At 70.8% G+C, this 57,671-nt stretch carries 40 protein-coding genes, 1 tRNA gene and 2 pseudogenes; 18 read left to right on the top strand and 25 right to left on the bottom strand.

The window, feature by feature from the left end:
- Positions 1-130 precede the first annotated feature (130 nt).
- Both ND747_RS03365 and ND747_RS03360 read right to left on the bottom strand, forming a co-directional pair.
- A complete protein-coding gene (locus tag ND747_RS03365; RefSeq protein WP_251731679.1) occupies positions 131-1,468 on the bottom strand; it encodes a DUF427 domain-containing protein in 1,338 nt (445 codons plus the stop codon).
- Between the two features lie 4 nt (positions 1,469-1,472).
- Positions 1,473-2,513 carry a PaaI family thioesterase gene (locus tag ND747_RS03360; protein WP_251731677.1) on the bottom strand — a complete coding sequence of 347 codons (1,041 nt, stop codon included), beginning with the start codon at positions 2,511-2,513 and terminating at the stop codon, positions 1,473-1,475.
- Positions 2,514-3,332: 819 nt separating this feature from the next.
- Between ND747_RS03360 and ND747_RS03355 the strand changes: the two genes are divergently transcribed.
- Both ND747_RS03355 and ND747_RS03350 read left to right on the top strand, forming a co-directional pair.
- Positions 3,333-4,184: a mycofactocin-coupled SDR family oxidoreductase gene (locus ND747_RS03355; protein ID WP_251731676.1), complete on the top strand. Its 852-nt coding sequence runs from the start codon at positions 3,333-3,335 to the stop codon at positions 4,182-4,184.
- A 38-nt stretch (positions 4,185-4,222) separates the two neighbouring features.
- Positions 4,223-5,008, top strand: coding sequence for an SDR family NAD(P)-dependent oxidoreductase (locus ND747_RS03350; protein ID WP_285899914.1), 786 nt, complete (start codon positions 4,223-4,225; stop codon positions 5,006-5,008).
- Between the two features lie 59 nt (positions 5,009-5,067).
- Here ND747_RS03350 and ND747_RS03345 read toward each other — a convergent pair whose 3' ends face one another.
- The 3 genes from ND747_RS03345 to ND747_RS03335 form a co-directional block, all read right to left on the bottom strand.
- Positions 5,068-6,291 (bottom strand): amidohydrolase family protein, encoded by a 1,224-nt coding sequence (locus ND747_RS03345; RefSeq protein ID WP_251731672.1) that lies wholly within the window; start codon positions 6,289-6,291, stop codon positions 5,068-5,070.
- Between the two features lie 54 nt (positions 6,292-6,345).
- Complete coding sequence (locus ND747_RS03340; RefSeq protein ID WP_251731670.1) at positions 6,346-8,070, bottom strand: amidohydrolase family protein; 1,725 nt, start codon at positions 8,068-8,070, stop codon at positions 6,346-6,348.
- A gap of 274 nt (positions 8,071-8,344) precedes the next feature.
- Positions 8,345-10,276 (bottom strand): NAD(P)/FAD-dependent oxidoreductase, encoded by a 1,932-nt coding sequence (locus ND747_RS03335; protein ID WP_251731668.1) that lies wholly within the window; start codon positions 10,274-10,276, stop codon positions 8,345-8,347.
- Positions 10,277-10,380: 104 nt separating this feature from the next.
- On the opposite strand from ND747_RS03335, the gene ND747_RS03330 reads away from it, so the two are divergent.
- On the top strand, positions 10,381-11,046 hold the full coding sequence (locus ND747_RS03330; RefSeq protein WP_251731666.1) for a TetR family transcriptional regulator: 666 nt from the start codon (positions 10,381-10,383) through the stop codon (positions 11,044-11,046).
- Positions 11,039-12,457, top strand: coding sequence for a GDSL-type esterase/lipase family protein (locus ND747_RS03325; protein WP_251731664.1), 1,419 nt, complete (start codon positions 11,039-11,041; stop codon positions 12,455-12,457). Before ND747_RS03330 ends, ND747_RS03325 begins: the two co-directional genes overlap by 8 nt.
- Here the strand turns inward: ND747_RS03325 and ND747_RS03320 are convergent.
- The gene (locus ND747_RS03320; protein WP_251731663.1) at positions 12,414-13,646 is read right to left on the bottom strand and encodes a CaiB/BaiF CoA-transferase family protein; all 1,233 of its coding nucleotides are present in this window, start codon (positions 13,644-13,646) and stop codon (positions 12,414-12,416) included. The two genes, ND747_RS03325 and ND747_RS03320, sit on opposite strands and share 44 nt — an antisense overlap.
- 92 nt (positions 13,647-13,738) lie before the next feature.
- Here ND747_RS03320 and ND747_RS03315 point away from each other — a divergent pair, with 92 nt between their 5' ends.
- Positions 13,739-14,209, top strand: a complete 471-nt coding sequence (locus ND747_RS03315) for a pyridoxamine 5'-phosphate oxidase family protein (protein ID WP_251731705.1) — start codon at positions 13,739-13,741, stop codon at positions 14,207-14,209.
- The gene (locus ND747_RS03310; RefSeq protein WP_251731662.1) at positions 14,206-14,985 is read left to right on the top strand and encodes an enoyl-CoA hydratase-related protein; all 780 of its coding nucleotides are present in this window, start codon (positions 14,206-14,208) and stop codon (positions 14,983-14,985) included. Before ND747_RS03315 ends, ND747_RS03310 begins: the two co-directional genes overlap by 4 nt.
- A gap of 79 nt (positions 14,986-15,064) precedes the next feature.
- On the opposite strand, the gene ND747_RS03305 is transcribed toward ND747_RS03310, so the two are convergent.
- The 5 genes from ND747_RS03305 to ND747_RS03285 form a co-directional block, all read right to left on the bottom strand.
- Complete coding sequence (locus tag ND747_RS03305; protein ID WP_251731660.1) at positions 15,065-15,502, bottom strand: hypothetical protein; 438 nt, start codon at positions 15,500-15,502, stop codon at positions 15,065-15,067.
- A 272-nt stretch (positions 15,503-15,774) separates the two neighbouring features.
- The gene (locus ND747_RS03300; RefSeq protein ID WP_285899913.1) at positions 15,775-17,109 is read right to left on the bottom strand and encodes a lamin tail domain-containing protein; all 1,335 of its coding nucleotides are present in this window, start codon (positions 17,107-17,109) and stop codon (positions 15,775-15,777) included.
- Positions 17,110-17,439: 330 nt separating this feature from the next.
- On the bottom strand, positions 17,440-17,766 hold the full coding sequence (locus tag ND747_RS03295) for an FKBP-type peptidyl-prolyl cis-trans isomerase (protein ID WP_251731656.1): 327 nt from the start codon (positions 17,764-17,766) through the stop codon (positions 17,440-17,442).
- A gap of 288 nt (positions 17,767-18,054) precedes the next feature.
- Positions 18,055-18,126, bottom strand: a tRNA-Val gene (locus tag ND747_RS03290).
- 174 nt (positions 18,127-18,300) lie between these two features.
- On the bottom strand, positions 18,301-18,759 hold the full coding sequence (locus tag ND747_RS03285) for a peroxiredoxin (protein WP_251731655.1): 459 nt from the start codon (positions 18,757-18,759) through the stop codon (positions 18,301-18,303).
- Between the two features lie 341 nt (positions 18,760-19,100).
- Here ND747_RS03285 and ND747_RS03280 point away from each other — a divergent pair, with 341 nt between their 5' ends.
- Complete coding sequence (locus ND747_RS03280) at positions 19,101-19,829, top strand: DUF4234 domain-containing protein (RefSeq protein WP_251731703.1); 729 nt, start codon at positions 19,101-19,103, stop codon at positions 19,827-19,829.
- Between the two features lie 170 nt (positions 19,830-19,999).
- On the opposite strand, the gene ND747_RS03275 is transcribed toward ND747_RS03280, so the two are convergent.
- Positions 20,000-20,437, bottom strand: coding sequence for a DUF3052 domain-containing protein (locus ND747_RS03275; protein ID WP_251731653.1), 438 nt, complete (start codon positions 20,435-20,437; stop codon positions 20,000-20,002).
- Between the two features lie 282 nt (positions 20,438-20,719).
- Entirely contained in the window at positions 20,720-21,124 is a 405-nt protein-coding gene (locus tag ND747_RS03270; protein ID WP_251731651.1) for a secondary thiamine-phosphate synthase enzyme YjbQ, read from the bottom strand.
- A gap of 418 nt (positions 21,125-21,542) precedes the next feature.
- On the opposite strand from ND747_RS03270, the gene aceE reads away from it, so the two are divergent.
- Positions 21,543-24,314, top strand: a complete 2,772-nt coding sequence (aceE, locus tag ND747_RS03265; RefSeq protein WP_308204547.1) for a pyruvate dehydrogenase (acetyl-transferring), homodimeric type — start codon at positions 21,543-21,545, stop codon at positions 24,312-24,314.
- A gap of 1,573 nt (positions 24,315-25,887) precedes the next feature.
- Positions 25,888-26,724: a hypothetical protein gene (locus tag ND747_RS03260; RefSeq protein WP_251731650.1), complete on the top strand. Its 837-nt coding sequence runs from the start codon at positions 25,888-25,890 to the stop codon at positions 26,722-26,724.
- Between the two features lie 102 nt (positions 26,725-26,826).
- Here ND747_RS03260 and ND747_RS03255 read toward each other — a convergent pair whose 3' ends face one another.
- Both ND747_RS03255 and ND747_RS03250 read right to left on the bottom strand, forming a co-directional pair.
- A complete protein-coding gene (locus ND747_RS03255; RefSeq protein ID WP_251731699.1) occupies positions 26,827-28,335 on the bottom strand; it encodes a bifunctional phosphatase PAP2/diacylglycerol kinase family protein in 1,509 nt (502 codons plus the stop codon).
- A gap of 279 nt (positions 28,336-28,614) precedes the next feature.
- Entirely contained in the window at positions 28,615-29,007 is a 393-nt protein-coding gene (locus ND747_RS03250) for a DUF5999 family protein (protein ID WP_251731648.1), read from the bottom strand.
- Between the two features lie 379 nt (positions 29,008-29,386).
- Here ND747_RS03250 and ND747_RS03245 point away from each other — a divergent pair, with 379 nt between their 5' ends.
- Complete coding sequence (locus tag ND747_RS03245) at positions 29,387-30,790, top strand: glycosyltransferase family 2 protein (RefSeq protein WP_251731646.1); 1,404 nt, start codon at positions 29,387-29,389, stop codon at positions 30,788-30,790.
- Positions 30,791-30,829: 39 nt separating this feature from the next.
- Entirely contained in the window at positions 30,830-32,956 is a 2,127-nt protein-coding gene (locus ND747_RS03240) for a hypothetical protein (RefSeq protein WP_251731645.1), read from the top strand.
- Positions 32,957-33,159: 203 nt separating this feature from the next.
- Here the strand turns inward: ND747_RS03240 and ND747_RS03235 are convergent, their stop codons facing one another.
- Positions 33,160-35,193 carry a TIR domain-containing protein gene (locus ND747_RS03235; protein WP_251731644.1) on the bottom strand — a complete coding sequence of 678 codons (2,034 nt, stop codon included), beginning with the start codon at positions 35,191-35,193 and terminating at the stop codon, positions 33,160-33,162.
- A gap of 133 nt (positions 35,194-35,326) precedes the next feature.
- On the bottom strand, positions 35,327-35,752 hold the full coding sequence (locus tag ND747_RS03230) for a CoA-binding protein (RefSeq protein ID WP_251731642.1): 426 nt from the start codon (positions 35,750-35,752) through the stop codon (positions 35,327-35,329).
- A 202-nt stretch (positions 35,753-35,954) separates the two neighbouring features.
- Here ND747_RS03230 and ND747_RS03225 point away from each other — a divergent pair, with 202 nt between their 5' ends.
- The 3 genes from ND747_RS03225 to ND747_RS03215 all read left to right on the top strand — a co-directional run bounded on the left by ND747_RS03225 (position 35,955) and on the right by ND747_RS03215 (position 38,271).
- On the top strand, positions 35,955-36,677 hold the full coding sequence (locus ND747_RS03225) for an HAD family phosphatase (protein WP_251731641.1): 723 nt from the start codon (positions 35,955-35,957) through the stop codon (positions 36,675-36,677).
- A 254-nt stretch (positions 36,678-36,931) separates the two neighbouring features.
- Positions 36,932-37,249, top strand: a complete 318-nt coding sequence (locus tag ND747_RS03220) for a type II toxin-antitoxin system RelE/ParE family toxin (RefSeq protein ID WP_251731639.1) — start codon at positions 36,932-36,934, stop codon at positions 37,247-37,249.
- A gap of 65 nt (positions 37,250-37,314) precedes the next feature.
- Positions 37,315-38,271: a GlxA family transcriptional regulator gene (locus tag ND747_RS03215; protein WP_251731638.1), complete on the top strand. Its 957-nt coding sequence runs from the start codon at positions 37,315-37,317 to the stop codon at positions 38,269-38,271.
- Between the two features lie 83 nt (positions 38,272-38,354).
- Here ND747_RS03215 and ND747_RS29990 read toward each other — a convergent pair.
- A pseudogene (locus ND747_RS29990) lies at positions 38,355-39,352 on the bottom strand (zinc-binding dehydrogenase).
- A 486-nt stretch (positions 39,353-39,838) separates the two neighbouring features.
- Between ND747_RS29990 and ND747_RS03200 the strand changes: the two are divergent.
- On the top strand, positions 39,839-42,808 hold the full coding sequence (locus tag ND747_RS03200; RefSeq protein ID WP_251731632.1) for a hypothetical protein: 2,970 nt from the start codon (positions 39,839-39,841) through the stop codon (positions 42,806-42,808).
- Positions 42,809-42,984: 176 nt separating this feature from the next.
- Here ND747_RS03200 and ND747_RS03195 read toward each other — a convergent pair whose 3' ends face one another.
- The 7 genes from ND747_RS03195 to ND747_RS03165 all read right to left on the bottom strand — a co-directional run bounded on the left by ND747_RS03195 (position 42,985) and on the right by ND747_RS03165 (position 53,126).
- On the bottom strand, positions 42,985-44,349 hold the full coding sequence (locus ND747_RS03195; protein WP_251731631.1) for a hypothetical protein: 1,365 nt from the start codon (positions 44,347-44,349) through the stop codon (positions 42,985-42,987).
- A 586-nt stretch (positions 44,350-44,935) separates the two neighbouring features.
- Entirely contained in the window at positions 44,936-45,151 is a 216-nt protein-coding gene (locus ND747_RS03190; RefSeq protein WP_251731629.1) for a DUF2283 domain-containing protein, read from the bottom strand.
- A complete protein-coding gene (locus tag ND747_RS03185; protein ID WP_251731628.1) occupies positions 45,152-46,645 on the bottom strand; it encodes a hypothetical protein in 1,494 nt (497 codons plus the stop codon).
- The gene (locus ND747_RS03180) at positions 46,642-49,773 is read right to left on the bottom strand and encodes an ATPase (RefSeq protein ID WP_251731626.1); all 3,132 of its coding nucleotides are present in this window, start codon (positions 49,771-49,773) and stop codon (positions 46,642-46,644) included. The genes ND747_RS03185 and ND747_RS03180 overlap by 4 nt, the downstream gene beginning before the upstream one ends.
- Positions 49,774-50,097: 324 nt before the next feature.
- Positions 50,098-51,117 (bottom strand): alpha/beta hydrolase, encoded by a 1,020-nt coding sequence (locus ND747_RS03175; RefSeq protein ID WP_374216131.1) that lies wholly within the window; start codon positions 51,115-51,117, stop codon positions 50,098-50,100.
- Between the two features lie 159 nt (positions 51,118-51,276).
- The gene (locus ND747_RS03170) at positions 51,277-51,858 is read right to left on the bottom strand and encodes a TerD family protein (protein ID WP_251731623.1); all 582 of its coding nucleotides are present in this window, start codon (positions 51,856-51,858) and stop codon (positions 51,277-51,279) included.
- Between the two features lie 152 nt (positions 51,859-52,010).
- Entirely contained in the window at positions 52,011-53,126 is a 1,116-nt protein-coding gene (locus tag ND747_RS03165) for an MBL fold metallo-hydrolase (RefSeq protein WP_251731621.1), read from the bottom strand.
- A 660-nt stretch (positions 53,127-53,786) separates the two neighbouring features.
- On the opposite strand from ND747_RS03165, the gene ND747_RS03160 reads away from it, so the two are divergent.
- From ND747_RS03160 to ND747_RS03150, 3 genes and pseudogenes are all read left to right on the top strand, one after another.
- Positions 53,787-55,391, top strand: coding sequence for a hypothetical protein (locus ND747_RS03160; RefSeq protein ID WP_251731697.1), 1,605 nt, complete (start codon positions 53,787-53,789; stop codon positions 55,389-55,391).
- Positions 55,388-56,239 carry a hypothetical protein gene (locus ND747_RS03155; protein ID WP_251731619.1) on the top strand — a complete coding sequence of 284 codons (852 nt, stop codon included), beginning with the start codon at positions 55,388-55,390 and terminating at the stop codon, positions 56,237-56,239. Before ND747_RS03160 ends, ND747_RS03155 begins: the two co-directional genes overlap by 4 nt.
- A pseudogene (locus tag ND747_RS03150) lies at positions 56,232-57,671 on the top strand (hypothetical protein); the annotation flags it as partial. The gene ND747_RS03155 and the pseudogene ND747_RS03150, both read left to right, overlap by 8 nt.

The following is a 57,671-nucleotide window of genomic DNA, read 5'->3' as shown; positions in this document are numbered from 1 at the left end:
CCTCCCTTCCCGCCCAGCATCGCCTGGCACAACGGCCGGCGCACATCAAAACCCTGCTATACGTGATCGCACGATGACGTTGTGACGTCGAACATCCCGCTCGCCGCCGACGATCAGGCTGGCCGCCCGCTCACATCGCCGTCCGATGGTCCCCGGTGCCGGGGCGCACGGGCATCGGCCGGACCATCGCGTCCACCGTGAACGACGCGACCAGCTCGCCGGCCTCGGTGTACACCCGGCACTCGCTGTGGGTCATGCCTCCGCTCGCGACGGTCGAGTGATGGTGGTAGCGCAGCCACTGGTCGGCGCGGATGTCGGCGTGCAGCGACAGGGCGATCGCGTTGATGCCGGTGGACAGGCTGCGGTGGGCCTGCCACTGTCCGACACCCGCGTGCGGGCGCATCGCCGCCGAGATCGAGATGTGCCCGGTGAACTGGGCGAGCAGTGCCGCATGCAGCGGCTGGTCGGCCGGCACCGCGCGAAAGCGCACCCAGGTGTCGATGGTCGGCGGCCCGACCGGCGCCGCCGGATCGTCGTCGTACTCCCCCGCCGGGATGCGCAGATCCCGGCCGGTGACCGCCATGTCGTACGGCTCGGACTCGTAGGGCCCCGGGGCCGGCGGCGCCGGCGCCGCGTGGCGGAACACGTCCTCTCCGGTGACGTCGAGCAGCAGCGTCCCGGACGCGCGCCGCCGGCCACCCTGGCTGACGTGCGCGATGACGGAGGTGAAGCTGCGGCCGTTGTTGAGCTCCTCGAGCTCGAACGCCAACGGCTCGCGGGCGTCGGCGGGCCGGTAGAACACCATGTGCGCCGACACGACGCGGCGGCCCGGCACGTGCCGGCTGGCGGCGACGATCGCCTGGCCGAGCATCTGGCTGGCCTCGACCACGGGCCGCCCCGGGCTCGCCAGGAAGCCGCTGACGTAGCGGCGCTCGCCGTCCGGGCGCACGTCCAGAATGTCGACCAGATCCGCGACGTCACCCCAGATCGGGAACTGCTTCACGGTGACGTCGCGCGGGTCGTCCCCGTCGACGCCGTCGACGATCTCGACGAGCGCCCGGTCGTGGTCGAACGTGACCAGCCCCGCGAGCCACTCCAGGCCGGCGGCCGGCTCGGTGGACAGCCACGCCACGTCCTGCCCGTCGACGACCGCACCCGGCACCGGCGGCGCACCCCAGCCGCGCAGCGCCGGCGGCACCTTGCCGTCGATCGACCAGGTCTGCGCGCCGCCCCGGACCGGGCAGGTAACCGGCGTCGACGTCGGGGTGAACAGGTCGAGCCGCACATCCTCACGCGGAAAGTACAGCGCGGACGTTCCGTCCGGCTTCCGCCCCCACACCGTCGCGGTCGACTCGGCGATCAGCTGGTCCCCCCACCAGGCCCGGGCCCGCAACGGGATGGGGACGGCGAGGAGGGCCGATGCCTCGACCTCGGCCGGTTCGGCGGCTGTGTGCTCTGGAGCTGTCATGATGTCACTCTCCGTCGACATGGACAGATGGACCTGCGTGGACAGATGGACCTGCGTGGACGGCCGGACCTGCGTGGACGGCCGGGCCGGCAGGAAGGGACGGACTGGACTCGGACGAAGGATCGGAGACGCCCCGGCCGGCCGGCAGCTGCGGGCGGGCCGGGAACGTGCGGGCCGTCGCGAGGATGGCCAGGACGTCGGTGGCCGCGTCCCGCACCTCGATCGTGGCGACCACACCCCGCGCCACGGCCGGCCTGCTCCCGCCGGTTCCTTCGGTTTCTCCCCCGGCCGCCTGTCCCCCCGCCGCCTGTCCCCCGGCCGTACTGGCCGTCGCGACTGCGGGGCCGCGGCGGACCGGGCGCAGGTACCGGATCCCCAACGACGCCAGCGTCGTGCCCGGCGGGGACACCTGGGGCGGCAACGAGAGCAGCGCCTCCTCCATGACCACCGGCACCAGCCCGCCGTTGAGCGTGCCAGCGGCGTTGGACATGTCCGGCCCCACCCGCATCGACACCACACCGGGCGCGACCGGCTCACAGCGCAGCCGGGTGGCGATCGGCTCGCGCAGCCGGCCCCGGATGTGACGCATCGAGTCCAGGGCCCACCCGCCGGGCGGCATCCGCAGTGCCGGGTCGGGCGCCGGGACGAAGATGCTGCTGCCGATGCCGAGCAGGCGGCCGTCCTCGCCGACGAAGTCGATCGCGGACACCAGGACCGTCCGGCCCGACTTGACGGTCCGGCCGATTCCCCGCACCGGCTGGCCGCCCGCCGGGATCTCCTGGAACAGGTGCACGTCGAGCGCGAGGGTGACGGGAACCTGTGGGGCGATCTCGCGTACCCCCAGCAGGCCGAGCACCACGTCCGCGAGGGCGGCCAGCGCCGAAGCCCGCAGCCACGGCGTGCCCGGCACGGCGAGCTCGGGGACGGCGGGTAGCAGGCCGTGCAGCTCGTCGCCGACCTCCTCGACCGTCAGGGCGAGCTCGCCGATGACGTTCGAGGTCTCCGGGCCGGCGCCGGCCGTGCCCCGACTCACCATCGCACTCACCGCTGTGTCGTCACTGTCAGCCGTCCCGTCATCGCCATGTCGCCGCCGCTCGGCCGTCGCCAGCCCGGTCCCCGCCGCCCGGTCGCCGCCGTGTCGTCCTCGTCGGGTTGTCGCCGGGTGCGCGCGGCGCTGGCGTACGCCAGGCTGATCCGACGGGCCCGAACCCGTTCGACTCTAAGGTCAGCGATGAGGTCGATGTCGAGTTTGCCGTCTGCGGCGAGACCCGGCCGGGTGGCGGCCCGTGGTTACCCGGCACCGGAGCGGGGAATTCTCACGACCACCGGGCGACAGGGTCGTCGTACCGGGCCAGCCCGCCGGATCGGCCGCCGGATCGATGCCGTCCGGCACACCCGACCATCACGCCGGATCGGCCAGTTCATCGCGCGGGATCGGCCGACCTCCTCGTCGACGTTGACATCGCTCGTCGCGGTGCGATGTCATAGGCCCGACGGCCGGGGATCATGATTCGACCGGCGCGACACCGTCCAGAACCTGCCGCAGCAGCGGTTGCCACCCGTGCCTTTTCGGCGTCGGAGACCCCCTGTCAGCGATGGTCCGCGGACAGGCCGCACCGCCCAAATTGCGACGAACCGGATATCGCCGGAACGGTTGTCACCGGCATCCGGCATCAACGACACCTGGTGTCGCTGGCGCCTGGTGTCACTGGCACCCGGTGTCACTGGCACCTAATGTCAGGTGTCATCCGGACGTCGCCGCATCCGATCTGACTGACGAGCCGGCCGACGCGCGGCCGGGCCGCGCCGGTCGCTGTGACGACCGACGGTCGCAGCGGGCGTCGAACGAACTGGAGGGTCTCCCATGGGCAAGCTTGATGGCAGGGTCGCATTCATCACCGGAGCCGCTCGCGGCCAGGGCCGCAGCCACGCGGTGCGCCTCGCCCAGGAGGGCGCGGACATCGTCGCGGTCGACATCTGCGAGCAGATCGAGACCGTCACCTACCCGCTGGCCACGCCGGAGGACCTCGCCCAGACCGTCAAGGAGGTCGAGGCGCTCGGGCGCAGCATCGTCGCGGTCAAGGCCGACGTCCGCGAGCGCTCGCAGCTGCACGCGGCCCTGGCCGAGGGGATCGCCCGCTTCGGCCGGCTCGACATCGTCCTCGCGAACGCCGGCATCTGCCCGTGGAAGGACATCACCCTGGTCAGCGGGTTCGTCGACGGCACCGACGTCGACCTGATCGGTGCGATGAACACCGTCGCGGTCAGCCTGCCGCACCTGAAGGCCGGCGCGTCGATCGTCATCACCGGCTCCACCGCCGGGATGATGAAGGGGACCACGGAGAACCTGGGCAACAGCGGTGGCGTCGGGTACGCGTGGGCCAAGCGGGTCATCTTCCAGTACACCCAGACCCTCGCGCTGCAGCTTGCGGGCAGCAGCATCCGGCTCAACGCCGTGCACCCCACCAACACCAACACCCACCTGCTGCAGAACGACGACATCTACAAGGCCTTCCGGCCCGACCTGGAGAACCCGACCCGCGAGGACGCGGAGCTGGCGTTCCCGGCCATGCAGGCGATGCCGATCCCCTACATCGAGCCGAGCGACGTCAGCGACCTGGTGCTCTTCCTCGTCTCCGACGAGTCGAAGTACATCACCGGCCAGAACTTCCGCATCGATGCCGGCGCCATGCTCAAGGGCGAGTCGGCGATCTGATCGGACCAGCCGTGACCACACCGTCGTCCGCCGACAGCATGCCCCCCGCCAGCAGCACGCCCGCCGTGGCTCTCGGCGGCCGGGTCGTGCTGGTCACCGGTGCCGCCCGCGGGCAGGGCCGGGCGATCAGCGAACGGGTGGTGGCGGCCGGGGGTCGTGTGATCGCCGGTGACGTCCTGCCCGACGTGCACGAGCTTGCCGACGCCCGACCGGATGCGGTCCACGCCGTGTCCCTCGACGTCACCGACGCGGCGGCATGGGCGCGAGCGGTGCAGGCGGGGCTGGACCGCTTCGGACGTCTCGACGGCCTGGTGAACAACGCCGGTGTGCTGCGCCGCGAGTCCCTGGAGCGGGAGAACCCGGCCGACTTCGAGCGGGTGTGGCGGATCAACTGCCTCGGACCGTTCCTCGGCCTGCAGGCGGTCGTCCCACACCTGCGGGCCGCGGGCGCCGGTGCGATCGTGAACACCGTGTCGGCCGCGGCGGCCACCGCCTGGACGCTGCACAGCGCCTATTCGTCGTCGAAGTGGGCGCTGCGCGGCCTCACCAAGGTCGCGGCGCTCGAGCTCGCCCCGTACGGTATCCGGGTCAACGCCGTGCTCCCCGGGCCGGTGCTGACCCCGATGGTCATCGGCGACGGTGACCCCGTGGCGGAGAAGCGGCTGGCCGCCACACCGCTGGGCCGCGCCGGGCTGCCCGCCGACATCGCCGAGCTCGTCGTCTTCCTGCTCTCCGACAACGCCGCCTTCATCGCCGGCGCCGAGATCGCCATCGACGGTGGCCAGACCGCGGGAGTCGTCCTCACCTTGCCCGACCAGCAGTAGGCCTCTGACCGGCCGGAGCGCCTGACCACCGGGAGCGCTCCGGCCGGCTGCTGGGTTTGTTATCCCGCGGGCCGGGTCAGCTCGCTGGCGTTGTCGTGCATGATGCGCTGCTGGTCGTGCGCCGAGAAGGAGCCGAGCCCGCCGAGGAAGTCCTTCGGTTCGGCAAGCCCCTCGGCGTGCGGCCAGTCGGAGCCGAACAGGATCCGCTCGACCGGCAGGTGCACGGCGAGCTCCGCGACGTCGTCCTCGACGAACGGCGCGACCCAGCAGTGCTCGATGAACTGGTCGACCGGCGAACTGGCGAACATCCCGGGATTCTGTCCGCGCAGCACCTGCAGACCGTGCAGCAACGAGCCGACCCAGGTGCCACCGTTCTCGATGAACGCGATCCGCAGGCCGGCGAACCGTTCGAACAGGCCGTGGGCGACCAGGGCGGCGGCGAAGTCGTGCACGAGCCGGTGCTTCATCAGCATCTTGAGGAACGGCTCCTCCCGCGTGATCGCGTTCGTGTCGCCGCCGCGGTTCGCCCCGCGGTATCCCCAGCTCTGTGCGATCGCGGCCTCGACCTCCCGGTAACCGTCGTCGAACCCGGCATGCGGGGCGACGACGACCCCGGCCTCCTGGACCCGAGCCCAGAACGGGTCGAACCGCGGATCGGCGGGCGACCGGTACCCCTCAGGGGTGAACACGGGACCGTTGCGGATGCTCACCACCCGCGCACCACGCCCGATGCACCACTCCAGCTCCGCGATCGCCCGGTCCAGGTCGGACAGGGTCAGGAACGGAACACCGAAGATCCGGTTCTGGTAGGCGAAGCCCCAGTCCTCCTCGAGCCACCGGTTGAACGCCCGCAGCACCTCGATGGACGCCTCGAGGTCGGGCTGCATCGGGCCCTCCACGCACACCGCGTGGGACGGGAACATCCAGACGGCTTCCAGGCCCTGTTCGTCCATGCGGCGTAGCCGCGCATCCCGCTGGAACCAGTCCGGGTGGTCCGCCGGAGCCTCGCAGGCAAGCTCCGCGCCGACCGACCCCTTGTCACCGCGCCCACCGAAGTAGTCGTAGAGCGCACCGGGGCGGGGGCGGGGGTGCGCGTCGCCCGGTCCGGGCAGGATCGGATGCGCCTGGTCGCCGATGAAGTAGCGAATCTCGCCGGCCCGCTCGACGACCCGCAGGCCGCGATCGAGAAAGGCCGGGTCACGATGCCGAGTGAAGGCGTCGCTGGACTCCCAGTAGTGGTTGTCCGCGTCAAAAACAGTGGCTAATGCGGGAATTTCGGTCATGTCGAACACCTCTGTCCTCTGGTCGAGTCGTGGGGTGGTGTCAGCCTGGTCGGATTATTCGGCGCCGTGGCGCAGCAGCTGGCCGGGGGTTTCCTGTGTGCATTCCCCGTCGACGAAGGTGGTCGTGCCGTTCACGATGATCCGGTCATATCCGGTGGCCTTCTGGATAAGGCGCCATTCGCCCGCCGGATAGTCCCAGACCCGCTCGGCGGGAAGGCTGTCGACCGTGTCCGGGTCGTACACGATGACGTCGGCCGGTGCGTTCTCGGCCAGGAAGCCACGCCCCCGCAGGCCCGCGGCCTGCGCCGGGTAGGCCGACAGGCGCCAGTGCGCCTGCTCCAGCGACATGATCTCGTGCTCGCGCACCCACAGCCCGAGAAGTTCGCTCGGGTAGCGGGCGGTGGTGACGAACTTGGTGTGTGCGCCACCGTCGCTGACCCCGGGCAGGGACACCGGCCCGGTGGCGATCTCCTTCATGGCCTGCGGCGGCGTCTCCAGCAGCGGCGTGGCGAAGCCGACCCGCAACTCGCCCGCAACGGCCAGATCGAGCATCGCGTCGATCGGGTGCTTGTGTTCCCGGGCGGCGATCTCGCCGATGGTGTAGCCCTCGTAGGTCTCCTTGAGCTCGCGGGCGTTCGCCACGTCGCTGGAGATCCAGTGACACTTGATGTCGGTGAGCACGTAGCCGGCGCCGAACAGGCCGCCACGCTCGGCGTGCACCTGCTTCATCGTCGCCCGACGCTGTGGGTCGGCGAGCTTCACCCGCTTCTCGGGGACCGTGCCCAGCAGCGCCTCCTTCCAACAGGGGATCGCGTCGGCGAGGTTGTACTCCTCGAGGGTGAACTCGGAGGCGAAGTTCGTCGTCAACGCCTGGGCGAAGACCCGAACGCCCTCGCTTTCGTTGAGCTCGGCGAGGCGGACGAGGGCGTCGCGGTGCGACATCTGCTGGCCGCCGTGCTGGTTGAGCGCACCGTCGGCGAGCAGGGCGTTCCAGATGATCGGCCGACCGCTTTCGCGGGCCATGAACGCCGCGGTCTCCAACGGCGCGGTCACCTGCGCCACCCCGCGACCGAGCGCCCCCAGCGCCCGGCTGAACGCCCGCAGGTCACGCTCGCTCATCAGGTCGGTCACCATGGGAGTGCCGTCGTAGTCGAGCTGCACGTTGCCGACGTCCCCGAGGATCTGCGCCGACAGGCCGCAGCCGCCGACCTCCATCCCCTCGATCAGGAGCTTGCACATGAGCTGCAGCTCCTCGTCGCTCACCGGCCGCCCCTTGGCCACGTCCAGGCCGACGACATAGCCGTAGAGCGGGGCCAGCGGCACGAAGGACATCACGTTCACGCCCTTGGGCGTGCGCTCGACGCTGTCGAGGAACTCGGGGAAGGTCTCCCAGTCCCACGGCATGCCCTGGCGCATCGTCTCCATCGGGACGGCCTCGTTGCGCGACAGGCTCAGCATCGCCCGCTCGCGGTCGACCGGCTTACACGGGGCGAAGCCGAACCCACAGTTGCCGATGACGACGCTGGTGACGCCGTGCCAGCCCGACATGGTGCACCACGGGTCCCAGAACAGCTGGCTGTCGTAGTGCGTGTGCAGGTCCACCACACCGGGCGCGACGACCCGGCCCGTCGCGTCGACGACCTCGGCGCCGTCGGAGGCCCGCACCTTCCCGATGTGGACGATCTTCCCGTCGGCGATTGCGACATCCGCCCGATACCGTGGCGTCTGTAACCCGTCAATGACGGTTCCGCCCTTGATGACCAGATCATAAATTGCCATCAGATGACCCTCCCACTGGCCGCTGCGACCCCGGTCTCACCATGTATATCGACTTGATGGTGACTCCCGAAAATCACTCCGTCAAGGGAGTTCGAAGGATCACGTAAATGCACACTTCCGAACACACTCGGGATCGGTTCAATGGCGAGGAAGAATACCCGGCGAGGTCGACAAAAAAAGCGGATAAACCCGCCGGAAAAACATTCGAGAACCGCAGGAATTTCGGCTCTGCAGCGCCCTGCGTGCGGTGCCGGTTCCTGGCTGGCCACGCCGGTCAGTGCACGACGTGGTCCTCCGGCTTCACCCGGGCGGTCATCGACCAGTAGTCGACGAGTCGCCATGGACACAGGACGTACACGTGACCGTCGGCGGCCTTGTACCAGGAGTGCTCGATCGAGGGGTGGCCCCACATCAGCGTGCCGATCTCGGCCTGAAGCTCCGTGGCGTAACGCGCGTAGGCCTGCGGTGTCGGTTCGATCGAGCGCCGCCCGCCGGCCAGCACCGCGAGGGCGTCTCCGACGTAGCGCAGCTGGCACTCGGTGAGGAAGACGACGCTGCCGGCATGGGCCAGGCTGCTGGCCGGGCCACCGAGGATGAACAGGTTCGGGAAGTCCGGGACCGTGATGTTGAGGTAGCCCGTGGGCCGCCCCTGCCAGGCCGTCGTCAGTGACACCCCGCCACGACCGATGATCTCCATCGGCCAGAGGACCTCACTGGCCCGGAACCCGGTCGCCATGACGATCACATCGACCTCGTGTCGCCCCGACTCGGTGACGACGGCATCCGGCTCGATGCGAAGGATCCGGTCGTTGACGAGATCGACGTGGTCCTGCCGCAGGCACCGCAGCCAGCTGCCGTTGTCCTGCAGCATGCGTTTGGCCATCGGCGGATAGGTGGGCGTGACCTTCTCGACGAGCTCGGGGTCGTCGCCGATCTGCTGGTCGATCCAGCGGACGAAGGCCTCGCGACGGGTGGCACTGAACGCGTTGGCGGTGCGCGGGAAGTCGGGCCACTCGGGATCCACCCGGACCATCTCGAGCAGCCGGTCGCTGGACTGCCACATGAGCATGAACCGATACCACCGGCCGTAGCCGGGCAGGTGGCGCATCGCCCACCGCTCCCCGGGCCGGACCGCGTCATGGTAGCGCAGGTTCGGCGACATCCACTGCGGAGTCCGCTGGAAGACGGTCAGCCGCTCGACGTCATCGACGATCGCCGGCCCGATCTGGAACCCGCTGGCCCCGGCGCCGATCAGGGCCACCCGCCGCCCACGCAGGTCGACCTGCTCCTCCCAGCGCGCCGCGTGAAACGCCGGGCCGGCGAAGTCGGCCAGCCCGGGGATGTCGGGGATCAGCGGCCGGCTCAGCAGACCGACTCCGCTGATCAGCGCGCTCGCGGACGCCGTGTGCGTGGCGCCGTCCGTGGTGCGGTAGGTGACCTGCCAGCGCGCGGTGTCATCGTTCCAGACGGCCCGCTCGACCTCGCACTGCCAGCGGACGTGGTCACCGATGCCGTACTCGTCGAGCCTGTCCCGGAAGTACCGGTACAGCTCGGGCTGGCGGGCGTAGTACTCGCTGAAGCTGTCGTTCGGGCCGAACGAGTAGCTGTAGTAGTGGCTGGCGACGTCGACCCGGGCACCCGGGTAACGGTTCTCGTACCAGGTTCCACCGACGTCGGAGTTCTTCTCAATGATCGTGAACGGGATACCGGCCTCCTTCAGCCGGATCCCGGCGAGCAGGCCGGACTCGCCGCAGCCGATGACCAGCACGCAGAAGTCGGGGTCGAGCGGGACCTGCTCGGGATCGGGCAGCCTGATGGCCCGGGGGTTACGCCCCTCGAGATCCATCTCGTCGGAGTACATCGCCGCGTACTCGTCCGGCACCGGTTCGCAGGCGATCCAGTCCATGATCTCGCGTACCAGGGCCGGGTCGAGCTCCTTTGCCGGCGGGCAGCCCGCGTCCCGCCAGGACCGAATGACCTCCAGCGCGCTGTGGCGCAGCTGCGCCTTCTCGTCCTCGGTGAGCCCGCCCTGGAACTCGTTGTGCACCCACTCCCGGGGGCGGATCGGCCCTCGCACGTACGAGGGGTCGCCGGTGAGCCCGACGGCGACCGCGGTGAGCGCCGAAACCGAGAGATCCGCGAGTGCCGCCGAGATCTCGGCGTCCCCCTCGGTGACAGGTTCGGTACGCAGGTGATCGCCTGCCATGAAAACACTCCTCTGACCCACGCGCCGATCTCCCCCCGCCCATGCACTGCATAGCGTCGTACGTGGCACTATTGGGTGTCAACGGCTACCGTGATCCCATGCCGGTGACCACTCGACCTCTCGCGGAGGCGAAGCGACAGGCAGCGCTCGAGCATGTGCTCACCGCTGCTCGCCGGTATGTGATCGAGAACAGTGTCGATGCGACCATGGACCAGCTCGCCGAGGCGTCCGGGGTGAGCCGGCGCACGCTGTTTCGGCTCTTCGGCACGCGTGAGAAGCTCATCGCCAGCGCCTTCCAGGCCGCGATGGCGCACTACCTGCGTTCACTGCCGCCCTTTCGCGGCGATATCGACCAGTGGCTGCGGGCAACCTGCGAGGCGGCCCACCGGATGAACGCCTCCATCGGCCCCGGCTACTGGGAGATGGCCGCACGCACGGATCTGCCCGCGGACCTTGCCGCGCTACAGCTGTCCACCCGGCGCGACTGGAACGATCGGATCACCGAGATCACCGTGACCCTGTGGCATGAGCACGGCCACCGCGGGAGTCCACCCGGTGTGCTGCTCACCGCGGTGGGAGCCCATCTGAGCTCCCATTTCACCGCCGCCGTCATCATCGACGCCGGCCGTGACTGGCAGACCGCCAGCGCTCTGGCCCATGCCGCGATCACGGGAACCGTCCGTTTTCTCGCCGCGCCGGGCCAGGTCGCACAGCTCGACGGCCCGGCAGTGGCAGAGCAGGTGTCAGGAGGTGCCCGCGCCCATGAGTGATGTCGGCCAGGGGGATGCCACGACCGGGTCGATCCCGGCCGACCGACAGTCCGTGACGGCAGCCACGGCCCCACCACCGGCTGCCGACGGCGGCGTGGGCTGGGTGGCGTCGTGGTCGACGTCGATCGCCGGGCCGTTCGGCCCGGTCGCCGCGCCCGGCAGCTCGGTGCCGGCATACATGCCGCAGCCCGATCTGTCCTTCGCTCTTCCCGGGCACGTCACCGACGGCGCGCGGGATCAGACCATCCGCATGATCGTCAAGCCGGACGTGTGGGGCACCGTCGCCCGGGTGCGGTTGTCCAACGTGTTCGGCACGGTCGGCGTGACCTTCTCCGCCGTGTCCGTGGCGTTGCAGGAGTACCAGGCGAACCTGGTCGACGGCACGTCGGTCGCCCTGACCTTCGGCGGGCGGCCGGAGGTGACGATCCCGCCCGGCGAACGGATCTTCAGTGACCCCGTGACCCTGCCGTTCGTCGGCCGGATCACCCCACGATGGCTGGCGGGTCGCAACCTCGCGGTCAGCCTTGCGGTGCGCGGCGCGTCCGGACCGATCAGCGCCCATCACGACGGGCTCGTCACCGGCTATCTGAGTTCTCCGGGCTCGGGTGACCAGACCGGCGCACCGGACGATCACGCCTTTCCCCACACGATCAACTCGGTGCTGTTCGTCGACGCCGTCGACGTGCGCCCGGCGGACGACACCCTGGTGGTCTGCGCGTTCGGGGACTCCCTGACCGACGGCACGTTCTCCACCCCTGGCGGGTACGACCGTTGGTCAAACGCGATGTCACGCCGGCTGCACGCCGCGCTCGGCGACCGGGTGAGCGTGGTCAACCAGGGCATCGGCGGCAACGCGGTGGCCGCGGCGATGATCGGGCCGCCGGCGACGGCGCGGGTCCACCGGGACGTGCTCGGCCTGTCCGGGCTCGACGTCGTGGTCTGGCTCGAGGGGATCAACGACCTGGGCATCGGCCGCGGCACCCCGGGTCCCGTCCGCGACGGCTACCGGCAGGTGGTCGACGTGCTGCACGACGCCGGGGTGCAGGTGGTCGGCGCGACGATCCCGCCTGCGCTGACCCCCGGTGGCACGCCCCCGGCGGACAGTCCGCTGTGGTCGGTCGGCCCGGAGCTGATCGCCCACATCGGCGGCCCGCAGCTGGACCGGCACCGCCGGGAACTGAACGAGTTCATCCTCACCAGCGGCGTCTTCGATGCCACCGCGGACCTGGCCGGCGCCGTGACCGACCCGGCCACCGGGACACTGCGGGCGCCGTTCGTGCCGAGCAGCGCCGGCAGCGCGGGTGACTACCTGCATCCCAACCGGGCGGCCTACCAGGTCATGGGCCGGGTGGCCGCGGACGCGGTGCTCACCCTGCGCGCCCAGCCCGAGTTCCCATCCCGGTCCCAGTGATCCCGCTCCCGGGCTCGGCGCGACGCGCGCCCCAGGCGGCGAGGACGTCGTCGACCGGGGTGAGCTCGATGCTCGGTCCCGCCGGCGGACCGTTCGGCGTGCGGGAGAAGCGCGGTGCGGGGGCCGGCTGCTCGACCCCGTCGACCTCGACGATCGTCCCGCGGGCGGCCAGGTGGGGATGAGCGGCGGCCTCGGCGAAGGTCAGTACCGGCGTCACGCAGGCGTCCGTACCGGCGAACGCCTCGGCCCAGCCATCCCGCGACCGGGTGGCGAGCACCCCGCCGATGCGGGCCCGCAGCACCGGCCAGCCGGCCCGGTCGTACTGGCCGGGCAGGTCCTCGCCGGCAAGGCCGAGACCGGCCAGCAGTTGGGCGTAGAACTGCGGCTCCAACGCGCCGACAGCCACGTACCGGCCGTCGGAACAGGCATAGGTGCAGTAGAACGGCGCGGCTCCGTCCAAGGTGTTCGACGCACGCTCGTCCGACCACAGCCCCGCCCCGCGAAACGCCCAGATCATCTGGCCGAGCACACTCGCGCCGTCGACCATCGCCGCGTCGACGACCTGCCCCCGACCGGACACGGATCGCTCCCACAGCGCGGCCAGCACCCCGGCCACGAGAAACAGCGATCCGCCGCCGAAATCGCCCACCAGGTTGACCGGGGGCACCGGAGGACGGTCGGCGGGACCGACCGCGTGCAGCAGACCGGTCAGCGCGAGATAGTTGATGTCATGCCCGGCACGTGCCGACAGCGGGCCGGACTGCCCCCAGCCGGTCATCCGCCCGTAGACCAGCCGCGGATTACGCGCCAGGCAGATCTCCGGGCCGACCCCGAGACGCTCGACGACCCCGGGCCGGAATCCCTCGAGGAGCACGTCGGCGCGATCCGTCAGCGCAAGCGCGACGTCGCGCCCGGCGGGATCCTTCAGGTCGACACCGACGAGCCGGCGGGCGCGCAGGGTGTGGTCGGGCCGACCGACCGGCCCTGGCCGGGCGAGGCGCACCACGTCCGCACCGAGATCGGCCAGGACCATCGCAGCGTGCGGCGACGGCCCGATACCGGCCAGTTCCACCACCCGAAGCCCGGCCAGCGGCCCCGCCGTCCGGCCGGGGGTCACGGTGTTGTCCCGCCGGGCAGGTCGCTCGGAGGCGACGCCGGCACCCACCACGTCACTACTGTTTTCGATCATGATGAGTTCACGCTAGTAGGCAGCGGTCCGAGCACGCAAACGACGGTGTCCGGGCCCGCCGCACAGGGAGAGAGCGCATGAAGCCGGACCTGATCGAGACCCAGCGCCGCGGACGGAAGATCGCGCTGACCCCCGAGGAACTCGACACGCTGCTCACCGAGGAGCGTCTCTGCCGGGTCGCGACGCTGACCTCCTCGGGGGCCCCGCACCTGAGCCCCCTGTACTTCGTCTGGGACGGTACGTCCGTGTGGCTGTACTCGGTCGTGCGCAGCCAACGGTGGACGGATCTGGCCCGCGACCCGCGCACCGCGGTGGTCGTCGATGGTGGCACCGCGTTCCACGAGCTGCACGGGGTGGAGCTGCGCGGCCGGTTCGAGGCCGTCGGTCCCGCACCCCGCACCGACGCCCAGGACGCGCCGGAGCTCGCCGACCCCGAGCGGCTGTTCGCCGCCAAGTACGGCGGTCGTCCCGACGGCTCGATGTTCCATGACGGCCGGCATGCCTGGCTTCGCCTGACTCCCGAGAAGGTCGCCTCCTGGGATCACCGGAAGATCGGCCGATGACAGCACCCGCCCGGGACGCCGACGATGATCTCGTCATGACGGCCCGGCACGGCCGGACCCTGGTGATCCGGATCAACCGGGAGGCCAAACGCAACGCGCTCAACCCCGTCATCGCCGCCGGGATCGACCAGGCGATGAACGCCCTCGAGGACGATCCCGAGCTGTGGTGCGGCGTTCTCACCGGCGGGCCGAGGATGTTCTCCGCCGGCGCCGACCTGAAGACCGGCGCCGGCGAACCGACCGAACGCGGTGGTCTGGTGGGCCTCATCCACCGACAGCGGACCAAGCCGCTGATCGCCGCGGTGGAGGGATTCGCGCTCGGCGGCGGGGTCGAGCTCGTGCTGTGCTGCGACCTGGTCGTCGCCGCCCGCGATGCCCGGTTCGGCCTGCCCGAGGTCAAGCGGGGTCTCATGCCCGACTTCGGGGGCGCCTTCCGGATCACCCGGGTGCTGCCGCGCAACGTCGCGTTCGAGCTGCTGGCCACCGGGGACGACCTGTCCGCCGAGCGGGCCGAGCGCCTCGGTCTCGTCAACATCCTCACCGAGCCCGGCCGGGCCCTCGAGGGTGCACTCGCGCTGGCCGAGCGGGTGAACGCCAACGCGCCGCTCGCCGTGCGCGCCGCCCTGGGCATCGCCCGCCGCGAGATCGCCCCCGACGAGACGGAGATCTGGGCCGTCAGCGACGCCACCCATGACGGGCTGACGAAGACCGCCGACTTCCGCGAGGGCATCGACGCGTTCTTCGAACGCCGCCCACCCACCTGGCAGGCCCACTGATCCACACCCGCACCGGACCGCCCGCCCGCCGCCTGGCCGCGGACGCCACGCGACCCACGGTCGTCACGCGTGACGACCGTCAGAGGACGGGGTCGTCGACAGTCGTGTCGACGACGACCAGGAGATCGTCGCCGCCGCCGGTCGGGTCGGGGGCGCAGTCACGGCACAGCCGCCGCCCGACCACCGCACCGGGCACGTCGTTGTACCCGCAGATGATCGCGTCCCCGCAGTCCCGGCACGGGCCGATCGCCGCGCACACCCGGCAACGCTCCCGCCGCCCCGGGACTCCCGCGGGCAGCGCGGTCACCTCGGGGATCAGCAGGTCCCCGCAGTCCTGGCAGACCGGCGGGATCTCCTCGTCCCGCTCCGACCAGCCGTCGCCCGGCCACACCGGCCCCGCCAGACAGATCACACACCCGCCCCCGCCCGCCGGCGTGGGCGGGAGCGGCACCCCGCAGCGCGCACACCGCGCCGCACCGGCCAGCCCCGTACCGCTCTGGTCCTGGTTCTGGTCCATGTGCGGCCCTTCTCCGTCGTCGCGCCACCGGCCGTGCCAGCCCCCGCGGCCCGGACCCCGCTCCCCACGGTGATCGGGTGAAGTGTGCACCGGCTGCGGGTCATCCGGCTTGACGTCGGCCCCCGGCGGTGTGGCGTCGGCGGTGTGGCCGGACGAGTCCTCCTGCGTGCGGGCACCGGCCGGGCTGATGCCGGCGCCCGCACGCAGGTCAGCAGGTCAGCAGGTCAGCAGGTCAGCAGGTCAGCAGGTCAGCAGGTCAGCAGGTCAGCAGGTCAGCAGGTCAGGGTTCCACGGCGCAGGGCGTGGCTGCTGTCGTTGCTGTCGTCGGACCAGACGACCTGACGGGACCCACCGGAGCAGCTCGCCGACGGGGCGATCGCGAAGCCCTCGTTGTTGTAGTTGCTCATTCCCCCGGGACGCGCGTACACGGCGGTGCCGGCGAAGGCTCCCGACGCGTTGAGGTCGAGCACCGCCGTGCGACCCTGGCAGGTGTCGTCGCATTCCGCCCACAGGTGACCGGTACTCGGATCGAATTCCAGGTCCATGACGGCGGAGAACCCGCTGGCGAACGTGGCGACCCGGGTGTAGGTGGTGCCGGTCTGGTTGAGAGCGTAGGCGTAGACGGCGCCGTTCGCCTCCAGCCCGACGAAGTACAGACCGCTGCCGTGCCCGGCGTAGGACGCCGGGTCGTAGGTGCCGCCGGTGTGGTCGTCGTGAAATCCATGCGCGGTCAGATATGAGTCGGGAATCCACGAGATGCCCTCAAGCCCGCTGTTCGCGGCCACCGCGGGCAGGTCCGAGGTGAGGTTCCATTCGGCGGTGGCGGTCAGCGACGAGGCGGTGGAGGCGCCATCGAAGCGGAGAACCTCCGGTCGGCTCACGCTGCTGGCATCGTTGTTGCGTTCGGTGGAGACGAACAGGCCGTCCGGCGTGGTGACCACCCCTTCGGCGTCCGGGTCACCGGTGCCGCCGGGATAGTGCAGTGCCTTGCCGGCCGTCCACCCACCGGTGGTGTCCGGCGTCCAGTTCGCGCCGCTGGGCACCAGGCGGTAGAGCGTGCCCGGACCGTTCTTCACCGCCCACAGCACGCTGGCGCCGTCGAAGGACAGCCCGCTGAGGTTCGCACCGAACACGTTCGCGGCGTCGGCGACGGCGACCGAGCTGCCGCCGGGCCAGGTGGCCGGCGGGCAGGAGTTCACCGCCCCGCGGGTGGACGCCGCGGTCGTGGTGAACGACCCGGTGCCGTCCGGGCAGCGCCCGTAGGTCGTCGACGCGTGCGACGTCCAGGTGTAGGAGTCGACCGGGGTGGTGACGCCGGCCTGGTAGAGGCGCACCGAGTCGGCGCTGCCCAGACCGAACACCGGGTCGACGTCGAGGACCAGGTGCCCGCCCGCGGCCAGGGACGTGCCGGCCGCGATCGTGAACACGTGCGTGTCGTCGTTGTCCCGGACACTCCAGCCGGACACGTCCACCGCGGCGGACCCGATGTTCGTGAGCTCGACCCAGTCCCCCGGGCTGCCGCCGCTCGACTCGATCTCGTTGATCCGCACGGTCGTCGCCGCCTGCGCCGTCCCCGGTGGCACGACCAGGCCGGCCACGCTCGCCAGGCCGAGCACGAGCGCGGTCCCCGCAGCGGCGGAGCCGAACCGGCGGCGCGACCGCCACCACGACCACGCCTGCCGGGGGTGTCTGGAACCACCTGACCATCGGTGCACGGAGCGGACTCCTCTTCCACGGACCAGGCAGGAGGGAAATCCCGCTCCCTGCCGTGGCGAGCCTTTCGTGCACCGGCGACGACCTGCTGAACGCGCCGCCAACACCACGGGCAGCACGGATGACCACTCAGCGCAGCCACCCCGCGGCATTACTGCCACCGGCCCTGCCACAGCGGTCTGCCCGGCGAGGCAAAGCCCCCGGCCGGGCAGACCGCTCGCGGGCTAGGAGATCCCGAGCAGCTCGACCTCGAAGAGAAGATCGGACTTCGGCGGGATGACCGGCGGGAAGCCGGCCTCACCGTAGGCGTAGTCCCAGGTGATGGTGAGGACCGCCTTCTGGCCGAGGGACAGCTGGGGCACGCCCTCGTCCCAGCCCTGAATGACCCGGCCGACCCCGATCTCGGTCGTGAACGGCGTACCACGGTCCCGGGACGAGTCGAAGACCTTGCCACTGCGCAAGGTGCCGACGTAGTGGATCGTCACCGTGTCGCCCTTCTTCGGGAACGTCGTGCCATCCCCCGGCGACAGAGTCTCGATCGAAACACCCATGCGAAATGCCCTCTCCTACCTCGGTGGAGGGAAGCAGACCGGCCGCCGGACGACACCCGCCCACAGACCCCGGCCCGCCGCCCGGCTCCCCCGACCCTAACGGTCCCCAGACCCAGCCACGTCCCCCACAACGCGGACCCCCCAGCGGCCCCCGAGGGTTTCGGGCGCTCACCCCCAGGAGGTTTCGAGAGACCTCGCCCGAAGGGGGTCCGGGGGATCGGCACCCCGGCCAGCATCATGGCCACGCCACAGCAGATCGAAGATCGGCAAGCACGCGGAACCAGCGCGTGGGCGCGGCAGGGATCGAACCTGCGACCACTCGCTTGTAAGGCGAGCGCTCTCCCGCTGAGCTACGCGCCCGGGAGACGTCGGTGCAGCCCGCCAAGCCTACGTCAGCGACGCCAGGGCGACGCCTCAGGCGGCAACGGAGCGAGCGGCACGGCAGGGCGGGAACCGGCGGCGGCACGTACTCGCTGATGGCGGTACATGGGCCCAGAGGACCCGGCAACGCGCACCGGCTCCCGCCAACCAAGTCTAGAGGGCGGCGAGGGCCTTGAGGTACTCGGCCTGGTCACGCGCGTCGGGGATGTTGTTGACGACCTTCCAGCGCACGACACCCTCCTTGTCGATCACGAAGGTGCCACGCACGGAGATGCCCCGCTCCTCGTTGAAAACACCGTAGGAGGACGCGACGGCGCCGTGCGGCCAGAAGTCGGCCAGCAGCGGGAATTCGTAGCCCTGCTGGTCGGCCCAGACCTTGTGGGCGAACGGCGAGTCGACGGAAACGGCGAGGACCTGCACGTTGTCGTTCTGGAAGGAACCGAGGTCGTCCCGCACCGAGCACAGCTCGCCCTGGCAGACGCCGGTGAAGGTAAGCGGGTAGAACAGCAGGACAACGTTCCGCTTGCCGCGGAAGTCAGACAGGGTGACAACCTCGTTGTTCTGATCCTTCAACGAGAAGTCCGGGGCGACGGAGCCAACTTCGACGGTCACGAGCGCTTCCTCTCCACAACGATGGGGATGATCACGGTGACGCCGACGCCGATCAGGCCGACGTCCGTTCAGGACACCGCCACGACCGGGCCCGCCGTCCCCTGCTGCCAGCATGCCAGTTTCCGCCGGCCGGGAACCGATCGGTGCGGCGCGGTGTGGCCCACAACGGGTGGCGCGGATGTTTCGGGACCCGCGTCGCCGGCAAGTTTCACGCTCCTGAGACACACAGGCGGCGAGTGTCGAGGTGTCATCGGCCAGACTGGCCTAGTCTGGCCGATCGACGCGGGAGCCATCGACCAGACGTGCGGTACCTCGGAGCACGATCCGCGTACGCCACCGGCATGGACACCGATGAGGGCAGGACGACGTTGACCAACCAGAGCGCCACCCCCCACGGCTTTCCAGAGCCGCCTGGCCAACCAGATGTCCACAACCACCCCGGCCGGTCCGAGCGCACCCGTCAGCCGAGCCTTTCCCCCGATCAGCCCTATCCCGGCGAGGCCGGCCGGGCGCCGCATCCGATCGACGGGCCGGGCACGTCCACCGGGGGCTTCCCGATCTACGCGTTCCGCGAGGCGCTGTCCGGGCCGGAACCGGAGCAGGGGTACCCCGCGACCCCCGACTACGGCCTCCCGGGCCCGGACGGCCCCGCTGGCCCGGTGCGTGACCTCGGCGGCGCGGGCATGCTGGGCAAGCACCGCAATCCGCTGGCGGCCTGGCTCGGCCTGCCCCTGATCACCCTCGGCGTCTATCCGTTCGTGTGGATCTACAAGACGAACCGGGAGCTCGGCGAGTACGACCGGCGTATCCAGGTCAACCCGACCCTGTCCCTGCTGGCCTTCCTGGTCGGCTGGCTGGTGATCGTGCCGCCGTTCGTCGCCGCCTGGCGCCTCGGCACCCGCACCCGCGCCGCCCAGCACGCCGCAGGTGTGCCCGAGACGAACCCGGTGCTCGCCTTCGTGCTGTTCCTGATCGGCTTTGGGCCACTGTTCCTGCAGCTGGAGCTGAACCGCCTCTGGGCCCGCTACCCCGGGGCCGTCGAGGGCCAGCAGGTTCCGCTGTACCGCTGAACGAGGCACATCCTCGGATAACCGTTTTCGGGCAGGCGAACATGCCCATGGACGTCGTTCCAGGCCGGCGTGGCACCCTGCCCCGCCGGCCGACATCACCGAGCGAGCCGAACACCCCGGTGTGCCGGCGGCCGGCACAGGCACCCCGGGACGGCACGCCGGTGCGCTACTCAGCGGTGGCGGGCCCGCTGTGACTTCGGCGCCGCAAGCCGCTGACCGGACCACTCCTGAGCAGCACTGAGCGTGCTGGTCTGCACCAGGCCGGCGGTGGGAACCGCGTCCAGCACGTCGCTGGGAGCAACGTGACCGTCCCGTCCCGCCTTGGGGGTCAGCAGCCAGATCACACCGTCGTCGGAGAGCTGCCGCCGTGCGTCGATGAGCGCGTTCGCCAGATCACCGTCATCGTCGCGCCACCAGAGCAGCACGATGTCGACGACGTCGTCGGAATCCTCGGGGACCAGCTCGGTACCACTGGCGCTGGTCACCGCGTCCAGCAGATCCTGGGCGATGTCATCGTCCTCGTTGAGCGACTGCACCTGCGTCCCGGCGGAGACTCCCAGCCGTTCCGCCCGGCGCTGACCCTCGGCGTTCGCCGCGGTCGGACTCACCCTGCGCTACCTCCTGTTCCCTGTGTTGACGTCCCGCGGTGGGCGCGGAGACGTCCGGTTCGTACGTCGACACAGTCCGCGATGGGGTCCATCACGCGACGCGTCTCGACCTAGTCCACCGGACCTGCCGGTGGCTGCGCAAGTGCCACGCCGTCGGTTGTGGATCGGCCGGGGCATCCTCGACCTGGAACGCGTGGGGCAGGTACCCGGTCGGGAGCCGGTTCATCCCGCCGACGTGGACACTTCATCCTCGCCTCGTCCACCTCACCCCGGGAAGCCGCCTCACCCCGGGAGGAAGGACAGCCGGACCGTACGGTCGGGATTGTCCACGTTGAGATCGACCAGGGCGATGGACTGCCAGGTGCCCAGCGCCGGCCGCCCGGCCAGGACGGGGATGGTCAGCGACGGGGGAACGAGCGCAGGCAGCACGTGGGACCGGCCATGGCCCCGCGAACCGTGCGCATGGCGCCAGCGGTCGTCGGCGGGCAGCAGCTCGGCCAGGGCGGCCAGCAGGTCATCGTCACTGCCGGAGCCGAGCTCCAGGATGGCGAGACCGGCAGTCGCGTGTGGCACGAACACCGACAACAGGCCATCACCGGAACCGGCGACGAAGCGCGACACGTCCGCCGTGAGGTCCACCACACATTCTCGGCGCCCAGTGTTCACGGTCACCGTGGTGGTCTTCATTCGGGTGTCCATCACGGTGATTGTGCCGCAGAAAGTGCCGTGGACGCGGCATCGACGCGGACGACATGTCAACAACGCCACGCCCATCGTCCGATTCACTACTCAAAAGTAACCGAGGCGTGCGTGACGACGCCCCGACGACGGAGCACGATGGAACCAAGGCGTGTGCCCCGACTGGCGCCGGCCACCCCCGCACCCGGGGATCCGTCGGCCCGCACGGGTCATCCGCCGAGCCGTACCAGACCGCAGCCAGGACGCGGCGATGCATCGATCATGCGGAGTCCCGCATCCGCGTGCACGAGATGTGACACCACGAGACGTGAGACCACGAGACGTGACACATGGGCCGGCGCCCACACGAGGAGGATCTCCTCGCGTGGGTCCGACGGCCCCGGAAGCTTGAGGAGCAGGAGAAGGCGTGGCGCAGGACACGAACCGGAGTTTCTCGATCATCACCGATGGTCTGCCGAGCCAGCTGCCCGACATCGACCCCGCGGAGACCGGCGAGTGGCTGGAGTCCCTCGACGCGGTCATCGAGGAGTCCGGCCGCGGCCGGGCCCGGTTCCTCATGCTGAAACTGCTCGAGCGGGCCCGGGAGAAGGCGGTCGGGGTTCCCGGCCTGACCAGCACGGACTACATCAACACCATTCCGCCGGAACGGGAACCCTGGTTCCCCGGGGACGAACACATCGAGCGCCGTATTCGCGCCTACATCCGGTGGAACGCGGCCATCATGGTCAGCCGGGCGAACCGGCCGGAGTACAACGTCGGCGGTCACATCGCCACCTACGCGTCGAGCGCGAGTCTGTACGAAGTGGGATTCAACCACTTCTTCCGGGGCAAGGACCATCTTTCTCACTCTCCCGGCAGCGACTCCGGCGACCAGATCTTCATTCAGGGTCACGCCTCGCCGGGCATGTACGCACGGGCCTATCTGGAAGGCCGGCTCACCGAGCACCAGCTCGACGCGTTCCGCCGCGAGAGCGAGTCGGGCGGCCTGTCGTCCTATCCGCACCCGCGTCTGATGCCGGACTTCTGGGAGTTCCCCACCGTGTCGATGGGCCTCGGCCCGATCGACGCCATCTACCAGGCCCGGTTCAACCGTTACCTGCTCAACCGGCAGATCAAGGACACTTCGGGCAGCAAGGTCTGGGCGTTCCTCGGTGACGGCGAGATGGACGAGCCGGAGTCGATCGGTGCGCTCGGCGTCGCGGCCCGCGAGGAGCTCGACAACCTCATCTTCGTGGTGAACTGCAACCTGCAGCGCCTCGACGGACCGGTCCGCGGCAACGGCAAGATCATGCAGGAGCTGGAGTCGCTGTTCCGCGGCGCCGGCTGGAACGTCATCAAGGTCGTCTGGGGCCGCGACTGGGACCCGCTGCTGGCCAAGGACACCGACGGCGTTCTGGTCAACCGGATGAACACCACCCCGGACGGGCAGTTCCAGACGTACTCGACATCGTCCGGCGAGTACATCCGCGAGCACTTCTTCGGCTCGGACGCGCGGCTGCGCCGGATGGTCGGCGATCTCTCCGACGACGAGCTGCGCAAGCTCTCCCGGGGCGGGCACGACTACCGCAAGCTGTACGCGGCGTACAAGGCGGCCACCGAGCACACCGGTCAGCCCACCGTCATCCTCGCGCACACCATCAAGGGCTGGACGCTGGGCAAGGACTTCGAGGCCCGCAATGCCACCCACCAGATGAAGAAGCTGACCAAGACGGAACTCAGGGAGTTCCGGGACCGGCTCTACCTGGAAATCCCCGACTCCGCGCTGGCCGGCGACCTGCCGCCCTACTACCACCCGGGTCCGGACTCGGAGGAGATCCAGTACATGCGGGAGCGTCGGGCCGGGCTCGGCGGTTCGATGCCCAAGCGGGTCGTGCGGGCCAAACCGCTCCCCCAGCCGCCGGCGAAGATCTTCGACGAGCTGCGCCGCGGTTCCGGCAAGCAGCCGGTGGCGACGACGATGGCGTTCGTCCGGCTCCTCAAGGACCTCATGAAGACCAAGGATCTCGGGCCGCGGTTCGTCCCCGTCATCCCGGACGAGGCCCGCACCTTCGGCATGGACGCGATGTTCCCCACGGCGAAGATCTACTCGCCGCACGGGCAGCGCTACGAGGCCGTGGACCGCGAGCTGCTGCTGTCCTACCAGGAGTCCGAGTCCGGGCAGATGCTGCACGAGGGCATCAGCGAGGCCGGCAGCATGGGCTCGGTGATCGCCGCGGCCACGTCCTACGCCACCCACGCGCAGTACATGATCCCGGTCTACGTCTTCTACTCGATGTTCGGGTTCCAGCGCACCGGTGACCAGATGTGGGCACTGGGCGACCAGCTCGGCCGGGGCTTCCTGCTCGGCGCCACCGCCGGGCGCACCACGCTCAACGGCGAGGGACTGCAGCACCAGGACGGCCACTCGCTGCTGCTGGCCAGCACCAACCCGGCCTGCATCTCCTACGACCCGGCGTTCGCCTTCGAGGTGTCGCACATCGTGCGCGACGCCCTCGACCGGATGTACGGCGAGCGCGACGAGAACGTCTTCTACTACCTCACCGTCTACAACGAGCCGGTGCCCCAGCCGGCCGAGCCCGAGGGCCTCGACCCGGCCCAGCTGCTCGCCGGCCTGTACCGCTTCCGTCCGGCCACGTCGCTTCCCGGCGGTGGGCCCAACGGCCAGGACGACGGTGGCTCCGCACCGCGGGCGCAGCTGCTGGCCAGTGGCACGTCCATCCACTGGGCGCTGGCCGCGCAGGAGCTGCTCGCCGCCGACTACGGCGTCGCCGCCGACGTCTGGTCGGCGACCTCGTGGAACGAGCTGCGCCGTGAGGCCCTCGAGCGCGAGCAGGACAACCTGCTCAACCCCGAGGCCGACGGCCCCGCGCCGTACATCACCCGCATCCTCGACGGCGCCCCCGGCCCGGTCATCGCCGTCTCCGACTGGATGCGCGCGGTCCCCGACCAGATCTCCCGCTGGGTGCCGCAGCCGTTCACCTCGCTGGGCACCGACGGGTACGGCCGCTCCGACACCCGGGCGGCCCTGCGCCGTCACTTCAAGGTCGACGCCGAGTCGGTCGTCGTCGCCACCCTCGAGTCACTGGTCCGCGCTGGCGAGGTGAAGGCCAGCACGGTCGAGGACGCGATCCGCCGCTTCGCCCTGCGCGACACCGACGCGACCAGCACCACCGACTGACCGACCGCACCACCGACAGACACCGCACCACCGGTCGACCGCACCGGCACCACCGACAGACACCGCACCACCGGCACCACCGGCACCACCGGCACCACCGGCACCACCGGCTGACCGGGCAACCACCGGCCGACTCTCCCCGCACCACCTCGGGCCCGCAGCGACCGCCCTTCCGGCCGCCGTTGCGGGCCCGATCCATGTCCCCGATCCATGTCCCCGATCCACACGCCCGCCCCACGCGTCCGGCCCACGTCCACAAGGCCAAAGACCTTGCTGGTCGAGCCGCATGTGGAGGGTTGTTCAAGGATTCAGGCCCGGATTCCCCGAACAACCCTCCACATTCCCCCACGACGATCCATGTAGGCGGATCTTGCTTCGGGGCCCGTTGCGAGGCGTGGCGACGGCAAAGAACAGGCGACTGTCCGTGTAGGCGCGGGGCGGTTTGGTTGCGGAGAGTGGACGGACCGGTGGGCCAGGTGGGCGGCGACGGAACCGGCTGGCTTCTGTCGCCGCCCACCTGGCCGGCAGAGTCGAAGGTGGCGAGACGACGCCATACACACCTGACCGATATTGGATGATATTTACATTTTGCGGCGCAGTAAGGGTAGGACGCGTGAGCAGCTAGGCACGATGCGGCTACCAAAAGTGCTGAAGGTGAGCGCCCGGAACGAGGGACGCGAGGGCGTGCCGGACCAGGGCCAAGCGATCACCCCGTCCGAGTCCGACGGGCGGGCGGCCCGTGCGAGCGAGCGACCCGGCCATGCGGTCCCTCCCGCACGGACAGGACAGGTCCCGACCCGGGATGGTGCGCAGGGCGCACGGGGAAGGCAGGCACAGGACGTCCGGGAGGGGCGGCGGAGGAGCGCGGAAGACGTGCGGGAGGGGTGCGGGGGGAGCCCGTTCGGGCCGGCACGGTCGGGGGAAGGCGCGCACCCGGACGGTGCGGTCGGTGGCGCGAGGCAGATCGCGCAGATTTTTCTTTGCCAGGCGTCCGATGCGGTGCGCATCGAGCCGGCGAGAGGGCTGGGCATCCACTCGGACACGACAGGTAGTGCAGGTGGGCCGCGGTGCGGATGGTCCGACGCACGCTGGCACCGTGGTCGCACTCAGTGACGAACACCGCAGTGAAGTCTGCCGGGCGGGCGGCGCCGGCCAGCTGCACAGACCCCGTCGTCCGGCGTCGAGATACCCCCGGAGCAGCACCGCCATGCCCCACCGAATGGCACGACGAGTTCCACATCGGGTCGCCAAACATTAGTCTCACGAGGGTGACATCCGGAGATCGGAAACGCGGTGTAGCTCGCCGCGTACCGGCTGTGTGCGGCACTACCCTCATTCGCCGCCGCACGCCGCTACGGTGTCCGAGAACAACGGCGCGTGGTCTTCGCGACATCGCGGACCACGCGGAGATCCGGTCCGGCCGGCGCAGCGCCGGTCCCCGGCTCGCCGGCAGGGCGCGCAAGGATGTGGACGACGGCTGCCCGGTGCACGCCGTGACGGTCGAGGAGGACCACGCCGTGACGGTCGAGGAGGACAAGTTGAACGGGGTCCCGACAGCTACCAGGTGGGCGGCATGATCCTGCGGGCGCGTCGCATCGAGCGGCTGGAGGAGCATCCGAACCTGCGGGGCATTCTCGGCATCCTCGCCCAGCTCGTGCACACCACCGACACCGAACTGGGCGCGCTGGCCGGCGCCTGGCGCAACTCGGGCTACCTGGCCGCGGCGCGGGACAAGGCACTGTCCCCGGATTCGCCGCTGATCGTCGAGGTGCTGGCTGCCTTTGACGCCCTCAGCGCGATCTACGCCGACGATCTGGCCGGCGCGCAGTACGTGACGGTCGAGCCGTCGGTGGCGGCCACGGCGCTGCGAGCGATGCGCGATGCGGTCGCCGCCTCCTACTCCCGGCCGATCCTGGGCCGGGCCGAGTACGCGGCGCTGATGCGGCCGTGGCGCACGGTGTATCCGCGGGCCCGCTCGCACGAGCCTGATCTCGGGCCGGCCGCGGCGGACGTCAAACGGGTGCTGGCGGCCCTGCCGGTACTGGCTGGTCGCTGCCATAACCCGGACAGCCTCCAGGTGTACGACGGCCTGCTGGTCAGCGCGCTGACCCGGGACGACACGGCCCATCAGCAGGCCATGGACGCGGCCTTCGCCAGCGCCGTGGTGACCGGTCGGCGACGGGTATGGACGCTGGTACGCCGCAGCGCCGCCGAGGGGTTCTGGCGGCTGTGTCCGGACTGCCGCGGGCGGCGGCTCGGGCTCGACTCCGGTGAGGATCACCGGGTGATGGAACTGTGCGCGGACCTCGCCTGCGCCCTGCTCGTCGAGGATCTGCTCGACGCCGACCAGTTCTCCCAGCTCACCAGGCCGCTACACACCCTCGTCCCACTGCAGCACCGCGGCAGCTGACCAACCGCCGTTCGGCGGGGCCCGACGCCGTCTCGTCCGGCCCCGCCAGCCAGCGGTCCCTGGCTGTTCGGGCGGCCGATCGTCCGGGTGGACGGGAAACGGTCAGACCTCCCCGGCGCGGCGGGGGCGGTAGACGATCAGCCGGGCGGCGCTGGGGGCGATCACGATCCGGTCGACGCCCTCGGTGACCTCGCCGTCGCAGGCGAACGGCAGGGCACCGGGCTGGCGGGAGGCGATCAGGACCCGTTCGACGGTGCGCTGCTCGTAGACCCGGCTGCGGCCGAGCCGTCCGGTCAGCACGGCGCCGATCAGGCGTGCCCGGGCCAAGGGGGCGGCGGCGTCGACGACCCGAAGGTCGAGCTGGCTTTCGTCGAGCCGGCTGCGGTAGGTCGGCGCGAAACCGTCGGGATGGTAGACACCGTTCCCGACGAAGATCAGCCAGACCCGGCGCTGTTCGCCGTCGATCTCGACGTCGAAGGGTGACTCATGGCGCAGCACCCAGCTCAGCGCGATGACCATCGACGGCCACTTGCCGAGCCGGCGCTCATGGCGTTCACGCAGGGCGACCATGTCGGGATAGCCACCGAGACTCGCCGTGTTGACGAAGATGCGCGAGATCCGGTCGAACTTCGCCGAAATCCCGTCGGCGCGACCCAGATCGACCGCGACCGCCGTCCCTGCCCGGATGGCCTGCACGGTGTCACCGGCTCCGGCAAGACCGAGATCGGCGGCGAAGTGGTTGAGCGTGCCGGCCGGGAAGACGGCCAGTGGAGTGCCTCGGGCGATCGCCACCTGCGCGGCCGAGTTGATGCTGCCGTCGCCGCCGGCGATGCCGAGCACCCGGGCGGATGCCGCCGCCTTGGCCAGCACGTCGTTCATGTCGTCGGACGGACCGACCTCGATGACACGGGCCCGCGGCAGGTCGGCACGCAGCACCGCGACCAGGTCGTCGTGATGGCCCTGGCCCGAACGCGAGTTGACCACGACGGTGAGGCCCTCGCCGTCGGGCAGGGCCGGGGCCCAGGCCGACGCCGGACTCGCCCGCGCCGGCGCCCAGGGCCGGCGCGGCATCACCTTGGTCGTCAACAGGCCCGCGCCGACGCCGAGCGCCACGCCGGCCAGCACGTCTCCGGGATAGTGGACGCCGACGTAGACCCGGGAGAAGGCGACCGCAGCGGCGAGTGCGGCCACCGGCACCGCGGCGGCGGGGGCGTCCAGGGCGACTCCGGTCGCGAACGCAGCCGCCGACGCCGCATGCCCGGACGGGAACGAGAAGGTCGACAGGTCCCGGGAGAGCCGACGCAGCGGCGGGATGCCGTGGGTCGGCGGTCGGTCCCGGCGAAAGACGAACTTGGCCGGGCCGTTCGCGATCAGGCTGGCCACGCCCAGGCCGATCAGGCCCCGGGCCGCCGCCGGCCGGCGCCGCCCCTTGGTGGCGCCCAGCGCACCGGCCACGCCCCACCACAGCAGGCCATGGTCGGCCGCGTGCGACAGCCTGGGCAGCACCGGGTCGATCAGAGGCCGCCCGCCGGCGAGTGCGGCGAACAGCGACCGGTCGGCGCGCACGAACGCGGCGGCGAACGTCTGGCCGGCAGCGATGTCGCGGCGCATGAGCACCCGAGCCCGCCGCAGCGCACGCCCACCGCCCCGCCCCGACCCACCCGGCCACACCGGCCGGGTCTGGAACACCCACCCTGCCCGGGACACCGCCGTCGCCATGCGCTCGTCCACCGATCTCACCGCCACGACCGCACCGTACCCACCTGGGCCGCCATCCGATCATCGGGGACGAACATCACACGTCCGACCGGGTCAGCCGTCCAGGCGAGCCGGACGCCCGGACGCCGAGAGGCACCGGACGCCCGGGAAGGCCGGATGGCCCGGACCGGGTCAGGCGTGGATGGCGGTGTGGTTGGCCCGGCGGGGTGCCGGGGCGAACGGGACTCCGGCTGGCCGGGGCAGGGTGCGCCGCGGCTCGACCGTCCGGCCGGTCGGGAGGATCTCCCCGGTGTCGTCGAAGCGGATCACGCCGTTGCACAGCAGGCACCAGCCCTGGTCCCAGTGCTCGCTGGCGAGCCGGGCGGCATCGCGGTCGACACTGTCGGCGGCCGGGCAGGGTGGTGAATGCGGGCAGTCACACGGCGGTGGACTGGCTCCGTGCGAGATCGGGCCACCGGCTCGGACCGAGGCGGCCGTGGTACCGGCCGAGACGGCCACAGCGCTGGCCGAGGTGGCCATCGCGCCCGTGGCGATTGAGGAGGGCTCCGGGTCGTCGCCGGGCACCTGGGGTGCCTGCGACTCGTCTGAAACACGAACACCTTGCACGAGCACCAGACGTTACGCCTCCTCGTAAGAAGCGTCACACCGAGGCGCACGTGAAGGGTCTGGCGTGTCCGCCCGCTGCCCTGTCGATCCGTGTGCCGTCGACGACAGACGCCCGCGTTGACCTGACCTGACCTGCAACGACGTAGAGCGGCCCACGCCTGGCCGTTGGTGTGCGGGTCACGGCATGTCCGCATTCCGATACCGGTATCAGAACGTGCTGGGCAGATCGGTAGGTTACGGGGCTGCGGTCGCGCGCACGCTGGCACCGGCCGTCAGAATGGCCACGTCGGTTCCGCCGTGTTCCGCGGCCCGCCCAGCCATGGAGGGGGTACGCACGATGGAGGGTGCACAGGCCGATGTGCTGGCGCCCGCACGGCCGATCGAGGTGTCGGTGGTGATGCCGTGCCTCAACGAGCAGGATTCGGTCGGCGTGTGTGTACGCAAGGCCATGGCCGGTCTCGCCGCGGCAGACGCGTCCGGCGAGGTGGTCGTCGTCGACAACGGGTCGACGGACAACTCCGCCGAGGTCGCCCGCGCGGCCGGCGCCCGGGTGGTGGCCGAGTCCCGGCGCGGCTACGGCAACGCCTATCTGGCCGGGTTCGCCGCCGCCCACGGCCGGCTGATCGTGATGGGCGACTCCGACGACTCGTACGACTTCTCCGACCTGTCCGCGCTGCTCGCTCCACTGCGGGCCGGCCGGGCCGACTACGTGCTCGGCTCCCGGTTCGCCGGGCGGATCCTGCCCGGGGCGATGCCCTGGCTGCATCGCTATGTCGGCAACCCGGCGCTCACCGGCGTCCTGAACCGGCTGTTCGACGTCCGTTCGTCCGACGCCCATTCGGGGATGCGGGCGTTCAGCCGGGAGGCGTACCTGCGCATGCGGCTGCGCTGCGAGGGGATGGAGCTGGCCAGCGAGCTGGTGATCGCCGCCGGGCGGGCCGAGCTGCGCATCGAGGAGGTGCCGATCACCTACCACCCGCGGGTGGGCGACTCGAAGCTGCACTCGCTGCGCGACGGCTGGCGCCACCTGCGGTTCATGCTGCTGCTCGCGCCGCGGCACCTGTTCGTCCTGCCCGGGCTCGTCCTGCTGGCGCTCGGTCTGCTTGGCCAGGCGGTGCTGCTGCCCGGTGCGCTGGACGTCGGCTTTCACCGACTCGACCTGCACTTTTCGATCCTGTTCGCCCTGATGGCGCTGCTGGGCTGGCAGGTGGTGCTGCTCGGCGTCTGCGCGGACGTGCACAACCACACCGCCGGCTGGCCCGAACGGCGCCGCTGGCCGCTGCCGCAGATCCACCGGCGGTTCACCCTGGAACGGGGCCTGGCGCTCGGCGGGTTGCTGTTCGGCATCGGCTTCGTCGTCGACATCGTGGTCCTCGCCCGTTGGCTCGCGAACGATCTCGGCCCGCTCGACGAGATCCGACCCGCGCTGCTGGCCATGACGCTGATGGTGCTCGGCGCCCAGACCGCCTTCGGCTCGTTCTTCCTGCGCCTGCTCACCGCCGGGCCCAGCGGCGAACATCAGCGCGCCACCGCCCGCCCGGCATCACCTCCGTCCGACAGCTCCCGCGGCGGCCCCTCCGACGCCCCCCGGCCACCGGCAGGCGCACAGTCACCGGCAGGTCCCCAGTCACCGGCCGGAGCACAGTCACCAGCCGGAGCACAGTCACCGGCCGGAGCACCCGGCCTCGACGGTCGGGTCCTGGAGACAGCCCAGTCCGCGCCCGAGGCCGTCGGCTTCTGACCGCTCCCCACCGACGTCACCCCGGACGGCTCCCCCACCATGGTCACCTCGCCAGGCCGCCCGGCCCCCGGCTTCGAACCGCCCCGACCCGACCTCGAACCTGCCCCGTCGGATCCCGACCCGACCCGACCCGACCTCGAACCTGCCCCCCTTGGTCCCGCCGCGGACGCACCGGTACGGCTGGGCTCCATCGACGCAGGCAGCGGCTACGGACGTCCACGGACTGTCCGCCGGGTAGTGCGGCATCTGCCGTTCGCGGTCGTGTTCGCCGCGGGTCTGGTGCTGCGGGCCCTGACGGCCTACGCCTACCGGCCCGCCTTCGAGTTCAACGGCGACTCGTATTCCTACCTGCGCCTGTCGACGCTGCAGTCCCCCGACCCGATGCGTCCGGCAGGTTATCCCGCCTTTCTGCGGCTGATGTCGCACACCGGCGACCTGTGGTGGGTCACCGTCGTCCAGCATGGCGCCGGGCTTGCCATCGGCGTGGCGCTGTACGCACTGCTCGTCCACCGGCGGGTGGCGGCACCGATCGCCGCGCTGGCCGCCGCGCCCGTCCTGCTCGACGCGTACGAGCTCGTCCTCGAGCACTTTGTGATGGCCGAGAGCCTGTGCCTGACGCTGCTGGTCGGCGCGCTCGTCGCACTGCTGTGGTCGCCGCGCCCGGCGGTGTGGACATGCGCCCTGGCCGGGCTGCTGCTGGCCGGGGCCGGCCTGGTGCGCACGGTCGGGGTCGGGGTCGCCGTACTGGTCCTCGGCTGGCTACTGCTGCGCCGGGTCGGCTGGCTGCGCCTGGGCACCTTCGCGGCGGCCCTCGCCGTCCCGCTCGTCGGCTACGCCAGCTGGTTCCACTCCGCCCACGGCAGCTACGCGCTGACCGGCGGGGATGCCCTCTGGATGTACGGACGGGTCGCCCCGATCGCCGAATGCGACCGACTGCACCTGCCGGTCCAGGCGCTCGTGCTGTGTTCTCCGCATCCCGTCGCCGAACGCCCGGACCCGAGCTTCTACGTGTGGAGCGGCCACAGCCCGCACTGGCGCCTGCCCGGCACGCCGGACGAGCAGGAGGCGCTGATGCGCGAGTTCACCCACCAGGTGATCCGCTACCAGTTCACCGACTACGCCCGGATGGTCGCCGGCGAGGTCGTGCACTACCTCCGCCCCGGCCATCCGATCGGCCACCGCGACTGGCCCATCGACACCTGGCGCTTCCCCACCGCGAACGAACCCCGCTACCTGCACAACAACGAGCCGCTGCTGGCCTTCCACGGGCAGAGCCCGGCTCGGATCATCCGCGAACCCGTCGCCGGCCACCTGCGCAGCTACGGCCGGTACGGCTACACCCCCGGCCCGGTACTCGCCGGCCTGCTGGCGCTGGCCGCGGTCGCGATCATCCTGCCCGGACGACGACATGCCCCCCGTCTGGGGCTGCGCGGCGCCTCCGCCCGGCGCCGCTTCCGCGTCCGGACGGTGGAGCAGGCTCGCCTGCGGGCCGACATCGGCCTGCTCGCCGCCGTCGGCCTCGCCTTCCTCATCGTGCCCGCCGCCACGGTCTGCTTCGACTACCGGTACATGCTGCCGGTGCTCGTCCTGTTCCCCCCGGCCGCCGCACTGGGCACCCGCCGACTCACCCTCGTCCACCGCTCCCGTCGCGCCCCCGACGAGATCACCAGCACCGATCTGTGGGCCTCCGACCCCATCCCCGTCCGGACCAGTGCCAACGCCGGGTCCGGGTCCGAGGCCGGGTCCGGGTCCGAGGCCGGGTCCGGGTCCGGACCCGGGTCCGAGGCCAGCGCCGGGTCCGAGGCCAGCGCCGGGTCTGAGCCCAGGGCCGAAGGCCTCCAGACCAGGGGCACCGGCGTCCCCTTCCACACGCGCACCAACACCGACGGCACCGACGGCAGCACTGCTCCCGGGCCGCTCTCCGCCCCCGGCAACCTCGACGCCGATGACACAACCAGGACCACCGCCGAGACCAGCCCTGGAACCGACCCCGCCCCCGACGCCGATGCCGATGCCGATGCCGACGACCAGGGCGATGCCGATGACCAGGGCGATGCCGACGACCAGGGCGATGCCAGGGCCGGTGACTCCGCCGACAGCGCTGCCGAGCCAATCCGCCTCGGCGACCATCACGATGACCCTCGCCCAGGCCACCGTCGCCGCTGACAGTCACTCGTCCCGGGCCTGCGCGGCGGCCGACGAAGGACCATTTCCTCGAGCTCGACACCATGATCGGATCTTGCCGAGGCCTAGTGAAGGATTGGGGCCCGATCTTCTTCACTACGCCTCGGCAGGACGCCTGTCGAGCAGCAAACGATCTTCAGATGCGCGCGGGGCACGTCCGCTGGCATCGGTCCACCGCGATGCGGTCAGAGTTCGGACCGGTCCCAGAGACGGATCGTGCCGTCGGCGCTGCCGGTAGCGAGGGTGTGACCGTCCGGCGCGAAGGCGACTGCGAAGACGAGGAGATTGGTGTGCCCGGCGAGGGGCCCACCGATCGGACGGGCCTCGTATGGACGGGCCTCGTATGGACGGGCCTCGGACGCACGGGCACCGATCGGACGGGCATCGGACGGACGGGCGCCGAACGAGCCAAGGCCGGACGGACGAGCGCCGGATGGGCTTGCCTCGGACGGACGGGCATGGAACGGAGGGGGGAGGTCCCACAGCCGTAGCGTTCCGTCGGCGCTGGTGGCGGCCAGCGTGCAGCTGTCCGGGGCGAAGGCGACCGAGAGCACACGGGTGGTGCTGCCGGTGGCGAGGCTGGTCAGAGACACGGTCTGGGCGGCCGTCCGGCCTGGCGCCCACCGTCGCAGGATGCCGTCGCCGCTGGCCACGAGAGTGCGTCCGTCCGGGGCGAAAGCGACGGACCAGACTCGACCGGTCCCCGTGGTCCCGCCGGCTCCCGTGAGGCCGCTGGTCCCGGTTGTACCGCCGGCACCAGCCCGGGCCGCGGTGGTGGCATTGGCGGCGGCGGGAGCGCTGGTGGCGGGGGCATGGGCGTTGCCGGCGCCGTGGGCGTCGGAGATGCCGGTGGTGCGCAGGATGGTGTGGGACTGGGCGTGGGCCTCATCGGTGATGTCCCACAGGCGGACCGTCTCGTCGGCGCCGCCGGCGACGAGCAGGCGTCCGTCCGGGGAGAAGGCGACGGAGAGTACCCGGTCGGTGTGGCCGGGGAGAGTGGTGCCGGCGGCGGGGACACTGTTGCGAGCGGCGCGCCCGGCGCCGACGGGTCGCGTGCCGGGGATGTCCCAGCGGCGGATCTGGCCGTCATGACAGCCGGCGGCGAGTGTCCGACCGTCCGGGGCGAAGGCCAGCGACCACACCAGCGAGGGTGCGTCGGTAGAGCCGGTACGCAGGGTGGCGAGCAGGGTGGCCCGACCCCGATGGGCGATCTCCCAGAGACGGACCGTCCCATCGGCGCCGCCGGCGGCGAGCAGACGTCCGTCCGGGGAAAAGGCGACGGAGAGTACCCGGTCGGTTGGTCCGGTCAGGGGGGCAGCGGCCGGCCGGGCACGCCTTGGATGGGTGACGTCCCACAGTCGGACGGTCCGGTCGTGACTGCCGCTGGCAAGCAGGCGTCCATCCGGCGAGAACGCGACCGACCGCACCCAGCTGGTGTGGCCGGTGAGACGTCCGCCGACCGCCCACGGGCTGCGCCGCAGGACCGCCACGGGTGGTGGGGACATCAGCGGCGGGGACTCCGCCGCAGCGGTGAGGCCGATCGGAACGGTCGGGGCCACCGGAACGGTCGGGGCCACCGGAACGGTCGGGGCCACCGGAACGGTGGAGTCCTGCGGAGAGCCCGGGAAGTCCGGAGGCGGCGGGAGAGACGGGGGACGTCCGTTCGAGGGGGGCTGGGTGGTGTCGTCGCTGTCAGCGGTGGTCGCGGAGTCAGCGGCGGGGTGCGGGCGGTCGGGGTGCGGGCGGTCGGGGTGAACGGGGAATTCCGGCTTGACGATCGGCTTCGTCCGGCCCAGCAGGGCGGCCCGCACCGCGGTGAGCAGACGATCCTGGGCCGCCAGCGCATCCAGGCCGAACAGGTCGACCGACACCACGGTGTGCAGCTCGTCGGGCAGCTCGCAGTCCTCGATGCGCATGGGCAGCAGGCGGCGCTGCAGGCCGTCCGGGTCGGCGGTCCGGGCGGCGCGCCACTCCTCGCCGCCATAGACGGAACCCAGATAGGCCGTGGACACCACCGCGATGGTGCGGGTGGCGTGGACGACGCCCTGATCCATCTTGACTCGCCAGTCCACGCCAGGCACGAAGTCCCAGGCCTGGATCAGCACCTGGTAACCGCTCTCCTCCAGCTGCCAGGCGATCCACTCCGACCATGGCTGGTCCGCCCTGGTGTAGGAGACAAAGAAGTCCCACCCTGGCGTTGCGTCACGATCCCCCGACATGACGCATCATTTTGGCCCCCGAACGTCCCGCGCCATAGCGATGGCCGTGATGTCCGCGTGGCGACAGCGTCCACGTCGCCACGAGCAGAGTCCGTCCGGCCGGGGAGCGAGGTTCGCGGGGACGCGGGGACGGTCAGCGCGGCGGCCAGGCCACGCTGAGGCGGGGTGCCTCGATCGCGGGGCAGGTGTCCATCACGATCGGGAGGCCGGCCTCCTCGGCCCGACGGGCGGCCGCGTCGTCGCGGACCCCGAGCTGCAGCCAGACCGCCTTCGCACCGATCTTGACGGCCTCGTCCACGACCGGACCAGCGAGCTCCGAGCGGACGAACACGTCGACGACGTCCACCGGAAAGGGAATCTCACCGAGCGTGGCATACCCCTGCTCCCCCGCGATCGTCGGCGCCGTCGGATGGACCGGGATGACCCGCTTGCCGCCGCGGCGCAGGTATTCGGCAATCGAGTAGGCCGTCCGGGCGGTGTTGGTGGACAGGCCGACCACCGCCCACACCTCGGTGTCGGTCAGCAGGTGCCTAATCGTCTCGTCGTCTCCGTGGCGCATGACCACGACCAACACCGGCAGGCGCTCGGGTCATCCACGCTTCGGGCGGGCCACGCTCTCCAGGGACGTCCACGGCCGTGGGAGATCTGGCCCGGATGGCCCGGATGGGCCAGGCGTATCGTCCGGCTCGGATGCCCGGCGACGCTGACGCCGACCGACAAGCGCCGGAGCTGACGCCTGGCCGAGGACCTGGAGAAACGGGATGGACGGCGGGAGCGGGGCTGGGAGCGGCGCGATCGCGGTGGTGGTGTTCGACCTCGACGGGGTGTTGATCGATTCCGAGCAGGTGTGGGACGAGGTGCGCCGGGCGTACGTCGCCGAGCGGGGCGGACGCTGGGCGGCCGACAGCACCGCTCGCATGATGGGCATGAGCACCGCCGAATGGTCGGCGTATCTCACCACTCTCGGGATTGCGGGCCCGGCGGAGGCCGTCTCCGCCGAGGTGATCGACCTCGTGGCCCAGCGGTACGGCGCGGCGCCACCGCTGCTGCCCGGCGCGGTGGACGCGGTGCGGGCGATCGCGACGCGGTATCGGCTGGGGCTGGCCAGTTCGTCCCCGCGGGCACTGATCGAGCTGGTGCTGGAGCGCTCCGGGCTCGCCTCGTCGTTCGCGGTGGTGGTGTCCTCGGAGGAGGTGTCGCGGGGCAAGCCAGCGCCCGACGTGTACCTCGAGGCCGCCCGGCGCCTCGGGGTGCCGGGGTCGGCGTGTGTGGCGGTCGAGGACTCCAGCAACGGGCTGCGCGCCGCCGCGGCGGCCGGGATGGCCGTGGTCGCCGTCCCGAACGCGCACTTCCCACCAGCCGCGGACGCCCTCGACCTCGCCTCCGCCACGGTTGCCTCCACCGCCGAGCTCACCGCCGACGTCATCCACACCGCCGCAGCCGCAGCCAGTAGATCATCGAATCGCGAGAGTCGCAGCCCGTGACAACACCGCGGGGATCACGGGGAGTACAGGGAGTCCGGGGCTGAAGGGTCGTCGTGGTCGTGGTCGTTTTGCCGACTACGGCGACCCGGGCAAGCCCGACCCTGCTCCGCGGCTCGCTCCAGGGCGTAACGAGCAAGGGGTGCGGGCCTCCGGTGGCCGGACCCGGCTGCCCGGCTGCCCGGCTGCGGCGAACGTCCGTCTTCTCCGCGGCGGGACGCATAGGATCATCTGGTGACGAACGCGGGCGGCCGGCGGTGAGCGACAAGCACGAGGTGACCCTGTCCGCCTCGGCCGAACGGGATCTGGCCAAACTGGCCGAGCTCACCCGCGCCGAGGTCCGCAGTTTCCTCGACGGCAAGCTGCGCGACGACCCGCGCAAGGCCGGCACGCCCATCCCCGGCGAACAGGTCGGCATGTTCGAGGCAGTGACCCGCACCTGGCGGGTGCTCTACCGGGTGGATGCGAACACGCTGACCGTGCGGGTCATGGTGATCGGTCCCCGCGGCGCCCGCACCCGGGTCGTCCCGACGGTCGGGCGCTCCGGCACCGCCGCCGGCTGGCGCCGCATCTGACCGTCCGCCCGTCGTAGGCCGGTTGACATACGCCGCAGAAGCGGGCCGCCCGCCATGATGGTCAGATGCGGACGGTGGTGGTTCTGGTCCACGACAACGCCACGATGATCGATGTTGCCGGGCCGGCAGACGTGTTCCATCACGCCAACGCTTTCGGCGGCGACTACCGCACGATGCTCGCCTCGGTGGATGGCGCGCACGCCCGGGCGTCCAACGGGCTTGTGCTGCACGCCGACGTTGCCGCCGCCGACCTGGCCAAGGTCGACACGCTGGTCGTCCCAGGCGCCTACGGGATGGTGACCAGGCCGTTCGCACCGGAGCTGATGGGCGCAGTGGTCCGGCTAAGCGGGTTGGCACGGCGCACAGCCTCGGTCTGCACCGGGTCGTTCCTGCTTGCCCAGGCCGGGCTGCTCGACGGGCGGCGGGCAACAACGCACTGGACGCAGAGCCGCCGGTTCGCGGCGGCGTACCCGTCCGTTCGGGTGGTGCACGACGTGCTGTTCGTCCGGGACGGGCCGATCGTCACTGCGGCCGGGATTGGCTCGGGAATGGACCTCGCGCTCACTCTCGTCGAGGACGATCTCGGCCCGCAGGGCGCCCGGGACGTCGCCCGGCAGATGGTGATCTTCATGCAGCGCCCGGGTGGGCTGTCCCAGTTCTCGGCGCCGTCGCGCTCGACGGTCACCACCGACCCGCCGCTGCGCGCCCTGCTGGATGCCATCGCCGCTGACCCGGCCCAGCGGTTCACCGTCGCCGACATGGCCGGACTTGCCGGGGTGAGCGTGCGCCAGCTCGGCCGGCTGTTCCACGACGAGCTCGACACAACGCCCAGCCGTCACGTCGAGAACATCCGGATCGAGGCCGCACAGACACATCTGCAGGCCGGCCGGACGGTCGCGACCGCCGCCGAGCTCAGCGGCTTCGGCAGCCCCGAGACTCTGTGCCGGGTGTTCGTCACCCGCCTCGGCATGAGCCCCACCGTCTACCTCGAACGCGCCCGCACCGGTCTGCCCGCGCCGTGACCTCCGGCTGCACCGTGACGACCGGCCGGTCCGTCACGCCTGGCCGGTCCCGCACGCCTGGCGCTGCCAACACCGGTGGCTGATCAGGCCGTGTCTGCCCGTAGGTCGATGACGACCCTGCCGCGGGCCCGGCCGCTTCGCGGCACCTCGTGCGCCTGCTCGACGGTGGCCAGGTCGAACACCTCCGGGTGCAGGATCGGCGTGATCGCCCCGGCGTCAACCAGCTCGGCGGCGCGGGCGAGCACCTGGCCGTGGTGGGCCCGGCCGATGCCGTCCAGCAGGGGTTGCAGGGTGAACACGCCCGAGTAGGTGGCGCCGCGGAAGCTCAGCGGTGCCAGGCTGTGCGTCCCCCAGCCGAGGATGCTCACGACCCGCCCGGTGTACCGCCGGACCGCCTCGAACGATGCGTCCAGCGTGGGCCCGCCGACCGTGTCGAACACGACGTCGAACCCGCACCCCCGGTCGCCGACGCCACATAGTCCGTGACCGAAGTCGCACGGTAATCGATCGGCTCGGCGCCGAGCCCGCGGATCACTTCAAGGCTGGCCCCGGTCCCCATCGCGAACACCCGAGCGCCCCGGGCGACGGCCAGCTGGACGGCGATGTGCCCCACCCCGCCGGCACCTCCGTGGACGAGCACGGTCTGCCCCGGGCCCACCTCCGCCCGGTCGACCAGCCCCTCCCAGGCCGTGACCAGCGCCAACGGCAGCGCAGCGGCCTGCACCATGGTCAGCCTCGCCGGCTTGCGCGCAAGCAGATCGATATCCACCACCACCTGGCGCGCCAGCGTCCCCGGCAGCCCGCCGACCCCACCCGCCATCCCGTAGACCTCGTCACCCACCGCAAACCCGCCCGCCCCCGCCCCGACGGCCACCACGGTCCCGGCCAGATCGATCCCCAGCACCGCTAGCACGTTCACCCGGGCATGGGCCGCTCCCCCGTCCCGGATCTTCAGATCCAGCGGATTCACCCCGCTCGCCGCCACCTCCACCAGCACCTCGCCCATCCCCGGCTCGGCTCTGGGCACCTCACGATGCTCCAGCCCACCACCGAAAGCCGCCGGTACCAGCGCCGTCGTCATCGCCGCGTCATTGCCGCGCAGGGCCTCGTCCGTGCCGGCATCGCCAGCCCCACCCACCGAGATGGCCATCATGGCGCACTCCCTCGATTTATCCGTCCGGCCGCTTGTCCGTCCGGCCATTGATCCGACCAGGCCGTTCCAACCCGGCAGGTTGTTGGAACCGATTACGAGCCTCGACGACACAGTCGCCGGCGGGGAGCGCACGCGATCGGCTAGACGGCCCACAGATCCAGCCACCGATCGCACGGCACCGGCATGCCACCACGGCCGCCCGGTGCCCGAGCAGAGACGACCCCCGGACAGGACAGGACGAGGGCGATGTTTCTGTCCGTGTTTGGTAGCCACCACACGCGTGGCACTGCCATGCTGGATGGGCAGGCTTTGCACGGGGGCGGAGGCGCGCGAACGGTGAATACGACATCAAGTGAATCCGGGTTGGCAAGAGACAGGGGACCCTGCGGTCACTTCCGTGTCCGGTGACATTCGATGATCTATCAGCTGCATCACACGTCAGCGGCGTCGTCGAATCGGCCGGGCTGGCGCGTCACAGCGTCCACGCCCGGCCTGGACGACAGCACACGCGAGCAGGTCACCGCGCTGCTTGCCGCCGAGCTCGCCACAAGCGCACGTCGGACGGGACCACAACGGCAGACAGCCGAGACCAGTCGGGTGCAGCGCCGCTCTGCGCCCCAGAACACACCTGGCGTCGTCCTGAGCTACTCACGTCTGGAGAACGGGGCCGCCGTCATCTGCCGGACCGTCGACATCGGCGACGAATTCGCCGGCCGTCCAGGAAATGTGCTGCAGCACGCATTGCTGCTCACCGAGCCTGAGCAGGATCTCGGCCGGCATCTCCCCGCCGACCTGGCCTGGTGGCCAGGCTGGGCGGACCGACCGTCCCATGGCGTTCTTCCAGTCGTCAACAGGTTGGCCCTTGACCTGTCGCGTCCACGGGCAGCAGCGATCAACCGCGCCCGCGACCTGCATCGCGAGGGCCGGCTGGCGCCGCTGTTGGACGGCGTCCGCCGGGCGGCGCTCGGCCAAGGCGCCGTCCGGGTCGTGCTCGTGGAGCCCGACCCGGCAGCCATGATCGACCTGATCCGGTTGGCCACCGGCTCGCTACCGCGGGAACGTGCCCTGGCGATGACCTTCGCCGTGCAGGTGGGGCAACCGGAGCAGTCCCGTCATGTGCTGAACGTGGTACCGCACAGTGCCGGCATCGATGCGCACGCCGTCCCGTTCGGCGTCCGCTTCGAGACGCATGATCTGCATGCGAGTGCCCGCAGCGAGCTACCTGCCGGCCCCTGGGGAGTGGTGGCCGCGCAGGTGTGGCAGGTCGGAAGGGTGGAGGTCCTGGCATCAGTCAGCGCCTCGTTCCGCGCGGCAGATGCCGATGCCGCCCGGCACCTGGTCGAGGTGGCTGCCAGGGCGGGCATTCCCCTGAACCGGCCCACACGGCATTCCGGGCCGCCCGGTGAGGTCGACCTCCTCACACCGGCCGCCCCGCGGGCGGACGCGTCGGCGCGACGGGCAGGTCCACAGCCACGGCGGCCCAGGTGGTCGCTGTCGGGATCATGGCAGCCCTGGACCGGCCGGCTCCAGTCTGCTGGTGCCACGACCAGTAGCCATGCCCGCGGTGCCCTGTTGTTCGTGTTCGGCATGGTGAGTGCGTTCAGCCGGCTGGGCGGTCGCCTTCTCGTCCTGCCGCCGCGCACGCTGGCTGCCGGGCCACCGGTGCTACGGCCCGCGGAGAACGAGGTTGCATATCCTGCCTACTACGGTCACAACGGCCAGGCGGCAGCGGACCTTTCCGCCGTCAGGGCAGCTACTCAGGACACGGTGCTCACCGCCCGGGCGACCTTCCCCCTGGCCGGCCCGACTCGCTGGCCCGGCCCGCTCCGGGGAGGCATTGGGCCAGGCAGGCCGGAGACGCTGGTCAGGCCCACCGGACCAGTTGGCCGCGACACCCGGATGTGGCAGGCCGGCACGTCGGCCGGCGTCACCATGGCTACTGGCCTCGGCCGGGTCGTTCTTGCCGTGTATGCAGCCTTCGTCCTCACCACGGTCGCGCTGTTCACGGCCGCGGGTACGGGCCTGCGCCTCCTGGAGTCGGTGCGCTGGTTTCTGCGGGAGACCCGCCCGCAGCTGACGTTGGCCACCCTGCGGCTGGCGGCGGAGCGAGGTGTCGACTGTCCGTATCCCGACTGCGCCCGCCCGCTGCGCCGGCCGTTCTACCAGTGCTCCAATCCGTCCTGCGGACGGCGCCATGACGATCTGTGGCCCGGGCAAGGAGGCCTGCTGTACCGCGTGTGCGCCTGCGAGACACGCCTGCGCACCTGGGCGTCCGGCCGAGGCGGCCATCTCGCCAGTTTCTGCGGATCATGCTCCGGTCGGCTGCCTGATGGTGTCGGCCATGTGCCGATCGTCCATATCGCCCTGGTCGGGCCGCCTGCTTCCGGCAAAACGACCTATCTGGTCGCCGCTCTCGCCGGTCTGCGCGACCTCGCCTCTGCGGGCGATCTTGCCATGTCCTTCGCGTTCCGCACGGATGAGGAGTGGTATCAGCGCAGCATGCGGATTCTGGCCAACGGGGGCCAACTGGAGTCGACGCCAACTCCGAACCCGCGGGCCCTTGTCGTCACGGTCGGTGTTCGTCGCGGCCCGCGTCGAATCGTCTTTTTCTTCGACCCCGACGGAAGGCTCTACACCGATCAGGAGACGCTGCGCACCACTCACCGGTACCTGGAGCGGACGCACAACGCGCTGCTCGTTGTCGACCCGGCCGCGCAGCCGGCGCTCCTCGAGCGGCTCTCCCCGGCCCAGCTCGACACGGCACTCGAGGTCGCTCGTCCAGCTGCGGAGCCGACCTTTGACACCATGCGGCGGCTGATCAGGGTGCTTGAAGCCGATCGGACACTGCCTCGGCGCGGCGGTCGGATCTCCCTGCGGCTGGCCGTGGTGATCAGCAAGACCGACTGGTTGCGCCAGTTGCCACCGGGTCTACAGCTGCCCCCGTTCGCCCCCGAGTACCAGGATGCCGCCGTACGCCAGTGGTTGTCCGGCCCGGCGCACCTGCGGGAGCTGGCATTGCAACCGGCGCAGGAGTTCACCGACACCCGCTACTGGGCGCTGAGCTCAGTGGACTGCTTCCACCTCCACCCCCACCCCCACCCCCACGCCCCGACCAGATCAGGGCAGGGGATGGGCGTGGAGCACAGTTTCCAACGCCGAACGCACGACGGCGTACAGCCGGACGGGCAATCGGATCCGCCGGACGGCCAGCTCAACCCGGCCGCCCGAATCGCCGCTACCGAGCCGGTGCTGTGGATGCTCTCGGCGCACTCTCGTCGGTTCCGCCATCTGGTAACCCGACAACAGAACCAACGACCGACCGGACCGCGCCCGGCGGCGAACGCCCTGCCCTATCCGACCGGCACGCGGGGCACAGGCCAGTGATGGAACCCCCGACTTCGATGCCCGGTCATGTCCGCCGGCAGCGCCGGGTACTACTGGCGTTCTATGTTCTGGCGGTCCTTGTCATCGTCGCGGTGCCCTGCACCCCGGTGGTACTGCTCATCCTGTTGTGAAGGTACCTTCAGCGTCCTGAAAGCAGATTTCCAGCAACCGCGCACCTACCGCCGGGGGCGCTCGGGCTGCGGGTCAACGGCCCGCGGGTCCCGGCAGATACCGGGGTCGCAGTCGCCCATAACCGCCTCCCGGAAATGGACCTTGTTCAGGGCGATGAACGCGGTCCTCGGGAGGGTCTCGATCTCGACCGGTTCCACGCCGGGCTCAAACACCCGGGAGGTGGTTATGGACGTGCCATGCTCAGTCGTCTCGGACGTCCCACGCGTGCGCGCCCACTGGGATGTCCGGGCGGTGCCACGAGAGGAACCCGAGTTGCGGGTGAAAATCGGTAGCCGCTCGCCGTGCCGCAGCCCGAACTGGAAACTGCGCCCGCGCTGCTGATCTGTCGATTCGGTGTGCGCCTGGCCGATCGTCTCGTCCTGGCTCGAGCCGAGCGACTCGCTGGTGTTCTGAGTCTCCTGGCTAAGAACAAAGCGGTACTCAGCCCCGATCAGATCGACCGCGGCCCTTGCCTGCAGAGCATTGGAGGTCCCCATGAGCAGGGTGACGCTGCCCGCGGTGTTCAGCATCCGCTGTGCGTCCTCGAGCGGAGGCACATGCTGGTGCAGAAACATGGTGCGGACCTTGGCGTTGTGGGCGTGCTGACTGAACTCGTCGAGCACGTCTCGGCCAAGCCGGTCGACTCCGGCGACGATGATCAGGTCATCGGTTTCATGTGGCTTTCCATAACGAAGGTCCTCCATGAAGCGGTACAGCAGAATACGCGCCGACGCACCACTGTCATTGTTGTATATCGGCGCGGTGAACACGGTCAGCCCAAGGCGCCACTGCCCGCCGGCCGGACGCACGGTGGGCTCTTCGTCGGCCGGTGGCGGGGCGTCGAAGTGCCGTCGGCCGTCGTTACCAGCCAGCATCTCGAACGTGTCGACAAGAAAGGTCAGCTCGTCGATCTCCTGCGGCGTGCGGCCGAACTCGTGGCTGACGCGACTGAGCGCCAACTGCTGCTCAAGGCTCAATGCGCCGTCGATCTGGGCGCTGCCGGCGCCACTCTCGCTGAGGCGTTGCAGGACTCGTACGCCCGCGGCAAGGCGGCGAAACGTCAGCGGTCCGCCGATTAGACGGGCGACGGTTCGGACAATCGCCTCGTCGCGGCGGCGGATCTCGGCTGATCCGCTGCGACCAGGCAGCACAGCAAACGCGTCGGCGATCACCCGCCCGACAGCTTCCGGCTCCAGCTCGTGGAACAGATCAACGATGCTGAGCAGGGTCGGGAACCGGAAACAGGGCACTTGCTGGCCGGTGCTACTCACCAGCCGCATCAGGTCCTCGGCGACATCGTGGCTGGTCAGGTCAAGCACCACCACACTGCGGTCGGTGGCCATCAGTGAGCCGGCGGTCGACGCGATCATCGCGGCCCAGCCGTCCCAGGTTCCGCAGACGACATCGGTCCGGTTGACATCAGGTGGGGCTTGCACAGGTTGCCACGCGTCTCGGGGGACCGCGGCAGCGGTAGCGCCCCGCTGGCGGTCGTGCTCGTCGACCCGGGCGCCCTCCCGGGCGCGTTCCGCCCCCTCGCGCCACCTGGCATACGCCGTGGCCAAGCCACCGCCAACTACTGACACACCAGCGATGGCGAGCCCGGGAAGAACCAATGGCGTGCCAGTCACGGCACCAAGCGCCAGCGCCGCGCCACCAAGAACCGTTCCGCCGAACGCGCATGCCCGGCTCAACACCCCGAGCTGGGCGGCACTGGCCGCCGCTCCGAACTCCGTGGCCAGCAGCACCGGCCGGCTCAATGGGTCCAGCGCCCGCTGCTGCCCAGGCACGAACTGCCAACCCCACCGGAACCGGTCCATCCGCTGCGATAACAGCCGCTCAGCCAGTTCCCGCCGCTCCACCTGCTCAAGCTCGTCAGAATCCTGCTCCGACGGCATCACCGACGCCACACTATCACCCCCGAAATCAATACCAAAGCACGATTAGTCGGAATCGAAATTATTCACGAAGACTATCCATAACCACAGAAGGAACCACGCCACTAAGACCCATGATGCTTATGCCGAGGAGCTTCTCGTCTCGATCAAGAAAGAGCGCCACCACGCCACTTCCAAAGTCAACGTCACATATTCTTGTGCTGACGGCTTCTTCAACGTAACCATCAGAAAGATCGATCATAAGAGAATCGCGATCAGGATCGTAGGTACTTCTCATCTAATACACCCGCTCCCATTTTCTCTTTTCCTCCATTCTAAGCAGACCCCTCTGATCGACTCCTGGGATGCTGGTCACATGACCTCCCCGCCCAACAATAACAACATCAAATTCCCATGGCTTCACCTCGGATGGCGCTACGTACACTTCCGCACCATCTTCTTCCTGGATAAATTTTTGCCCTACTTCCGTAACGTGGTCCACATTCACAGATTTTTGACGCCAGCGATAATCTCCATGCTTTGTAAAATCGGGCCTTCTCGCCTCGGGGTTCGACTCGATCTCACCCAGGTCCCAGTCCTCGTCGGACTCCGGATCGAGATCATCTTCGATCGAGTTGACCGCTCTTCGCACATCGCCAGCGGCCGCACGTTCCGCCGGCCTTTTCGGATCTGCACGCGTCGGCGGCCTCTGTTCCGATGCATCGGAACCGGAATCCTCCTCCTCGTCGTCCGATACTTCCGAAACCACGTCCGGATCATGTGGGCCGGCATCCCTGATGATATCCGGCATCACCAGGGATTCCTGCGGAACAATCTCCGGGTTTTCGGTCCCCGATGGTGTCGGGGCAAGTTCCGGCCCGGTAGCCGGTTCCGCTGGCTCTTTGCCCGGCGACGGCGTGATCTCGGGATCCGTGGCTGGCTCAGGAGCCTCTGGCTCCGACTCTGGAGCGGCTTCCTCAGGTATCAAGTCTGGCTGAAGTACCTCGGTTCCCGGGTCCGGGGTCTGGATTTCGGGTTCGGTGCGCGGCTCGGGGGCCTCCGGCTCGGGCGAGGGAGGGGAGATCTCAGGTTCGGCAGATGGAGGAGCGACCTCCTGCTCGGCCGCCGGCGCGGGTACCTCGACAAGGCTCACGGGGGCCTGGTTGTCCTCCGCCGCGAGGGTTTCCGCGGTGGTCTCGGGATCACCGAGCTCTGCCGCGATGTCGGTGGGATTCTCCGCGGGAGCTTCGAGCGCGCCGATCCCAGGAGCGGCGGTGGTGGTTTCGTCCGGCGAATCCGTGACGAGCGACTCGGCCAGAGCCTCGGCCCCGCTCACCGTGGCAGGTGCCTCGGTACTGTCGCTGTCCCGAGCCTCCGCTATCACCGCCTCCGCCTGGGCGACCAGGGATTCCGCCTCCGCGGCAGCGATGCTCTCCGCGCGGCCCTCCGCCACGACCGTTTCGGCCTCGGCGACCAGCGCGTCCGCCTCCGCCGCTGCGACGCTTGCGGCGCGGGCGTCGGCGATGATTGTTTCCGCTTCAGCGACAAGCGATTCCGCTAGGGCCTGCGCGTCACTGTCAGCCGGCCCCTCGACTGTCTCCGAAGGCGTCGCACCTTCCAGGCCACCCGTTGCCTCGGGTGTACCGGACCCCTCGGCTGTCGCCGTCGTCCCCGTCTCTCCGCCAGCGGTGGAACGCCCACCGCTCTCGCCGCCGAAGCCACTGGGACCGCCGAAACCACCCGGGCCGCCACCGCTTTCGCCGCCTGAAGTGCCGCCGCTTTCACCGCTCATGGCCCTGTCCCCGAGCCAGTGCCAGTGCCAGCAGGCCCGACGTTGGGAGCCGAGGTCCGCTGCGAGGGCTTCGCGAACAGGCGGGCGATCCTGGTGATGTCGTCGGCGCAGGCTCGGGCGAAGGCCCGGCGCAGATACGGCTCCCCGGCCGAACCGGTCACTTCCATCTGCGCGGTGGTGAGCCCACTCGCGTCCGGGTCGCCGACCGCGACCCGCTCAGATCCTTCCGCGTGCGCCGGATTCTCTCGGAAGGACTGCAGCTGCGCCAGAATATCGGCACCCTCGAGGATCAGGCCGCGGCGGGCCCACTGCTCCGTGAGCGGATGCGGATGGCCGACGGAATCGGGCCGGTGGCGTGCGGTGTCGCGCAGCAGCTGGGCCCGCACGTCCTGCCAGCGGAAGACCCCGGCCTGATAGCGGCGGGCGTCCTCAGTGGGCGCCGGGTGTAGGCCCAGGTGCGCCATGAGCGTCGCCGTCAGGTGATCGGCCAGGTCGGCGGGGTCGAGCCAGCGCCGCAGCAGGGGACGACGGGCGTCCACCGACCGCTCCACCGCGTGCGCCAAGGCGCAGTCACGACGCCGGGATGGCCAGGCCAGCACCAGATCCGAAACCTCGGCGGACGGAGTGGGCGGGCGCAGTCCAGCGATGGTCGCGGCGATGACGGCCTCAACCCACAGGACGAGCAGGGCCGAGGCGGCATCGTGACGGGCGTCGCTCATCGCGAGCAGAGTGCACGGCGTATCCCGGCAGTCCGGTGGGCACAGACGGCTGCGAGGGTCCCGCACCGGCGGGCGATGGCTGGCCCGCTCGGCTGACTCGGAATCCTCGTCGTGGTGCATCTGGACGAGTACCGGCCGGTCCATACCGTCGAGGGCAACCGCGGCCTGACCAGGTGGCAGCGCAACGACGTGCTCGGACTGCTCCTCACGCAGGTTGATGGTGGCGCCGACGCTGGCCCGGTCGTCGGCGGCCGGCAGACGGTGCATCACCTTCAGTGCGGTGTTCTTCAGGACGTCTGGGATGATCTTCGCGGGGATCTGTTCGACGACGACCACGCCCTCGCCGTAGGCGCGGATCTCGGCGAGCAGGCCGGCGAACAGCTCGACCGCATTGCCGGCGGGCCCGTCAGCGTCTCGGCGTAGCAGCCGGTGTGCCTCCTCGAGGACGAGCACGTGGCGCAGCCGGTCGTCGCCGGGCCTCGGCGGGTTCGTCCGCAGGTGCTCGACGATCCGGATCAGCACGATCCCCATCAGGAACGCCTTGTCCTGGTCGCTGGTGACCCGGTCCAGTTCCAGCACGACGTTCTGCCTCATCAGGGCGGCGACGTCGAGAGGATGGCCGCCCTCGAAGAACCGGCCGGGTGTGCCTTCGCGCAGGCCGCGGATACGTACGTCAACCAGGCCGCGGACGTTGTCCCGGACCTCATGGCCGTAGCCGATGTCGTCGACGACCCGTTGCGCGACGATCCGCAACTCGCCGAGCGTCGGGTAGCGGGGGCGGACATCGACCGGGTCCTCGTCGACGAACAGCCGGGGGCGCCTGGACGGCCGCGGCACGCCGGTGACCATGTCCCACCCGGCGCTGGCGTAGACCTCGGACAGCGCGATCGAAAGGATCTGCGGCACCGGATTGTCCGCGTCGAACGCGGCCAGGAACAACTCGCGGACCAGGTCGGCGTGACTCTGCAGTGGATAGCCAGGTTCGGGTTCCAGCGGGTTCAGGCAGGCGGGTGGATCTCCGGGGACGCCGGGGCGTAGCACGGTCACTGTGTCGCCGGGACGCACCCGGCCGGCCATCCGGGCGTACTCGGACTTCGCCGGCTCGATGACAAGCCACGGCACCCGGTCGGCGGGATCGGCCGGTGCGGACAGCGCGGCGAGCAGTGTGCGGGTGGTCTGGGATTTACCGGAACCAGTCGCTCCGCAGAAGAACGCATGCCGGTTCAGGGTGGGCCGGGTGATGACGAACATGCCGGCGTCGGCATAGGCCGGATCGAGCACGGTGCCGATCGGGAAACCGTCGCCGTCGGTGCGGTCACGGGTGACGTCGAACCGGTGCGGCGCCAACAGCCGGATGCCGGGCAGTTCCCGGCCCGGCGGGCGGGCGAGCGCGGCCACGAGCTCGCTGGACGCGGCGAACGGCGACGACGGCAGGAACACGTCCGCAAGCTCGAACGGGCTTGCCTGCCCGGACGGAGATGGCGTTGCGCAGGCTTCGGCAAAACTGCCGTGCCTTGCCGACGGGACCAGGGTGTACGGCAGTCCACCAAGCTCTGCGGCGCCACACAGCAGCGACGCCGCAGCCCGTGCCGCGGTGGGCGTCTGCGAGCCGACGAGGACCCGGACATTCCACATGCCAGCGCCGCCGTAGCGGGCAAGCTCGCGAAAACGAGATTCGGCGCGTTCGAGCTCGGCCCACCGGGACCCCCGCGCTGCCTCACGCAGCATTGGTATGCCAACCTCGAGCCGGTCACGGTCCGCCTGGACCTGCTCGGGGCGCCGGGGCTCGGCCAGTACCAGCCAGGCGAAGGGATACCCGAGATGGGCTGCATGATCGTCGAACGAGCCGCGACGCTGCTGCCAGACCTCTTCGTCCGGCAACGTCCACAGCGCATCCGGAGCTCCCAGGCAGGGCAGCCACACGGGATAATGAGCGAGCAGCTGATCAAGTTCTTCGTCGGCGAGTTCGACGCCGCTCGTGCCCGGTGGGAAGAGCAGCCCATGGGTACCATCGGAGCGGACCTGGCCGGGTGCTGCGCCGGGAAAGCTGGGCCGCCCGCCCAGCACAAAGACAAACCGTTCCTGATCGTGTGAAGTACCTGCGCGCCGGGTGTGGGATGCCTCCATCGGCAGACGCAGCCAGGCGGCGAGCAGCACCGGATCGGCAGGACGCCCGGGGCCGCTCCCGGCAGCACCGGGAAGCTGATCCTGCGGCATTGTCAGGTTCCGCAGTGGCGCCGTCCGGTCCTCGTCCGCTGTCAGGCTTTGAAAAACTGCATGGGCAGCCGACACAGCCGCGAAGAGCTGGGCGGGTACCGGGTCTCGGGCCTGGGCATCCTCGGGTGGGCGGGGAGCCGAGACCAACCGGTAGGCCCGCACCCCGCTCGCCAGCCGCGCAGCCTGTGCCACCTGGTCAACCATCCGCTGGTTCGCCATCGGCCGGCCGTCAGCTGGCCGGCCGGGCCTGAGCAGCAGACAACCGTCCAACAGCCGCACACCTGATCCGAGCCCGAGACAGCCACCACTGCCAGCAACCGATCATGACGCCCCCGTAATCCTGGCCCAGCGTCCAGGCATCGCCATGATGCCAGAAACACATTCTCCCTCTTGCAATGCACAAACATCGGCCGAATCGACCAGAGTGCGTCCCTGGCTCGACCGACTCCACCACGGACCTCGCCTGGACCAGGCTTGCCATCGCCGTTGGGGGCTATCGAAGGACAGACTCCCTGCTCAGTCCGCCGCCGGATACGCAGACCGCGCGCTGTTCTCCCCGTTCGCGGGGATGGGGTCCGCCAGAGCGGCGGTCAGGGCGGCGATCTGGGCGCGGCGGAACTCGCGGGAGACGGGGGCGGTGGCCTCAACGAGGTCGAAACCGTGGTAGGCGCCGGGTACCTCGTGCACCGTGCAGGTCACCCCGGCGGCGCGCAGGCGCTGGGCGTAGGTGACGTCCTCGTCGTGGAAGAGGTCGCGGGTGCCGACGCCGATCCAGGCCGGGGGCAGGTTGGTCAGGTCGTCGGTGCGGGCCGGCACGGCCAGCGATGACACCTGGCCGGACGCGTCGGTCGCGGCGGGGCCGAGGTAGGAGGTCCAGGCGTACCGGTTGCTTTTCTGGTTCCACATCCGCAACTGCCGCGGGGTGATGTCAGTGCGGTCGCTGCTGCGGTCGTCGATCATCGGATAGGACAGCAGTTGGAACACGGGGTGGATCTCACCGCGTTGCCGGGCGAGCAGGGTGAGTGCGACGGCAAGGCCACCACCTGCGCTGTTGCCGCCGACCGCGATGCGCTCGGGGTCGACGTCGGGTTGTTCGGCGAGCCAGCGCAGCCCGCAGTAGCAGTCTTCCAGCGGGGTCGGATACGGGTGTTCGGGGGCGAGCCGGTACTCCACCGAGGCCACCACGATGCCGAGGTCGTCGGCGATCTGGCGGCAGAACGGGTCGTCGATGGCCGCGACCCCGAGAACGAGGCCGCCGCCGTGTATCCACAGCAACGCCGGACGACCCGGGTTGGACGGCCGAATCTGGTCTGGTCTGGTCGGGTCGGGCGGTGCCGGCCGGTACACGCGGACCGTGACTCCGGGGGCGATCTGTTCCATCGAGGTCTGGGAGTTCGAGCGGCGGGTGGACAGCCGGGTCAGCGCCCGGACCACGCGCAGGCTGCGTGGTCCCACTGAGGTCCGGGGGAGGAACTGGGCCGCGCGCAGGTCAGGATGGAAAGACGGTAACGGGCCGGCGTCCGCTGCGTTTCGCATAAGACAAGTTCCCATATTCCGCACTGAGAGGTCTGACGCCCGCCGGGACGCACCAGGTCAGAAAACCGCGAAGCGCACCCGACCGCGCAGGCCGACAGACGGCACAGGCCAGAAGACCGCGCAGGTCAGAAGACGGCACAGGTCAGGAGACCACACAGATCAGGAGACGTTGACACCGAAGTCGAGGGCGATGCCGCGCAGGCCGGTGGAGTAGCCTTGGCCGACAGCGCGGAACTTCCACTCGCCGCCATAGCGGTAGAGCTCACCGAAGATCATGGCGGTCTCGGTGGAGGCGTCCTCGGTGAGGTCGTAGCGGGCGACCTCGGCGCCGGTGTTGGCGTCGGTGACCCGGATGAACGCGTCGCGGACCTGACCGAACGTCTGGCGGCGCTGGTCGGCGTCGTAGATCGACACGGTGAAGACGACCTTGGACGCCTGCGGGGTGAGCGTGCGCAGCTCGACGTTGATCTGCTCGTCGTCCCCACCGCCGCCACCGACGAGGTTGTCGCCGAGGTGCTGGACCGCGCCGTCCGGGCTCACCAGGTTGTTGAAGAAGACGAAGTAGCTGTCGGAGAGCACCCGACCTGCCTCGTTGACGACGATGGCGCTCGCATCAAGATCATAGTCGGCGCCGCTGGTCTGGCGGATCTTCCAACCGAGGCCGACCGTCACCGTCGTGAGGTTCGGCGCGACCTTGCTCAGCGAGACATTCCCGCCCTTGGACAACGACACCGACGTCATGACCACACCCTAGTACCGACGGATCCGCCCCGACATCCCCCGCCCGGCCGCCCGCGACGTCAGCGACCCGACACCAGCCAACGCCAACCCCACAGACCCGAACCATCCGGCCACATCGATCACCGGACGTCCCAGGGCAGGCCGGGTGGCCGTCAGGTGGTGGCCAGGCGCCAGCGGGTGGGGCTGCCGTCCTCGGGGACGGTGGCGGTGGCTATGCCGGTGGCGGCGAGGGCGGTCAGGTAGGACCGGGTGTCCTGGACGGCGATCTGGATCGCGATGGCGCGCAGGTCGGCGAACGGACGGTGCCAGGTGACCAGGGCGGCGAGGTCCCAGACGGTGCCGACACCATCACGCAGGCCGTTGACCAGCTGGGTCATCCGGGCCCGGTGGCAGCTCTCGAGCTCGAGCAGGCGGTCCCCGAGGCCCGTGAAGCGCTGGTCGTGGGAGGGCAGTACCAGCGAGGCGTCCAGCGTACGCAGCCGGGCCAGGGAGCGCAGGAGGTCACCGACAGGGTCCGGGTTGGTCGGGTCCGGCAGGGGTGTGCTGACGACGGTGCCGGGCAGCACATGGTCGCCGGACAGCAGCAGCCGGTGCTCGGACTCCCAGAAGCACAGGTGGCCGGGTGTGTGGCCGGGCGTCCACAGGGCGTGCAGGGACCAGCCGGGGACGTCAAGGCGGTCGCCGTCGGAGATCAGCAGGTCCGGCGGCTGCGGTGGGGCGAGGACCAGCGGGTCGCGGGCGAGCAGCTCGGCGGTCACCTCGTCGGGGACGCCCGCGTCGGCAAGCAGCATGGCAAGTTCGGCGTCCTGGAGCAGCTCGGTCTGGCGCTGCAGCGCGGCTGCCTCCAGTCGGTGCAGGGCGATCCAGGCGCCGCTGGCCGCGCGGACCCGGTGCGCCAACCCGTAGTGATCGGGATGCGCGTGGGTGACCAGGATGCCGCGCACCTCGGCCGGCGACGTGCCGATCGTGGCGAGACCGGCCTCCAGGGCCGCGAAACTCTCATCATGATCCCAGCCGGCATCGACCAGGTACGGCCCGGCCGGGGTCTCGAACACGTACACGTACATGTGGGCCGGCCGGCGCACCGGCAGTGGGACGGGCACACTCCACAGCCCCGGACGGATCTGCTCCACCGCCGGCAACCGCCGGCGCTGCGCCGGGACCGCCGCGCCCCCGGCGCCCGGAGTCGTGGCGCCCGGAGTCGTGGCGCCCGATGGTGCGCCGGGCGGCGGGGTGGCGCCGGGGGGTGCGTCGGGTGTGGTGGTCATCGCGTCGTGCCTCCAGCGGGTCAGGGAAGTCGACGGCGGCCGGGCCGCACGGCGACCTCTGACGTCGGCACCGGATCCGTCCCGAGCGTATGGACGTCCACCGCCGTCGCTGGCCGGGCGACTCCCCGCCGGCCCGTGGGGGTGGACACAACCGCTCACTTGCTGCGGTTTTACGCGCGGCCATTGCGCCGAAAGGACCACTCGCGGGCCGCGGCGCAGGTCGGTGAGGGCCCGGGCAGGAGCATGTCGTCTCGCGGATCTTCACCTACGCCCGCCATCCGCAAAGCGTCACCGACCAACCGCCGTCCGCGCACCTTGCGAACCTGCCGCCGCCGTGTTCGGAGGCGCTCCTCGACCGTGACCAGACCTTGATCCACGAAAGGCCCCGGACGGGTCGAGGGTGCCGTCCCGCTCGGACCACCACCGAGGCCACGGGGCTCAGGACCCCCGTTCGGGTGGCCGGCAGAACTGTCAGACGCAACCGTTAATGTCAGACCGATGTTCGAGCCCGCCCCGTCCACTCCGCCGTCCCAGCAGACGACGCCGTCCCAGCAGACGACGCCGTCCCAGCAGACAGCGCCGTCCCCGGTAACGGCACCGACCCAGGTGACCGCACTGTCAGGGGCGACAGCCCCGTCGCCGGTGCCAACGGTGTCGCCGATGGGGCTGGGGCTGGTGGGGGATGTCGGGATGGTGCGCCGGCTCAAGGCGCTCGCGCTCACCCAGCCGCTGCACGACCTCGACGTCCGCAAGGCGCATCTGGCCGGCGCGAGCGAGGGCGACGGGGACGGACACGGCGGCGGTCCGGGCGCCGCGGATTTCTCCGGGTACGCGATGGCCGAGCTCGGCCTGCATGCAATCGACCAGGTCACCGTGTCGATGGATTTCGACCGCGGGGCCGATCACGACCAGGTGCTGCGGCGGCTGGTGCCACTGGCGGCGGCGCAGGCGCCGGGGCGGCCGCCGGCCGAGCACGAGCGGGTGGCGTCCTGGGTGCTACACAGCCTGATCAACGTCGGCAACGTCAACCGCGGGTTCGACGCCGGCTACGGCACCCTGCATGCCGACGGGCGCTACGTCCGGCGCCGGTTCGACTTCAAGCTGCTCGTGGAGCTCGCCGACCCGGCCGGTGACATCTACCTGCGCGCCACCGACGAAGCGGTGACGGTGCTCGTCGGCGCGCTCGACACCGACATCACCTCGGCGCAGATCGCCGCCGAGGTGGCCCTCGACACGCTGATCCGCCGCGGCCGGCTCGCCGACGCCCGCGCCGCCGCCGAGGCCGCCCGCTACCGCACCGTGCAGTACGCCGAGCAGCTGCGCGGCCGGCTCGACGCGACCAGGCGCAACGTGCTCGCCGTCGACTGGCTCGAGGCAATGCCCACGCTCATCGATGAGGCGCTGGCGCATGTCGAGCAGCGCTACCGGTACGAGAACGCGATCCTGACCCACATCCGCCGCTACCGCGACTCCACCGACGACCCGGATCACAAGCGTCAGGCCGCCGATCTGGTCACGATCGTCGGCGACTGCATCCGCCGGCACACCCAGCTGCAGGCCCGGCTGCTGGAGGCCGGCGGGGTGTTCCGCGCCGAGCAGGATCGCCAGCAGTTTGCCGCAGCCTCGGCCCGCGCCGGGATCGACCTGCACGCCGAGCTGCTGGTGCCCACCCTGGCCCTGCCGGCCGGCGAGGCGGAACGTCCCGCGGTGGCGTTCTTCCCCGGCGCGGTCGGCGTGCGCACCCCGCGGGCGCCCCGGGTGCTGGATCTGGTCGATGTGCTGCTGCGTCCCCCGGTGGACCGCGACGTGCTCGGCGCCGAGATCGTCGAGGCCGACCTGGTGGAGCTCACCGAACAGCCGCGCTTCGATGACGAGACGTGGGCCCGGGCCCTGGAGCTGCTCGACCTCGACCCGGCCGGGCCGCGCCGACTGTCCGCGCTGCTCGCCGACGCCCGGCGCACCACCACCGCCACCGTGGCCGCCGGGGATACCGGAGCCGCGGTGGCCGGTGGCGCCGAGGTGGCCGAGCTGGTGGCACTGCTCGCGCTGCATGCGGTGAGCCCACGCATCGAGGCGGCCCGCCAGGCCGGGGACCCGACCCTGATGGTCGCCGTCGACGACGGCACGCCCCTGGCCGACCCGCACTTCGGCGGAGCGGACCTGCTCGTCGGACGCGCCCGCCTCGGCTCACCGGAACCGGCGGCGAATCCGGCGCAGGCGGCAGATTCCGAGCAGGCGACGCACACCGTGGAGACGGCTCGGTGAGCGGGCCGCTGGAGGGGGCGCAGGACGCGGCCCGGCTGCTGTCGTTCGGGCTGCGGCCCCGACTGGTGCCGGCCCGCGACCCCGACTACCGCGACCTGGTCCGCCGCTACCTGGCGGACACCGAGTTCGCCGCGCTCACCCAGGCGATCGCCGCGGGCCTGGGGCTGGTCGTACTGGACGTGTCCGAACGGGCCGGGATGGTGCCGGCGGGCGCGGCCGAGTCGGCGTTCGCCGTGCGGATCGGCGACTACGCCCGGCGGGCCGGCGGGGAGCACCGGGCCGCCGACCGACTCCTGCACGCCCTCGCCCAGCTCGCCGTGGCCGCCCTGGCCTACCCCCGGCCGGCCGACCTCGCCGACGCCTCCTATGTCGGGCGGGTCAGTGTGCACGGTGTGGACGCGTTCGTGCGCGAGTCCTGCCGGCTGCTCGCGGAACGCTGCGCCGAGGACGACCTGACCCTCGACCCCCCGCTGGGCGCGCCGCGGCTGGAGGCGGCGTGGCGGCTCTACGCCCGGCGGGCGTCCACCGGCATCACCCGGGACGCCCGCCGCCTGGCCGGCTCCACCACCGGCATCATCGCCCGGGCGATGAACTTCCTGGTCGACTCGGGCTGCCTGGTCCCCGTCGGCGACCAGGCCGGCGGCACGTTCCGCACCACCGGGCGCTACCAGATCCAGGTCCGTGAGCTGGCCGCGGACGCCGCGTTCGAGGAGCTGCTGGCACTCGGCGTCGTCACCGTCACCGACGGCTCCGGCTCGCTGCAGGTCCGCTCGGACGAGCCGGTGCTGCCGGTGACAACTGCCGGTGCGGTCGACGCCGCCGAGGTGACGGAGACCGCCGATGTATGAGCTCTCCCGGGTGCGGCTGCATGCCGTCGGGCCGCCCGGCGCCCGGTTCGCCGACGTCACGCTGGACTTCTCCGGCGTCGGCGGCGAGGTCACCGGACCCCGTCAGGATGCCCTGTTCACCCCCGCTCCGGCGGCCGGATCCGCGCCGGCCACGACCCGGTCGTCGGCATCAGCCCGGTCGTCGACCACCGCCTCGGGTTCCGTCCCGGGCGGGACGAAGAACGGCACGGGGACAGGGGACACGCGTGCGCGGCGGCCCTCCCCCGCGTCCGTGCTGTTCCTGGAGAACGGGGGCGGCAAGAGCGTCCTGATCAAGTTGATCTTCTCGGTGGTGCTGCCGGGGCGGCGCCAGGTCGTCGGCACGTCGAACGGACGGGTCCTGGACAACTTCGTCCTGCCGGGCGACACCGGCCATGTCGTCTGCGAATGGCAACATGCCGGAACCGGTCAACGCCTGCTGACCGGCAAGGTCAGCGAGTGGCGCGGCCGGGGCACAGACGCCGGACGGCTCACCGAGGCGTGGTACTCGCTGCGTCCCACCGGTGGGACGAGCGGGGCGGCTGAGGCGGCTGAGGCGAGCGGGATGGGCATTGACGGGTTGCCGTTCACCGAGCAGGGGCGCCAGGTCACACTGTCGGGGTTTCGCACCCGTCTGCAGGACGCGCACACCGCCGAGCCGGCGTTGGCACTTGCCTGGCTGACCCAGCAGGGCGCCTGGAGCGAGCAGCTCGACGCACTCGGGCTCGACCCGGAGCTCTTCCGCTACCAGCGGGCGATGAACGCCGGCGAGGGTGAGGCCGCCGAGGCGTTCTCCTTCGGCAGCGACGAACAGTTCGTCGAGTTCCTGCTGCGCGCGGTCACCGCCGCGGAGGATCCGGACGGTCTCGCCGACGTCGTGGACGGCTACGCGGCACGGCTGGCGCAACGGGCCGTGCTCGGCGCCGAACGCGACTTCGTCCAGGGCGCGTTGGAACGGCTCGCGCCGCTGGTCACCGCGGTGGACCAGCGCACCGCCGCCGCGACCGCCCACGCCGCCACCACCGCCCGGGCAACCCGGCTGCACGACCGGCTGCGGGCCCGGCTGCGCCGCGACGAAGCTGCCCGGGCGGGCCTGGACGCCCAGCTCGAAGCGTCCCGCAGCGCGGAGCGGGACGCCCACCAGGCCCGCGCCCGGGCGCACGGCGAGGTCCTCGCGCTACGCCGACGGGTCGTCGAACTACGGGTGGACGAGGCGGTTCGGGAGCGTGACCGGCTCGCCGCGGCAGCCGCTGACGCCGGCGCCGAGATCGACGCCTGGCGGGCCGTCGGGGATGTGCTGCGACTGGGTGCGGCCACCGCGGAGGCCGGCCGGCTGACCCGGCTTGTCACCGACGCCGAGGGAGCCGCCGCCACGGTGCTCGCCGACCGCGACAGCGCCGCCCGGGCCCTGCTG

It is taken from the genome of Frankia sp. R82, assembly GCF_023716925.1.
GTDB lineage: Bacteria > Actinomycetota > Actinomycetes > Frankiales > Frankiaceae > Frankia.
The sequence above is the reverse complement of the archived record's forward strand: the minus strand, read 5'-3'. Positions and strand labels throughout refer to the sequence as shown.

Excerpts from the sequence above, each read along its gene's own strand:
- ND747_RS03350 (WP_285899914.1), top strand. The coding sequence starts at position 4,223 with ATGCCCCCCGCCAGCAGCACGCCCGCCGTGGCTCTCGGCGGCCGGGTC.
- ND747_RS03245 (WP_251731646.1), top strand. The coding sequence starts at position 29,387 with ATGGAGGGTGCACAGGCCGATGTGCTGGCGCCCGCACGGCCGATCGAG.
- ND747_RS03160 (WP_251731697.1), top strand. The coding sequence starts at position 53,787 with ATGGGGCTGGGGCTGGTGGGGGATGTCGGGATGGTGCGCCGGCTCAAG.
- ND747_RS03185 (WP_251731628.1), bottom strand. The coding sequence starts at position 46,645 with ATGAGCGGTGAAAGCGGCGGCACTTCAGGCGGCGAAAGCGGTGGCGGC.
- ND747_RS03365 (WP_251731679.1), bottom strand. The coding sequence starts at position 1,468 with ATGACAGCTCCAGAGCACACAGCCGCCGAACCGGCCGAGGTCGAGGCA.
- ND747_RS03170 (WP_251731623.1), bottom strand. The coding sequence starts at position 51,858 with ATGACGTCGGTGTCGTTGTCCAAGGGCGGGAATGTCTCGCTGAGCAAG.
- ND747_RS03225 (WP_251731641.1), top strand. The coding sequence starts at position 35,955 with ATGGACGGCGGGAGCGGGGCTGGGAGCGGCGCGATCGCGGTGGTGGTG.
- ND747_RS03235 (WP_251731644.1), bottom strand. The coding sequence starts at position 35,193 with ATGTCGGGGGATCGTGACGCAACGCCAGGGTGGGACTTCTTTGTCTCC.
- ND747_RS03215 (WP_251731638.1), top strand. The coding sequence starts at position 37,315 with ATGCGGACGGTGGTGGTTCTGGTCCACGACAACGCCACGATGATCGAT.
- ND747_RS03255 (WP_251731699.1), bottom strand. The coding sequence starts at position 28,335 with ATGCGCCGCGACATCGCTGCCGGCCAGACGTTCGCCGCCGCGTTCGTG.
- ND747_RS03230 (WP_251731642.1), bottom strand. The coding sequence starts at position 35,752 with ATGCGCCACGGAGACGACGAGACGATTAGGCACCTGCTGACCGACACC.
- ND747_RS03305 (WP_251731660.1), bottom strand. The coding sequence starts at position 15,502 with ATGGACCAGAACCAGGACCAGAGCGGTACGGGGCTGGCCGGTGCGGCG.
- ND747_RS03355 (WP_251731676.1), top strand. The coding sequence starts at position 3,333 with ATGGGCAAGCTTGATGGCAGGGTCGCATTCATCACCGGAGCCGCTCGC.
- ND747_RS03270 (WP_251731651.1), bottom strand. The coding sequence starts at position 21,124 with ATGAAGACCACCACGGTGACCGTGAACACTGGGCGCCGAGAATGTGTG.
- ND747_RS03325 (WP_251731664.1), top strand. The coding sequence starts at position 11,039 with ATGAGTGATGTCGGCCAGGGGGATGCCACGACCGGGTCGATCCCGGCC.
- ND747_RS03280 (WP_251731703.1), top strand. The coding sequence starts at position 19,101 with ATGGACACCGATGAGGGCAGGACGACGTTGACCAACCAGAGCGCCACC.
- ND747_RS03165 (WP_251731621.1), bottom strand. The coding sequence starts at position 53,126 with ATGACCACCACACCCGACGCACCCCCCGGCGCCACCCCGCCGCCCGGC.
- ND747_RS03240 (WP_251731645.1), top strand. The coding sequence starts at position 30,830 with ATGGTCACCTCGCCAGGCCGCCCGGCCCCCGGCTTCGAACCGCCCCGA.
- ND747_RS03320 (WP_251731663.1), bottom strand. The coding sequence starts at position 13,646 with ATGATCGAAAACAGTAGTGACGTGGTGGGTGCCGGCGTCGCCTCCGAG.
- ND747_RS03335 (WP_251731668.1), bottom strand. The coding sequence starts at position 10,276 with ATGGCAGGCGATCACCTGCGTACCGAACCTGTCACCGAGGGGGACGCC.
- ND747_RS03195 (WP_251731631.1), bottom strand. The coding sequence starts at position 44,349 with ATGATCGCGTCGACCGCCGGCTCACTGATGGCCACCGACCGCAGTGTG.
- ND747_RS03175 (WP_374216131.1), bottom strand. The coding sequence starts at position 51,117 with ATGCGAAACGCAGCGGACGCCGGCCCGTTACCGTCTTTCCATCCTGAC.
- ND747_RS03200 (WP_251731632.1), top strand. The coding sequence starts at position 39,839 with ATGATCTATCAGCTGCATCACACGTCAGCGGCGTCGTCGAATCGGCCG.
- ND747_RS03340 (WP_251731670.1), bottom strand. The coding sequence starts at position 8,070 with ATGGCAATTTATGATCTGGTCATCAAGGGCGGAACCGTCATTGACGGG.
- ND747_RS03310 (WP_251731662.1), top strand. The coding sequence starts at position 14,206 with ATGACAGCACCCGCCCGGGACGCCGACGATGATCTCGTCATGACGGCC.
- ND747_RS03345 (WP_251731672.1), bottom strand. The coding sequence starts at position 6,291 with ATGACCGAAATTCCCGCATTAGCCACTGTTTTTGACGCGGACAACCAC.
- ND747_RS03295 (WP_251731656.1), bottom strand. The coding sequence starts at position 17,766 with ATGGGTGTTTCGATCGAGACTCTGTCGCCGGGGGATGGCACGACGTTC.
- ND747_RS03190 (WP_251731629.1), bottom strand. The coding sequence starts at position 45,151 with ATGAGAAGTACCTACGATCCTGATCGCGATTCTCTTATGATCGATCTT.
- ND747_RS03260 (WP_251731650.1), top strand. The coding sequence starts at position 25,888 with ATGATCCTGCGGGCGCGTCGCATCGAGCGGCTGGAGGAGCATCCGAAC.